The organism is Marinobacter sp. Hex_13 (genome assembly GCF_001566815.1).
Classification (GTDB): domain Bacteria; phylum Pseudomonadota; class Gammaproteobacteria; order Pseudomonadales; family Oleiphilaceae; genus Marinobacter; species Marinobacter salarius.
Window position 1 is genome coordinate 1 of record NZ_LSMM01000046.1, and the last position, 46667, is coordinate 46667.

Annotated in this window: 39 protein-coding genes and 1 tRNA gene; 16 read left to right on the plus strand and 24 right to left on the minus strand. The window is 56.7% G+C overall.

Annotated elements, in window-relative coordinates:
• Window positions 1–261 precede the first annotated feature (261 nt).
• A complete protein-coding gene (locus AXW11_RS11925; RefSeq protein WP_091642119.1) occupies window positions 262–1869 on the minus strand; it encodes a methyl-accepting chemotaxis protein in 1608 nt (535 codons plus the stop codon).
• A 211-nt stretch (window positions 1870–2080) separates the two neighbouring features.
• Between AXW11_RS11925 and AXW11_RS11930 the strand changes: the two genes are divergently transcribed.
• From AXW11_RS11930 to AXW11_RS11940, 3 genes are read left to right on the plus strand one after another with little or no spacing between them, the layout of a single operon-like run.
• Complete coding sequence (locus AXW11_RS11930; protein ID WP_091642116.1) at window positions 2081–2680, plus strand: DUF938 domain-containing protein; 600 nt, start codon at window positions 2081–2083, stop codon at window positions 2678–2680.
• A 30-nt stretch (window positions 2681–2710) separates the two neighbouring features.
• Window positions 2711–2986, plus strand: coding sequence for an acylphosphatase (locus tag AXW11_RS11935; protein WP_091642113.1), 276 nt, complete (start codon window positions 2711–2713; stop codon window positions 2984–2986).
• A gap of 11 nt (window positions 2987–2997) precedes the next feature.
• Entirely contained in the window at window positions 2998–3945 is a 948-nt protein-coding gene (locus tag AXW11_RS11940; RefSeq protein WP_091642110.1) for an AEC family transporter, read from the plus strand.
• Window positions 3946–4004: 59 nt separating this feature from the next.
• On the opposite strand, the gene AXW11_RS11945 is transcribed toward AXW11_RS11940, so the two are convergent.
• Window positions 4005–4095 (minus strand) — tRNA-Ser (locus tag AXW11_RS11945).
• A gap of 237 nt (window positions 4096–4332) precedes the next feature.
• Between AXW11_RS11945 and AXW11_RS11950 the strand changes: the two genes are divergently transcribed.
• From AXW11_RS11950 to AXW11_RS11965, 4 genes are all read left to right on the plus strand, one after another.
• Window positions 4333–4863 carry an isochorismatase family protein gene (locus tag AXW11_RS11950; RefSeq protein ID WP_091642107.1) on the plus strand — a complete coding sequence of 177 codons (531 nt, stop codon included), beginning with the start codon at window positions 4333–4335 and terminating at the stop codon, window positions 4861–4863.
• A 75-nt stretch (window positions 4864–4938) separates the two neighbouring features.
• Window positions 4939–5589, plus strand: a complete 651-nt coding sequence (locus AXW11_RS11955) for a cupin domain-containing protein (RefSeq protein ID WP_091642104.1) — start codon at window positions 4939–4941, stop codon at window positions 5587–5589.
• Window positions 5590–6139: 550 nt separating this feature from the next.
• Entirely contained in the window at window positions 6140–7201 is a 1062-nt protein-coding gene (locus tag AXW11_RS11960) for a Glu/Leu/Phe/Val family dehydrogenase (RefSeq protein WP_091642102.1), read from the plus strand.
• Window positions 7202–7260: 59 nt separating this feature from the next.
• A complete protein-coding gene (locus tag AXW11_RS11965) occupies window positions 7261–8667 on the plus strand; it encodes a sodium-dependent transporter (protein ID WP_091642099.1) in 1407 nt (468 codons plus the stop codon).
• A 4-nt stretch (window positions 8668–8671) separates the two neighbouring features.
• On the opposite strand, the gene AXW11_RS11970 is transcribed toward AXW11_RS11965, so the two are convergent.
• The 3 genes from AXW11_RS11970 to AXW11_RS11980 are packed head-to-tail and all read right to left on the minus strand — an operon-like array spanning window position 8672 to window position 11671.
• Window positions 8672–9862, minus strand: coding sequence for an MFS transporter (locus AXW11_RS11970; protein ID WP_091642097.1), 1191 nt, complete (start codon window positions 9860–9862; stop codon window positions 8672–8674).
• Between the two features lie 9 nt (window positions 9863–9871).
• Window positions 9872–10699, minus strand: a complete 828-nt coding sequence (locus AXW11_RS11975; protein WP_091642094.1) for a CheR family methyltransferase — start codon at window positions 10697–10699, stop codon at window positions 9872–9874.
• Between the two features lie 39 nt (window positions 10700–10738).
• Complete coding sequence (locus tag AXW11_RS11980; protein WP_091642091.1) at window positions 10739–11671, minus strand: chemotaxis protein CheV; 933 nt, start codon at window positions 11669–11671, stop codon at window positions 10739–10741.
• 198 nt (window positions 11672–11869) lie between these two features.
• On the opposite strand from AXW11_RS11980, the gene flgA reads away from it, so the two are divergent.
• The 3 genes from flgA (at window position 11870) to AXW11_RS11995 (ending at window position 13557) form a co-directional block, all read left to right on the plus strand.
• Window positions 11870–12574 (plus strand): flagellar basal body P-ring formation chaperone FlgA, encoded by a 705-nt coding sequence (flgA, locus tag AXW11_RS11985; protein ID WP_091642089.1) that lies wholly within the window; start codon window positions 11870–11872, stop codon window positions 12572–12574.
• Between the two features lie 178 nt (window positions 12575–12752).
• Window positions 12753–13079 (plus strand): flagellar biosynthesis anti-sigma factor FlgM, encoded by a 327-nt coding sequence (gene flgM / locus AXW11_RS11990; RefSeq protein ID WP_036208006.1) that lies wholly within the window; start codon window positions 12753–12755, stop codon window positions 13077–13079.
• Between the two features lie 7 nt (window positions 13080–13086).
• The gene (locus AXW11_RS11995) at window positions 13087–13557 is read left to right on the plus strand and encodes a flagella synthesis protein FlgN (protein WP_036208010.1); all 471 of its coding nucleotides are present in this window, start codon (window positions 13087–13089) and stop codon (window positions 13555–13557) included.
• A gap of 42 nt (window positions 13558–13599) precedes the next feature.
• Here AXW11_RS11995 and AXW11_RS12000 read toward each other — a convergent pair whose 3' ends face one another.
• Window positions 13600–14337, minus strand: a complete 738-nt coding sequence (locus AXW11_RS12000) for a cyclic di-GMP-binding domain-containing protein, MshE-related (RefSeq protein WP_091642086.1) — start codon at window positions 14335–14337, stop codon at window positions 13600–13602.
• A 241-nt stretch (window positions 14338–14578) separates the two neighbouring features.
• Here AXW11_RS12000 and AXW11_RS12005 point away from each other — a divergent pair, with 241 nt between their 5' ends.
• The 3 genes from AXW11_RS12005 to AXW11_RS12015 are packed head-to-tail and all read left to right on the plus strand — an operon-like array spanning window position 14579 to window position 17832.
• Window positions 14579–15196, plus strand: a complete 618-nt coding sequence (locus AXW11_RS12005; RefSeq protein ID WP_091642083.1) for a peptidylprolyl isomerase — start codon at window positions 14579–14581, stop codon at window positions 15194–15196.
• A 29-nt stretch (window positions 15197–15225) separates the two neighbouring features.
• Window positions 15226–17139 (plus strand): bifunctional tRNA (5-methylaminomethyl-2-thiouridine)(34)-methyltransferase MnmC2/FAD-dependent 5-carboxymethylaminomethyl-2-thiouridine(34) oxidoreductase MnmC1, encoded by a 1914-nt coding sequence (gene mnmC, locus AXW11_RS12010; RefSeq protein WP_091642080.1) that lies wholly within the window; start codon window positions 15226–15228, stop codon window positions 17137–17139.
• Between the two features lie 60 nt (window positions 17140–17199).
• On the plus strand, window positions 17200–17832 hold the full coding sequence (locus AXW11_RS12015; RefSeq protein WP_036208023.1) for a CBS domain-containing protein: 633 nt from the start codon (window positions 17200–17202) through the stop codon (window positions 17830–17832).
• A 25-nt stretch (window positions 17833–17857) separates the two neighbouring features.
• Here AXW11_RS12015 and AXW11_RS12020 read toward each other — a convergent pair whose 3' ends face one another.
• From AXW11_RS12020 to AXW11_RS12040, 5 genes are all read right to left on the minus strand, one after another.
• The gene (locus AXW11_RS12020; RefSeq protein ID WP_091642077.1) at window positions 17858–20608 is read right to left on the minus strand and encodes a hypothetical protein; all 2751 of its coding nucleotides are present in this window, start codon (window positions 20606–20608) and stop codon (window positions 17858–17860) included.
• 151 nt (window positions 20609–20759) lie between these two features.
• The gene (gene ligA, locus AXW11_RS12025; protein WP_091642074.1) at window positions 20760–22790 is read right to left on the minus strand and encodes an NAD-dependent DNA ligase LigA; all 2031 of its coding nucleotides are present in this window, start codon (window positions 22788–22790) and stop codon (window positions 20760–20762) included.
• A complete protein-coding gene (gene zipA, locus AXW11_RS12030; protein ID WP_091642072.1) occupies window positions 22787–23791 on the minus strand; it encodes a cell division protein ZipA in 1005 nt (334 codons plus the stop codon). The genes ligA and zipA overlap by 4 nt, the downstream gene beginning before the upstream one ends.
• A 141-nt stretch (window positions 23792–23932) precedes the next feature.
• Window positions 23933–27427 carry a chromosome segregation protein SMC gene (gene smc / locus AXW11_RS12035; RefSeq protein ID WP_091642069.1) on the minus strand — a complete coding sequence of 1165 codons (3495 nt, stop codon included), beginning with the start codon at window positions 27425–27427 and terminating at the stop codon, window positions 23933–23935.
• Window position 27428: 1 nt separating this feature from the next.
• The gene (locus tag AXW11_RS12040) at window positions 27429–28112 is read right to left on the minus strand and encodes a GntR family transcriptional regulator (RefSeq protein ID WP_036208039.1); all 684 of its coding nucleotides are present in this window, start codon (window positions 28110–28112) and stop codon (window positions 27429–27431) included.
• Between the two features lie 272 nt (window positions 28113–28384).
• Here AXW11_RS12040 and AXW11_RS12045 point away from each other — a divergent pair, with 272 nt between their 5' ends.
• Window positions 28385–29314, plus strand: coding sequence for a GGDEF domain-containing protein (locus tag AXW11_RS12045; protein ID WP_091642067.1), 930 nt, complete (start codon window positions 28385–28387; stop codon window positions 29312–29314).
• Here AXW11_RS12045 and rluB read toward each other — a convergent pair whose 3' ends face one another.
• The 13 genes from rluB to sdhC all read right to left on the minus strand — a co-directional run bounded on the left by rluB (window position 29315) and on the right by sdhC (window position 44558).
• A complete protein-coding gene (gene rluB / locus AXW11_RS12050) occupies window positions 29315–30289 on the minus strand; it encodes a 23S rRNA pseudouridine(2605) synthase RluB (RefSeq protein ID WP_091642064.1) in 975 nt (324 codons plus the stop codon). It abuts the gene before it with no gap.
• Between the two features lie 36 nt (window positions 30290–30325).
• Complete coding sequence (gene scpB / locus AXW11_RS12055) at window positions 30326–30988, minus strand: SMC-Scp complex subunit ScpB (RefSeq protein WP_091642061.1); 663 nt, start codon at window positions 30986–30988, stop codon at window positions 30326–30328.
• Complete coding sequence (locus AXW11_RS12060) at window positions 30985–31818, minus strand: segregation and condensation protein A (protein ID WP_091642058.1); 834 nt, start codon at window positions 31816–31818, stop codon at window positions 30985–30987. The genes scpB and AXW11_RS12060 overlap by 4 nt, the downstream gene beginning before the upstream one ends.
• Window positions 31819–31847: 29 nt before the next feature.
• Window positions 31848–33062 (minus strand): tryptophan--tRNA ligase, encoded by a 1215-nt coding sequence (locus AXW11_RS12065; protein WP_174447630.1) that lies wholly within the window; start codon window positions 33060–33062, stop codon window positions 31848–31850.
• A gap of 179 nt (window positions 33063–33241) precedes the next feature.
• The gene (sucD, locus tag AXW11_RS12070) at window positions 33242–34114 is read right to left on the minus strand and encodes a succinate--CoA ligase subunit alpha (protein ID WP_036208055.1); all 873 of its coding nucleotides are present in this window, start codon (window positions 34112–34114) and stop codon (window positions 33242–33244) included.
• Window positions 34114–35280, minus strand: coding sequence for an ADP-forming succinate--CoA ligase subunit beta (sucC, locus tag AXW11_RS12075; protein ID WP_036208058.1), 1167 nt, complete (start codon window positions 35278–35280; stop codon window positions 34114–34116). Before sucC ends, sucD begins: the two co-directional genes overlap by 1 nt.
• Before the next feature lie 175 nt (window positions 35281–35455).
• Entirely contained in the window at window positions 35456–36895 is a 1440-nt protein-coding gene (gene lpdA / locus AXW11_RS12080; RefSeq protein WP_036208061.1) for a dihydrolipoyl dehydrogenase, read from the minus strand.
• A gap of 35 nt (window positions 36896–36930) precedes the next feature.
• A complete protein-coding gene (odhB, locus tag AXW11_RS12085) occupies window positions 36931–38181 on the minus strand; it encodes a 2-oxoglutarate dehydrogenase complex dihydrolipoyllysine-residue succinyltransferase (RefSeq protein WP_091642055.1) in 1251 nt (416 codons plus the stop codon).
• 25 nt (window positions 38182–38206) lie between these two features.
• Entirely contained in the window at window positions 38207–41044 is a 2838-nt protein-coding gene (locus AXW11_RS12090) for a 2-oxoglutarate dehydrogenase E1 component (RefSeq protein ID WP_036208482.1), read from the minus strand.
• Between the two features lie 307 nt (window positions 41045–41351).
• Window positions 41352–42056 (minus strand): succinate dehydrogenase iron-sulfur subunit, encoded by a 705-nt coding sequence (locus tag AXW11_RS12095; protein WP_036208067.1) that lies wholly within the window; start codon window positions 42054–42056, stop codon window positions 41352–41354.
• A gap of 13 nt (window positions 42057–42069) precedes the next feature.
• The gene (gene sdhA / locus AXW11_RS12100; RefSeq protein ID WP_075196838.1) at window positions 42070–43842 is read right to left on the minus strand and encodes a succinate dehydrogenase flavoprotein subunit; all 1773 of its coding nucleotides are present in this window, start codon (window positions 43840–43842) and stop codon (window positions 42070–42072) included.
• Between the two features lie 3 nt (window positions 43843–43845).
• On the minus strand, window positions 43846–44190 hold the full coding sequence (gene sdhD, locus AXW11_RS12105) for a succinate dehydrogenase, hydrophobic membrane anchor protein (RefSeq protein ID WP_036208073.1): 345 nt from the start codon (window positions 44188–44190) through the stop codon (window positions 43846–43848).
• Complete coding sequence (gene sdhC / locus AXW11_RS12110) at window positions 44184–44558, minus strand: succinate dehydrogenase, cytochrome b556 subunit (protein ID WP_036208076.1); 375 nt, start codon at window positions 44556–44558, stop codon at window positions 44184–44186. The genes sdhD and sdhC overlap by 7 nt, the downstream gene beginning before the upstream one ends.
• A 458-nt stretch (window positions 44559–45016) precedes the next feature.
• Here sdhC and gltA point away from each other — a divergent pair, with 458 nt between their 5' ends.
• Both gltA and AXW11_RS12120 read left to right on the plus strand, forming a co-directional pair.
• A complete protein-coding gene (gltA, locus tag AXW11_RS12115) occupies window positions 45017–46291 on the plus strand; it encodes a citrate synthase (protein WP_036208079.1) in 1275 nt (424 codons plus the stop codon).
• 117 nt (window positions 46292–46408) lie between these two features.
• The coding region (locus AXW11_RS12120; protein WP_286792315.1) for an NAD(P)-binding domain-containing protein at window positions 46409–46667 on the plus strand (259 nt) is incomplete at its 3' end.

The window sequence follows — 46667 nt, forward strand, 5'->3', positions numbered from 1 at the left end:
CGCTCTGCCATCGGGTTCTCGGTGTCGTTCAGCCCGTGGTACCGCGTGCAGTATTCGTCAACCAGCCCATCAAGCTGGTCCTCTGAAAGCAACTCCACATCCACTACGAATTTTTCTTCGCGCGGGTCCGGCTGGGGCTCCTGGCCTGCTTCGTCGGTCATGGTCGATTCCACCTCAAAGCGGCCATGGTAATGGGTTTTACGGGGCTGTAGAAGACCGATTACGGGCCTTTTTTGTCACTACTGAGCATTGGCCGAGGGATCAGGCCGCCTTAAATCGTGAGATCAGTTGACGCATGGTGAGCGATTCCTGTCGCAGGTATTCGCTGATCTGGCGGGTATTATCAACGCTGGTAATCAAGGAGCCTGAGCTGTCATCAAGCGCTCTGGACCGTCGCCCGACGCGATCAATCTCCTCCCTCTGGACGGCAACCGCGTCCCCAATTTCAGCACTGCAGTTTTCCAACTCCGTAAACTGGTTCCCCAGCCGCTCCAGGTGGTTTTTCAGCGCATCAAGGTTCCGTCGGTTCATGCCTCCAGCGTCCCGCATTTCATCCAGCAGGCCCTCGACGCCAGAAACCCCGGTTACCAGGTCAGTCACCCACTGGCGGATTTCCCTGGTCGAATCGGACGTACGCTTCGACAGGGTGCGCACTTCGTCTGCCACTACGGCAAATCCCCGACCGTGTTCGCCGGCACGGGCCGCTTCAATCGCTGCATTAAGGGCCAGCAAATTGGTCTGCTCCGCGATATCGGCAATCACGCCGATCACGCTCTCAATCTTACCTGAGGACTCACTCAATGCCTGTATAGAAAGGGAAACCCGACCAATCACCTCCACGGTGTGTTCAGCAGCCTGCTCACTGTTTCTGAGCCCTTCCTGAACGACCGCATTGGCCGCCACGGCGTCTCGAACCGTAGTGGCCGAGTTTTCGGTGGCTAAATCAATGGCCGACGCCTGGCCGGCAATCGCCGCCATGGACTGGCTGACATCATGGATTTGTCGGCGGGTGGTATCGGTGGACGCCTGCACGCCTTCGGCCTGGGAATCCAGTGACACAGATCGGTCATTGATGCTGTGGGCAGCCGTCCTCACCTCTCCGATAAAGAGTTCAAAACGGCTGACCAACCCTACCAATGCGCGGGTCACACCAGCCACTTCATCATGCCCGGTAATAACCGGACGCCGGGAGAGATCCGAGGTTTCGTCCATTTCCCTCAGCCCGGCCTCCAGCAACTGCAGACGGCCAATCACTGAACGCCGAAGCCAGAGCGTCATCAAGACCACAGACATCAGGAATACAGCAGAGCCCGCCAACAGCCAGATTTTCTGGGCATCCAGGAAAGCCAGCAGGTCCTGGCTACTGACTTCAATGGTTGTACGGCTGGCTTCCTTGCGGTTGTTGATCGCCGCCAGCATGGGGCCGAGGGCCGGAAACAGATCAAAATCCACCACTTGCCCTACTCGATAGTAGCTACGTCCTTCAATACCGGGCCTCATGGATTCGATGAGCGCCAGCACGCTCTCAAACAACGCTCGATTTTCCGTCGCCCACTCGCTCAGCCCGGCATTATCCTCGATAGATTGCCAGTGCTCTGGCAACGCCGCTGTCAAAGCCTGAAATTCCACATCGATTTCATCCCAGAGCATCAGCTGTGCCTTGATCTTGTAGGCAAGATCCTGCAGCCGGCGATGGTCCTGTTCCAGGTCTTCCAGCAGCCAGGACTCCGAAAGATTTTCCCGGACCAATGCCTCTGAAGCAGACTCCGCACGAGTCATAATGCTCCATGACAGGAACGCCAATGCGGCCAAAGCAAACACTGAAAGAAAGGAAAAGAACAGAATACGGCTGCGGACAGTTCTGAGCATGGTATCTCCACTGGGGGTATCGTCCAATGGAGCTTATGCCTGTTTTGTGACACTTTTATGTCGCGAATGGCGCCATTTTCCAGTCGGGAAGCCTCCGATAGACCATCATCGAATGTCGAATACGCGGGAAATCCCCTACGCTCATTCTTTTACCCATTGCGCCCAGCGCGATATTCTTTAGGTTGGCACTGATTCCAAACAGGCGTAAACGATGGTCCACAGCAAGCCTTTCTCACAGGCCTGTGCAAATAACAGGCAACCAATACTGGAATGCATCAAAACGGTGTTCACCGAGCCGGCCACCATATTGGAGATCGGAACGGGAACGGGGCAGCACGCCGTTTATTTCGCCGCAGAGCTCTCCCACTTGACGTGGCAACCCAGTGATCGGCCTGGAGGCGCTGGTCATTCCCTGGGCTGGATCCAGGAGGCCGCGCTTGCCAATATCCGTCCACCACTTGAGTTGGATGTTTCCCTAGGAAGCTGGCCGGTAGACACTATTGATGGGGCCTATTCCGCCAACACGGCTCACATCATGTCGTGGGAAGAGGTAGAGGCAATGTTTGCGGGGCTGGCCAAGCGCCTCATTGCGGGCGGCCTGTTCTGCCTCTATGGTCCGTTTAACTACGAAGGGCAATTTACCAGCGACAGCAATCGCCGGTTTGATCACCACCTTCGGAGTCAGGCCGCCCATATGGGCATCCGTAATATGGATGACATGCTGGAACTGGCAGGGCGAGTTCGTTTCGGGCTTGAAAGCGATTTCGATATGCCTGCCAACAATCGACTGCTGGTATGGCGTAAACTGTAAACAGCCACTCGATTCAGGAGGGATCACGCAATGAGCCACCAGAGACTCACGATGCTGATCAGCGGCAAGGTTCAGGGGGTCTGCTATCGCGCCTCCGCGGCCGACATGGCAAACAGCCTGGGTGTCACCGGCTACGTCAGAAACCTGCCGGATGGCCGCGTAGAAATCGTTGCAGAGGGCCCGCCAGCGTCACTGGTTTCACTGAGACAGTGGTGTCGAGACGGCCCTCCCTCCGCAATCGTCGACAAGATCAATGCCACCGAAGACTCTGCAACCGGTGATTTCACAAACTTTGGAGTTCGGTAACCACCGGTTGAATGACACTACTCGGAACATTCCTTCATACCCTGGAGACCACGCTGCCGGTATTCGCCATGGTGTTTATCGGCCTTGGTCTCAGGCGCCTCGGCTGGATCGATACCAACTTTATCAACACAGCGTCGGCGCTGGTCTTCCGCGCCACTCTGCCAACACTGGTATTCCTCAGTATTGTACGCGCAGACCTTGATACTACCCTCAACCCTGCACTGCTGGGATTCTTCGTAGCCGCAACCCTGGCCAGCTTTGTCTTCTGCTGGCTTTGGGCCATGCGTGCCGCACCAACGATTGACCGGGGTGTGTATGTCCAGGGCGCTTTCAGAGGCAACTGCGGTATCGTGGGCCTCGCCCTGGCGGCCAGCCTCTATGGCGACTTCGGCCTTTCAGCCGGGGGCCTCCTGCTGGGCGTGGTCATTATTTCGTACAACGCACTCTCTGTGGTCGTCCTGACGGCCTATCAGCCGGGCCAGGCGACCAGTTGGGGACGCATTCTCGGGGACATCGGGCGCAACCCTCTCATCCTGGCCGTCGTAGTCGCGGTTCCCTTTGCCTGGTCCGGGCTGCAACTGCCGAACTGGCTAATGACCAGTGGGGACTATTTCGCGTCACTTACCTTGCCCCTGGCGCTGATGTGCATTGGCGGAACGCTGTCCTTAAGCGCCATGCGTACCGATCGCAAGCTCGCGATCAGTGCAAGTGTGATGAAGATGGTGACGTTACCGGTATTGTGTACATTCGCGGCCTGGCTGGCCGGGTTTGAAGGACGGGAACTTGGGCTGATGTTCCTGTTCTTCGCCAGCCCGACGGCAGCGGCCAGCTTTGTCATGGTCAAGGCGCTGGGCGGCAACGACCGCTTGGCAGCCAATATCGTGGCGCTGACCACGTTGATGGCCAGTGTAACGGTTACCGCCGGGGTGTTTGTGTTGCGGACTGCCGGGCTGGCTTGAGCGCCGCGTTTTCCGGCCCGACAATAAAAAACCCCAGCATTCCTGCTGGGGTCTGGTATTGGCGGAGAGGGAGGGATTCGAACCCTCGATACGCTATTAACGTATACACACTTTCCAGGCGTGCGCCTTCAGCCACTCGGCCACCTCTCCAATACTCTTTAAATAAACCGTTCCAAATCAGCAACGTCGTCGCTCATTTGAGGGCGCAAACTCTAATGGTTTTGTTCCGGTTTGGCAACTCCAATTTAAAAATCCTTTCTCCCACTCACTTCTTGGTCGGCATCGGCCATGATCGACACACTGCCAGTGTATTCGGGGCGAGAACCAGCCAGGGCTTTGTGCAATACTGGGATTAAACAAGAACCCGCCTGCAGGGAGGAAACGTTTATGCTGATGAGCGCGGAACAATCAACACTGGTTCTGATCGACCTTCAGAAAAAGCTGATGCCAGTCATTAGTCATGGCGAATCGGTGCTGTCGGAATCCGTGAAGCTGGCTCAAATTGCCCGGCTCATGGAGGTGCCGGTGATTGTCACCGAGCAGATTCCCGAAAAGTTGGGCCACAACGCCGATGAAGTAGCCGCCCTTGCCGATCAGACGGTCACCAAGATCCACTTTGACGCCTGTGGCGGCGGCCTGCTGAAGGCCATCCCCAATGATCGCAAGCAGATCATTATTGGTGGCTGTGAAGCCCATGTGTGCCTGCTGCAATCCGCCCTTTCGCTTCTGGCGGCCGGTTTCGGCGTGTGGGTGGTCGAGAACGCCACCGGCTCCCGCCATGACAATGATCGTGACGCGGCCCTCGAACGCCTGCACAAAGCCGGCGCCACCATTGTGACCGTTGAAATGGTCGCCTTTGAGTGGATGCAACACAGCGAACATCCGCGCTTCCGGGACGTTCAGCGATTAATCAGATAGCGTCACCGGAAACGGATAAGTCCGGCACCGGGCAGTCGTCGTACTGACGGTCAAATGACATAACCGGAGATCGCCATGCTCAACATGGACTTCAGCCAGAAAGTCGTCATTCAGACCGGTGAAAAGGAATGGATCCCCAGCCCGGCTGGCGGCGTACTCCGTAAACCCCTCGCCCGTGAAGAGGCCGAGCGTGGCCACGCCACGAGCATCGTGCGCTATGAGCCCGGCGCCAGCTTCAATCGGCATGAACATCCACTGGGCGAGGAAATCCTGGTACTTGAAGGAGTGTTTTCCGACGAAACCGGGGATTACGGTAAAGGCACCTACCTCCGCAATCCTCCCGGCAGTGGCCACGCGCCATTCAGCAAAGAAGGCTGCGTATTGCTTGTGAAGCTCCATCAATTCGATGAGCGTGACACAGCGACTGTGCGCATCGACACCAGTACCGCTGACTGGTTGCCTGGTATCGGTGGCTTGAAAGTAATGCCATTGCACGAGTTCGAACACGAACACGTGGCGCTGGTGAAATGGCCCGCAAACGAGAAATTCCAGCCCCACCGACATTTTGGAGGCGAAGAGATATTGGTGCTGTCAGGCGAGTTCTGCGACGAAAACGGACGTTACCCTGCAGGCACCTGGATACGAAGCCCCCATATGAGCCAGCATCACCCTTTTGTCGACGAAGAAACGGTCATCTGGGTAAAAACCGGCCACCTTCCTGTATAACGAGCCGGCCAGCCGATCTGAGCTCTAAAAAATATTTACGTTTACGTAAAGTAGATCTATCTACCTGTTACCGCTGGAATTTTCAAAATCACCAAAAAATGCATGAATTTCAACCATTGACGACGATGTAAAAGCTATCTAGTCTTCTCTCGTTGAACCCCAAAAGGGTATCGACACATGAAATCATGCCAACCGGCCTATCTGCCGGGGCATAACAATAAAATGACCACGGAAGCCGTGATCCGGCCTTGTGGAAGAGGATTTCAGCATGTCACTGGTAAATCAGTCCCTGTGCATGGGCCCATGCGCCCACACCCTGCAACACCCTACAGCTCCTTTCCTTTCTCTGACGCTTTGTGCATCCCGATCGCTCCGACCGGATCTTTCACGACTATCCAAACTCATACAACTACCAAATCCGACCGGCAGTTAATCGCGTCCAACACCCGATAGCGATTGAGTTTCGGCAGCGCCCGCAATCTACCGCCGGCCTCCGTCACAAGGGCGAATCCCTGTGCAAGAACCACCCGGAGCAAAAGGAATCCAAACAATGACTGTATTTACGCATCCTGAATTCGACCACCACGAACATCTGACGTTTTGCTGCGATCCAGAGACCGGGCTGCGCGCCATTATTGCCGTACACAATACCTCCCGTGGACCCGCGCTGGGCGGATGCCGCATGTATCCCTACGCCAGCGACGAAGAAGCACTGACAGACGTTCTCCGCCTGTCCCGGGGGATGACTTACAAGTCGGCACTGGCCAACCTTGACCTCGGCGGTGGCAAGTCCGTCATCATCGGCGATCCACGCCAGCACAAAACCGAAGCCCTGCTTGAATCCATGGGGCGTTTCCTGGAACAGCTTGGCGGACTGTACATCGCTGCCGAGGACTCGGGCACCAGCGTAGCCGACCTCCAGGTCATGGGCCGTAAAACGTCCAATGTGGCCGGCATCAGCGAACGCCCGGGTTTTGATGGCAGGCCCAGCAACGGTGACCCCTCTCCGGCCACGGCCTGGGGCACCTTTGTGGGCATTAATGCTGCCGTTAAGCACAAGCTCGGCCGTAGCGACCTTGAGGGGTTGAATGTGGCGATTCAGGGCATCGGCAACGTTGGTTACCGCCTGGCTCGACACCTGAAAGAAGCTGGCGCGAAACTCTGGGTCTACGACGTCCACCAGGACCAGATGGATCGGGCGGTTGCCGAGCTGGGCGCGACGCCGGCTAGCGCCGACGAAATTCTCTACCTGCCGGTAGACGTGGTTGCGCCCTGTGCCATGGGCGCTGTCCTGAATGATCACTCCATTCGTAAGCTACAGGCCACCATCGTGGCCGGCGCCGCTAACAATCAGTTGGCCACCCAGGCTCATGACCAGGCCCTCTTCGAACGTGGAGTGCTCTATGCCCCAGACTTTGTAATCAACGCTGGCGGCATTATCGACGTGTGTTACGAGCGCAAGGGACCCGACCCCCAGGCCGTTCGCAAACACGTCGATTCCATAGCCAATACCCTGGAGGAAATCTTCCAGCGCTCGGATCGCGATGGCCTGCCCACCGGGCAGATCGCCGATCAACTCGCAGAGGAGCGATTCCGGCATAAATCCCGTTGATGGTGGCTAACGCCGCCACTCACTCCCCCGAAAACAAAAACAGTAAGCAGGAGAATACAATGAGTAATGCTTCTTCATCCGCTGAAGGCGGTGCCATGGGCCAGGCGACAGCCAAGCGTGGGCTGTGGTCTTCGCGCCTGGCATTCATACTTGCCGCGACGGGCTCAGCAGTGGGCCTGGGTAATATCTGGAAATTCCCCTACATCACCGGTGAAAACGGCGGTGGCGCCTTCGTCCTGGTATACCTGCTGTGCATTGCGGCGGTGGGCCTACCCATTATGATGGCCGAGGTATTAGTCGGTCGCCGTGGCGGTCACAGCCCCGTTAACAGCATGCGGGCCATAACCAGCCAGGAAGGCCTGAAACCGGCCTGGCGTTGGGTGGCGGCCGTCGGGGTTCTGGCGGGGTTCCTGATCCTCTCTTTCTATTCGGTGATCGGCGGATGGGCAATTTCCTATGTCGGCACCGCCGCCACCGGACAGTTGGCGGGCCAGTCGGCTGAGTCCATAGGCGCCATTTTCTCCGGCCTGTTGGGCGATCCCATCAAGCTGCTTCTGTGGCACACCCTGTTCATGGCGCTGGTGATGGTCGTGGTTGCACGAGGTGTACGTTCCGGGCTTGAGCGTGCCGTCAGCATTCTGATGCCGGCCCTGTTCGTGCTCCTGCTGATTGTCGTGGGCTATGCGATGACCACTGGCCACTTTGGCCAGGCCGTCGCCTTCCTGTTCCAGCCCGACTTCTCGAAGCTCACCACTTCGGGCGTTTTGGTTGCCCTGGGCCACGCCTTCTTCACGCTCAGCCTCGGCATGGGCGTCATGATGGCCTACGGCTCCTATCTGCCAAAAAACATCTCCATCGCCAAAACCTCCGTGACCGTCTCGATCATGGATACCGCCGTGGCCTTGCTGGCCGGGTTGGCTATTTTCCCAATCGTATTTGCCAATGGCCTTGAGCCAGGCGCCGGTCCCGGCCTGATCTTCCAAACCCTGCCACTGGCATTCGGGCAAATGCCTATGGGCAGCCTCTTCGGTACGCTGTTCTTCGTGTTGCTGATCTTTGCCGCCTGGACATCCGGCATTTCGCTGCTGGAGCCCATTGTCGAATGGCTTGAGGAACAGAAGGGGTTGAACCGTACGGTGAGCACCGTCGGAGCAGGCATCGTCTGCTGGTTACTGGGTGTGGCCTCCGTGCTTTCACTGAACCTGTGGTCGGACGTGACACCGCTGGGCATGTTTGCGATGTTCGAAGGCAAAACCATCTTCGACCTTCTGGATTTCCTGACCGCAAATATCCTGCTGCCCCTGGGTGGACTGCTGGTCGCCGTGTTTGTCGGCTGGACAATGTCTCGACAGGCGTTGGAAAGCGAACTGGGCATGTCACCGGGCACATTCTCGGTCTGGTATCGCGTCCTGCGTTACTTCACACCCGTTGCTGTCGCCGTCGTGTTCGTCTACAACCTGGTATAACCAATCAAGCGGGATGCCGGCCCCTGTTCTGGGGCCGGCTTATCAGCCAAACGGCCATCAAGACACCGTGTAACACCAGGAACGGTATGGCAATCAGCAACAGTCCATTCCAGTCAAACGCCGCCAATACCGCACCAGCACTCAGTGCAGCTGTCGCCTGCGAGCCGAATACCATCAGGTCGTTGAGCCCCTGAACACGGAACCGCTCCTCATCGCGATATCCCTGCGGCAACAGCGTGGTGCCACCAACAAACAGGAAGTTCCAGCCAACCCCCAACAGGATGAGTGCAAACAGGTAGTGGTGAAAGCTGATACCGCTGAACGCCAGGGCCACACACCCCAGATAGGCCAGCAATCCCAGCCCCATCATCCTCGGAATACCCACCACACGAATTAACCAGCCACTGACCAGCGACGGCAAATACATGGCCATGATGTGAATCTGAATGACCCACTTGGCATCTTCAAGCGGGTGATCGGCCACTTCTGTCATACTCAGCGGTGTTGCCGTCATGATAAAACTCATGAGGGCATAACCGATGGCGGCGGCACTGATCGCCGCCCATATGACCGGTTGCCTCAGGATGTCGGTCATCGGGCGACCGCCCTCCCCCAAGGCTTCCCGGACTCGCTCCCCGCTGGCGCGGTACCCGAATACCAGTACGACCATGGCAAGCACCTGCACGACACTCAGTGCAAGCCAGCCGCCCATGAAAGGGTATTCGGCTTGACCTCCACCACCGACAAGCGCAATTTCCGGCCCCAGCCACGCCGCTACAAGACCACCGAGAAGTACCCTGGCTGCGGCGGAGCCAGCCATCTCGGGCGCCACCGACTCCATGGCCGCAAAGCGGTATTGGTGAACCACCGCCAGCCCGGTTCCACCCACAACCGCCGCAACGCACAAGAACGGGAAACTTGCGCTCCAGGCTGCCAGCGTACCGAACAATCCGGACATCGTACCCGCCAGCGCGCCAAGCAACATAACCGGCTTGCGCCCCAGACGCTCCATCATCCACGTAGCAGGCTTGATAGTCAGCACCGTACCAACAACCACAAGGCCCACGGGCAGGGTTGCCCACTCAGGCGATGGCGCCAGAAGACGTCCGTGAATGCTTCCGATAAAAACGATAAAAGGCGCTGTACACATGGCAAGCGCCTGGGCGGCGACCAGTATCCATACATTGATCGGCATTGGGTGGGCCTATTTTTTGCGGTAGATGATACCTGGGTGGCACTGCACCATTTCGTAGAGATGAGGCAACCCGTTCAGCGATTCCGATGCTCCCAGTATCAGGTAACCACCGGGATTGAGGGTGGCATGGATACGGGTCAGGATGTCCTTTTTAAGCTCTGCCGAGAAATAGATCAGTACGTTCCGGCACATAACGATATCAAACTTTCCGAGCATGTAGCGTTCGAGCAGGTTGAGTTCCCGGAACTCAACCATGCTCTTGATCTGCGGTCGGATTTGCCAGCTACCATTCATCGCGGGAGTGAAAAACTGCTTCTGACGCTCGGGCGACAGTCCCCGGCCAATGGCAATCATCTCATACTCGCCACGGCGCGCAACCTCAAGAACGCTTTTGGAGATGTCGGTGGCGGTGATCTTCACATCCCGCAGCCTACCCGGCCGTTGGCGACGAAATTCTTCAATAATCATCGCTACCGAATAGGGCTCCTGCCCTGTCGAGCAGGCTGCCGACCAGATACGGAGTGACTGCGCTGATTTTCTGTCGCCGAACTCCGGCAGCAGCTTTTCCTGCAGGATGCGGAACGGGTGATTGTCCCTGAACCAAAGTGTCTCATTCGTCGTCATCGCATCGATCACGACTTCCTTCAAACTGCTGCGACCGGTTCGCTTCACGCGATCCAGCAGATCACCCAGGGTACTCAACTTGTTCTCTTCCATGATCCGCCGTAACCGGCTTTTCACCAGGTACTGCTTGTTGTCCCCGAGCAAAATTCCACACGCATCCTGCAGGAATGTCTTAAACGCCTCGTATTCCTGTGGGGTTATCTCAGCTTTCATTGGATCTCAGTATCGAGTGGGTCGGAAGTGACACCGGCGTCACTGCTCGCGATCGACAATTTCCATAACCCTTTCAGCCAACTCATCGGGGCTGAATTTTGCCATGAAATCGTCAGCGCCTACCTTCTGCACCATTGCCTTGTTGAACACGCCACTCAAGGACGTGTGCAGCATGATGAATACGTCCTTGATTGCAGGCTCATTTTTGCACTTGGTGACCAAAGTGTACCCGTCCATTTCCGGCATTTCGACATCGGATATGATCAGACACAGGTGGTCGACGGCCTGGGAACCATCTGCCGTAACTTCTTTTAGATAATCCAGGGCCTGCTTGCCGTCATTTTTTGTCACCACCTCCATACCGATGGCCGTGAGGCACCGCTCTATCTGACGTCGGGCCACTGCGGAATCATCCACAACGAGCACTGGTAGATGGCCGGGCACCCGCTCTGAACTGCGGTTGCGGACGTCTTCGGTGACATCCTCCTCAAACGGAGAGACTTCAGAGAGTATCTTTTCAACATCGATAATCTCAATCAGCTTGTCTTCAAAGTGCGTTACCGCTGTCAGGTAAACGTCTTTGCCCGCCCCCTTGGGTGGCGGCAGGATGTCTTCCCAGTTCATATTCACGATGCGGTCGACACCAGCCACCAGGAAACCCTGGGTTTTTCGGTTGTACTCAGTAATGATCACGAAGCTGGTGGCCATCTCTTCCTTGGGAATACCGGGAAGCCGGATTGACATACCAAGGTCAATGATAGGGATGGTCTCGCCACGAATATGGGCCACGCCCCGAACCATAGGGCGACTGTTCGGCAACGACGACAGCCTGGGGCACTGCAACACTTCCTTGACCTTGAAGACGTTGATGCCGTACATCTGCCGGCCACGAAGGCGAAATAACAGAAGCTCCAGACGATTCTGGCCCACCAGCTGGGTGCGCTGATTTACACTGTCCAATACCCCTGCCATCGTTTATATCTCCCACTCGAAACGTCTTGCTGCCGGCACGCATCTTGCTGCGTTATTCTAGAAAGTCGCGTGGAACCGGCTATGTGCCGGTTTATTGACTCACTCGATAGGCTTAACGGCCGAATCCGGAAATCATTAGGATATTCCTGAACTCGGGGCTTTACCCGGTTAATGACAGCATAGGACAAACTGCCGCGTATGCGCATTACCAATTTCGCCATCATATTGTTATTCGCCGTAACAGCCGGCCCGGCAATGGCCTCCACGACCACGGCCGAACAAATTCAAAGCAGCGCGGAACAATTTCTGGAGGCATTTTCAGAGGCTCAGGCAAACGAAGGCTTTACGGTTTCCCACGATACTGGCCAACTCGACGCACGCCTCTCGCTCGCAACCTGTGATACCCCACTCAGCGTATCGTTCAGCGGCGACCCCTGGAGAACCACCCAACCCTCGCTACTGGTTTCCTGCGAGGGCGAGCGCCCCTGGCGCATGTTCCTTCCGGTATCCGTCACGATAACCGGTGAAGCCATGGTCGCCGCCCGCCCCCTGGGGCGCGGCGAACGACTGACAAAAGCGGCAATACAGTCGGATAACGTGGTGGTGAATTCGATTCGACGGGGCGCAATAACCAATGTCGACCAGTTAATGGGCATGGAAATGCGCCGCGGCGTGAACGCCGGTACCGTATTTACACCGGATTTGGTGCTGGCTCCGGCAGCGATCGAACGCGGAGACCATGTTATCATCAGCGCCCGCAGCGGAAATTTTTCGGTAAACTCAAGGGGTAAGGCCCTGGCTAGTGCCGGGATTGGAGAACAGGTTCTGGTTGAGAACCTCTCGTCCTCCCGCACCGTGCGTGCCCGTGTGACTGCTCCCGGGCATGTCGAGATTCCCATGTAACCTCGTTCCCGGCATTGATTCACCGGAAACGGCAATCTGTTGCCGGTTTTTTGGAAAGATGACAAGAGTGTCATTTAACTCTTGCAAAAATCGCTAAAGAAACGTCAGGCCATGCCGATAGACAGGTATGAAATTTTGGAGCCGCCCAACGCGGCCGACCAGTTAAGCAGGTAACGTTATGTCAGTTGACTTTAATGGAATAGGCCCAGGCCAGGTCAACACCCAGAAAACCACGGCCGATAAATCTTCCGCTACCCAGAGCACTCAGCCCTCTACAGCTGAGCAGGCAAAGACCCAGGCGCAAGGCGCCCGTGGTGAAAATGTCAATTTGAGCAGCCAGGCGAAGAACCTGAAACAGCTCGAACAAAAGCTCGGCAGTTATCCGGAAATGGACGATGACCGTATCGAGCAGATCCGCTCTGCCCTTGAAAGCGGCTCCTACAAGGTTGATGCAGAGAAACTGGCCCAGAAAATGCTTGAGATGGATGAAAGCATTTTCGGGTGAGTAGATCATGGCCGCAATTGATGAACTGAAAGACCTTTTATCTCAGGATATCCGTCAACTCGAATCCCTGGCGGACGTCCTGCAGCAGGAAAAAGCCTGCCTTTCCACATCTGATATCCGTAAACTCGAATCACTGACTGGCGAGAAAAACACTCTGTTGGGTCAGATTCGTGAACGGGCCAAACTCAAAATCCGCCTTCTGGTGTCGATGGGGTTTCGACCTGAAAACGGAGCACCCTCACGGTTTATTCTCAGCGCCGGCCTGTCAGATGTTTACGACTTGTGGCGGGAGGCCGACGAACGCCTTAAGACCTGTCACCAGTTGAATAGCAATAATGGGCGGGTTGTCAGTCACCTTCAGAAGCGCCTTTCACGTCTTACTGATATATTCCGCGGCGTTTCCGGGCACCAGACCCTCTACGGTGCTCAGGGCGAGCAAAAGGCCGTATCACACCGTACCGTTCTGGCGAGCGCCTGACGGCTTCTGGGCTCCGCAAACGTCGGAGCCCAACGCATCCCATCAGCGAGTATAGATCGTCATCTGTGAATCGGGATGGAAGCGGATATTGTCGAGTGCAATGTTCCCCATGGACGGTCCCTGACTGCCGCTGACCCGTATATTGTCCATGCGGATCTGTTCGATCCTTTCCGGGAACGCCAGGGTGAGTCCGCCATCGTCACGAACCATGTAACGGGGAACATCATCCCGATAATGCACACCGGATATCGTCAGATCAGAATCCAGGAAGTTCAGCACCGGCACGAAAATGTTCGCTGTTAGTTTCAGGCCTTCGATGACATCCGGATCAACCTCTCCTGTCCCGTCGTTACTTCCGGTCATGGCAGATACCGTGGCGATACGATCCAACAAGGATTGATCACCCTGCCCCGACACGCCGGCCATCTCGTCGTCATTAAGCGGCGCCAAACCGGCACGCTCGTACAATTGCGCGGCGTCCGTAACGTCTCGTGAATCATTCGTGGTGCTGCCAGCGGCAAAACTGACCAATGGCTGAAAAGGCAATACCGCCATAGTGACCAGTGCAGCCGCGTTGCGGTAACGGGATTGGTGCTTGAGAACCCGATGCAACTCGCGCTCGGTAATCCAGCCGGACTGTATAAACACCTCGCCGAGCCGCTGACCGGTCTCATGCTGTAGGCGCAGGCCCTCTTCCAACTGAATTTCGGAAAGGTATCCCCGGTTTATCAGCAACCGACCGAGACGGGATTTTTCTTCGAAGCCCTGACGGATTTTCAAGGTATGCCTCCAATAGCTTCACAGTGATTGCCGTACAACCTGGCCCGGTCAGAGTGCATCAATGCCACTGATGCGATAAAAGGTTAGCTGATAGTCATGAACTCCGCAGGGAATATGCCCGACTTGACAAGTATTATCTGCTAACATCCTGCAACAGACTGGATTCATGGGAACAGTATCGCAGCAAACATTCCCGAAGCTACCTACTATTCCCTGAACTAACTACGTGAGCCATTATAGAATGACAAATTTCGTAAAACCGTTTCGTTATGTGATGCAAATCGCTCTATCTGTAACCTTCATGCTGGGTATCGGCAACTGCCTGGCGGCAGAAGGGCAACAGAATGAGCTGCCCCAGGTGATTATTGAAACCAGCGAAGGTGCCATTGAGGTGACTCTGCGCCCGGACATCGCTCCCGAGACCGTTGAGAATTTTATTACCTATGCCAAAAACGGGTTCTACGAGGGAACGCTGTTCCATAGGGTCATTCCAGGTTTCATGATCCAGGGCGGCGGTTTTGATCAGGATCTAAACCAGAAGCAGACCCGTAGCCCCATCCGGAACGAAGCCAGGCCAACCGCCAAAAACCTTCGCGGAACCATCGCCATGGCCCGCACAAGCTCACCGGACTCCGCCACGTCCCAGTTTTTTATCAACCTGACCGACAACGATTTCCTGAACGCAGGTGTCCGCGGCCCGGGCTACGCGGTATTTGGTAAGGTAACAGGGGGAATGGGTGTCGTGGATGCCATCGCCAGCAAGAAAACGGTGAGATCCCGAGGCATGGCGGATGTACCCCAGGAACCCGTCATTATTCGTAGCGTTTCGGTTCGGCAAACCGATACCGCGACAGAGTAGCCCGTTAAGCCTACTGACCGGATACAACGATCGTGACTGACCTCAGCCTCCCCTCCATTGAAACCGCCGACATTGATTGGAGCAATGGCGCGCCCCGCTGTCGCCGCTTTGGCGATGTTTACTTCTGCAGCGAGAATGGTCTTGAAGAAGCGCGATACGTGTTTATCGGCCAGAACCGGCTTCGCGAACGTTTTTCCTTATTGCCCGCAGCCTCCTCCTTCGTCATCGCGGAAACGGGGTTTGGCACTGGCCTGAATTTCCTCGCAGCCTGGCAAGCCTGGAATGAAACAGCCACACCACGCCACGGTTGCCTGCATTTCGTCTCCGCCGAACGCCACCCGTTGACTCCGCAGGACCTTGCCCGAGCACTTACGATGTGGCCGGAGCTCAAGGCCTACGCTGACGAACTGCTCGAACAGTATCCTGCCCTCACCTCCGGCACCCATCGCCTGGTGCTCGCCGGTGGTCGTGTCAGGCTCACACTTTTTTTCGGCGATGTGGCCGATGCCTGGCGTGAGCTGGATTTTCAGGCGGATGCCTGGTTCCTGGACGGTTTCGCGCCCGCCAAAAATCCGGGCATGTGGACAAGTGAAATCATCGACGCGATACCGGGCCACAGCAAGCCCGGCGCGACGCTCGCCACCTTTACATCCGTTGGCGAGGTGCGGCGACGGCTGATTGCTGCTGGTTTCGCCATGCGAAAAGCAACCGGATTTGGCCAGAAATGGGACATGTTGACCGGCACACTGGGTGATGCCACCAGCCCCGGAACACCACCAGCCGCGAATGATGTTGAATCCATTGCCATCATCGGCGCCGGGGTTGCCGGCAGCCTGCTCGCCCGGAATCTGGCGGAGCGGGGATTGCATGTCACGGTGATTGACCAGGCTCAAGAGGCTGGAACAGCCGCCTCTGGCAATATCCAGGGTGCGCTGTATGTCAAACTGGGCATTGAGTTCAACGATCAGGCAAAGCTCGGTCTCTCATCGTTGCTGTTCAGTCAACGTTACTATCAACAGTTCGGCGGGGAGCACTGGCATCCTTCCGGGCTTGTTCAACTGGCGCACAGTGATAGCGAGCAAGACCGTCAGAACCGCTTCATCGCCCGCAACGACTATCCAAGCGCCGTATTGCAGCAGATCAGCCCGGAACAGGTGTCTGAGCTTGCCGGCATTCCGCTGACTCGGGGAGGCCTCTGGTTTCCTCGCAGTGGATGGCTTGAACCCGGCGGCCTTTGCCGGGATTTGATAGAGCACGAGCGGATCTTTCAATGTTTTGGGTTTGACGTCCACCGACTTACCCCTTGCAACGGCAAATGGCATATCGCAGGTAACGGCGAGCAGGATGTTGTGGTCGACCGGGTGGTGATATGCGCCGGCCATCAGACACCGGACCTGATTCCGTTGAAGGGCGGCTTCCGTTTTCGTGCGATTCGAGGGCAAGTAACCCACTTGCCTGCGAAGGCGGTCAATTGCCCTGATGTAGTGGTATGTGGATCAGGGTATCTCAATCCCGCCCACGGTGGCATGACACTGGCGGGTGCCACCTTCGATCTTCATGACTCATCGCCAACCCTTTCCACCGAAAGCCACCGGGATAACCTTTCAATGCTGGATGCGATGGTTCCAGGCTCGGTAAACAGGGATTCAGGCGACGTTGATCCGGCGAAACTCGATGGCAAAGTCGGGTTTCGATGCACAACCCATGATTATCAGCCGGTCGCTGGTCCACTAGTGGACGCTTATGGGCAACCATTGGAAGGCATCAACCTGTTTACCGGCTTGGGCAGCAAGGGGTTGAGTTACGCTCCCCTGCTCGCAGAGTACCTTGCCGACCGGCTCTCCGGGCAGCCTGTCTGCCTCCCCGGATCCCTGGCAAAACGGGTCGCGACGGGCCGCTGCCACCGCGTGGAAATAACAGAGCAGGAAACTATTAGCGCCTGAAGAAATCAAATTGTCTGCCGATAACCGGAGAAGGCCCTGTTGTAACCGGAGCAGATCATTATGTCCATTCATGTCAGTGAACCCGGCAGACCCGTTGGGACACGCCTGCCGGAGATATTCCGGGGCCGCCGCGTAGGTGACGTTACAGAACTGAGCGAATCCCACAATATCGATGTTCAGCACAGTGAGGCAACCGACGCCGAGTTCCAGCTTGCCGCCCGCTCCGGACGGCAGCGTGCCATTGAGGAATACGGTGCCGCAGCGTCCGGTGAACCCAAAGAGCGACGGGCCTACCTGCCGGTATCCCAGATCTGCACCCCCGCCCTGCACTCTCTGCCAGCCACCGCAAGCGTTGCTGACGCGATGGAAGCCATGGATGAAAACGGCGTCAACCATCTCGTGATTACCGCAGACGGTAACGTAGCAGGGCTCGTGGATCTACGCTGGTTGCTAGCCTGGCTCCACGAAACCGATGCAAACGCCATGAGCGCGAGCTTCGTGAATATCGAACTACCCGCCTTCCTGACCTCGTCGCCCGAGACCGATGCCCACCAGTTGGCAAGGCTGATGCTCGCTCACCAACTGAATGCGGCCCTGGTGGTTGATGAGAGGGGCCAGTCAGCCGGTATCGTCACCAGCACCGATTACCTGAAGTTGTACGCCAACGCCAGCCGGCACGAGGGTAGCGTATAGCAGTGGGCACATCGCCCGCATTCGATTAATGCAACGGCAGCCCCTCTCCAGTAAACAGCCGAACCTCCCAGGTCTCAGAGGCACCACTGACGATTTTGACCAGGGCTGTTATTTCGTCATCGCGGTAGTTTTCCAGCCGTTCTATTTCACCCTCAGCACCAACCAGTGGCAACTGAGTTCTCCATTCCCGGCTGCTGTCAGTGTCATCATCGCTGTTTTCTTCCAGTGAAATTCTGGCCAGGATCGGATGAGTCTGGCTGTTTCCCTCGCTTTCGCTGAAATTACCGTTGGTACTTCCTGCAACCAGAATGTCCCGGTCGTAAGTGCGCACCGCACGTAGAGACTCAGTGGATGCATCATCCAAGTCATTGAACGTAAAGGCGCGAGTGACATCTCCCAACGCCGTATAGGACAATGCAAACCCGGCCTGGCTGTTGATCTGACGGCGCTTCAGTGAGCGGTTTCCATCGCCAGACTCGACGCTATAGTTGCCGGTACTCTGGCCCACCAACCAGACATTGTTGGTCCCGTAGATGCCGTCGGAGAGATCTTCGTTGCCAGCGGTTCCACGCTGCCTGACGTTAATTGTACTGTCTGCGCTGGAGGCAATATAAAAGAACGCGTCTTTTCCGCCAAGTTGGGGTTGGCCACTCACCGCGCCTGAGGAATCCCCGATCAGCAGCGGACTGCTGGTGGACGTACTGCCTCCTACAACCGACTCATCATGCCCTGCTGACCCGACCTGTCGTATCCAGGCAACCACCGGCACAACCGAGTTGCCGTCAACGGTAGTGTCAATTCTCTGGAGAAAACTGTCCACACCACCAGCAGCGTTTTCGTTCGTCCACTGGCCATCGGTTTCCCCGGCGTTCACGACGTAACCACCATCTTCATCAATCCCAGTCCATCGGGGAAAATCATCACCGGATGTGCCGGTCACAATGCTCCAAACCGGCACATAACTGTCCGGATCCTGAGCGGTGTCGAAGAAGTAAAGCAGGGTATGAACATCCACACCATTGCCGCCAGGGGCACCGTCCGGTGTCTGTTCACTGCCGAACGACACGACGAATTCGTAGCGGGTAACGTCGTCATCTCCTTCCTTAAAGTTACGTTCGACAAAACCGATAACCGGTTCCCCACCCTGGGCAATAGCGGCCTCTGACAACGGCTGCTCCGTTACTTCCCCTTTCTGCGTGACGATACGCACCCAGGGACGGTCACCATCATCGATACGATAGCCTGCAATGAAAAGACGACCGTTGTGCCCGAAGGCCGTGTCGGTGGGAACAAAGGCCGCACTGTTGCCCACCTCAATCGGTGAAGTCAGTTCGTTGATGTTCACCCTCAGTTTGTCCGCATCCGCCGAGGCCGCGAAATTCTCCCTTCCGGACTGATAACGTTCGTCCAGACCCAAAAGAAGGAAACGATCGTTTTCCAGCTGGCCGTTGGTGTAGTCGTCGGGAATGCGGATACGAAAGCGCATTTCCTCAACGCCCTCGGCAAAGGTCAGAAGATCCCCTTCCACCCACTCGCCATTCCCGTCCCGGACTTCCACAAGGAAATCCTCGCCCAGAACCACATCGGAGTCATCATCCTCTCCAAGTTTCACGCTATAAGCGCCGGCTCGTTCACCGCTGATTAAAGCAACATACTCGCGAACTTCGCCGACATTAAGCGCATCGCGGGTACCGCCGGCCTCGGTTTCCAGGCGCACTGTTGGCTCATTGTCCGCAATCCGCAGTAATTCCCTGACACCGGAATTGGAACTGCCAAGCCCGGCGAGGCCGGACCGCACCTCGGTCAGTCGGATGTTCAGGGTTTCCAGGGGTTCGGCCTCGGTGTCCTCGATAACTTCCAGGCGGATGTAACATTCGGTGATTCCGGGCTCCAGAGTAATCACCCCCTTGGACAGGAACCCATCATCGTCTGGCTGATACTGAAGATAGGAAGGCACTGGTAAGGTCGGTTCGCTCTGCGTCCCCAAACCAACAATGTCCTTGCCGATGATCGCCTCGTTGTCGTTGGCGGCGCCATTTTCACAACGCTGATGAGGGGGATCAATATCCTCGTCACAGCGTTGTGGATTAAAGCTGGAGTCCAGCTCAAAGGCCACCGACACACGGGTGACAGAAGGCTGATCAAGCAGTACCCGCACAAGAACGGGATAGGTGGCGCTGGTGCGTTGAACGGTTTTAACGACGGCGCCATCATCGTCGTACTCGTTCACCTCATATGTCTGTCGACCGATTTCTCCGATCTCCGGAGCCTCGCACCGATTATCCCGTTCCTCCGGCGCCTCGAACGCCTCTCCCTCGGTAAAATCGTCGATGGCCAGGCTGAGCACGTTTTCCCGGACCTCAATGTCAAATGGCTGTGTACCGGCCGCACGGCCATCATTGCCAACCAGAGTGATGTTCTCCGTAGTGCCGAGGTCATCACGGCCTCTCGAGCCACCGGTCAGCCCCGGAACGCCCCGCATGATGACGCCCTGGCGTGCCTTGTTGCTGGTGTCTTCCAGCGCCAGCCAGGACGGTGCATTGGTGAGTGAATAATCGAGAATATCGTCGCTGTCGAAAGCGCCAAAATTGTAGGCGTATTCAACGCCCAGATAAGCTTCGTCCGGCGGTGTTCCGAGAATGTAGGGGTCTTCGGCATCCTGTTCGGTCTTGCAACCGCCAATGACAACCAGGATCAGTGACAGCAGGGCAAGACAGCCCCCGCGAGGAAAACAGCGAAGAGCACAGGAGAGGCAAGAGAGCGAATCGGCGCGCATGAAAAAGTCCGTTTCAGAGCATTGTTTTTATAGGTGCTTTACACACCGTTACAGAACAAGCTCATGGTAATCAATTTCACGGAGGCAGGATCTGCGCGAGTTCTCAGATTCTGGCCACGGACGAACCATAGTGTGCGCCGTGGCCAGAGGTTTATTCCAGGCCGTGGGTGCCAAGAAATTCGACGAAGGCGGACTCGTCCATTACCGGGACTCCCAAATTCTCGGCCTTCGTCAGCTTCGAACCGGCGGCTTCGCCGGCAACAACACAGGAGGTCTTGCCGGAGACGCTTCCCGCTACTTTGGCCCCAAGAGACTCCAATTTTGCCTTGGCGTCATCCCTTGTCATGTCGGACAGTGACCCCGTCAGTACCCAGGTCTCTCCCTTCAGCGGCTTTTCACTGGCGGTGATCTCTTCGGTCTGCCATTGAACCCCAGCGTCTTTCAGGGCCTGAATGGTTTCCTGGTTGTGGGTCTGGTCGAAGAAACTACGAATGTGGCCGGCGACAATGGGCCCAACGTCAGACACCGACTGCAGGGCATCCTCGTCAGCCTCACCAATGGCTTCCAGGGTGCCAAAGTGGCTGGCCAGGGCCTTGGCGGTTGCCTCGCCCACCTCCCGAATACCAAGGGCATACAGGAATTTCCAAAGGACCGGGTGGCGGGAGCGATCAATGGCATCGATCAGATTACCCGCGGATTTATCACCCATACGTTCAAGACCCGTCAAATCGGCTTTCTTTAACAGGTAAAGATCCGCAACCGTGGTGACCAGTTCCCTGTCCACCAGAATATCAATCCACTTGTCCCCTAGCCCTTCTATGTCCAGCGCCTTTCGGGATGCATAGTGCCGGATGGCCTCCTTGCGCTGTGCCGGACAGAACAGCCCGCCGGAACAGCGGGCCACTACCTCGCCCTCGATCTGCACAATGTCAGACTGGCATACGGGGCAGGCGTCCGGAAGCTGGACCTCACGGGTATTGTCAGGGCGACGTTCGGCCACAACCTTGACCACCTGGGGAATCACATCCCCTGCACGTCGAACGAACACGGTGTCTCCGATACGGACACCCAGCCGTTGGATTTCGTCCATATTGTGCAGCGTGGCGTTGCTAACCGTTACGCCTCCCACAAATACCGGCTTGAGCCGGGCGACTGGCGTAATCGCGCCGGTACGGCCGACCTGGAATTCCACGTCTTCAATGACCGTCAGTTCTTCCTGCGCCGGAAATTTCTGGGCAATGGCCCATCGGGGGGCACGGGAGACGAACCCCAACTGCCGCTGCAATGCCAGGCTGTTTACCTTGAAGACAATGCCATCGATTTCATAAGGTAGGCTGGCACGCTTATCCATCAGCTCATTGTAAGCCTGCAGACAGTCCTCCGCGCCGGTCGCCCGACGCATCTCAGGGTTGATCCGGAAACCCCAGGCACCAACCTGTTGCAGCCCTTCCCAATGGGTGGCGGGCAGCCGGCTTTCGTCCTCAAGCGCGACACTGTAGGCGCACAATTCGAGTGGACGTCGGGCCGTCACGGTGGGCTTTTTCTGTCTCAGACTGCCGGCGGCAGCATTACGGGGGTTAACAAACGTCTTCTCTCCCTTGTCCGCCAGACGTTTGTTCAGGGTTTCGAACCCTTCCCGGGGCATATACACCTCTCCCCGGACCTCCACCAGCTCAGGGATGTTGTCACCACGAAGTCTCAGGGGCACCGACGGGATGGTACGGATGTTGGCGGTGATATCCTCACCTGTATAGCCATCACCGCGTGTAGCGGCCCGGGTCAGCACGCCAGATTCGTAATGAAGACTAACCGCCAGCCCATCCAGCTTGGGCTCGCAGACATACTCAATGTCTTCTTCGGTCTTGAGCCGATCTCTCACCCGGCGGTCAAAGTCCCTCAGTTCTTCATCACTGAACGCATTGTCCAGGGAAAGCATGGGGATACGATGGACAACTTCCTCAAAGGTGGTTTCCACCGATGCCCCCACCCGGCGAGTGGGGGTATCAGGCGTCACAATATCGGGGTATTGCGCTTCGAGGTCCTGTAATTCCCGAAACAGGCGGTCGTACTCGGCATCCGGAACCCGGGGATCGTCCAGAACATAGTACTGATAGTTATACTCAGTGATGATATCCCGGAGTTCTCCGGCCCGGCTGATAACGTCGGGAGAGGCTTTGGTCATTGTCTGGGGGATCGTTGTTTACGTTCAAATTCGCGGATGCGTTGGCGGCAGTGTTCAATGGTTTGCGGGGTCATCACGCTGCGGCGCTCGTCCTTCAGTTCACCGCCAAGATTGCGCACCACGCACTGCGCCGTTTCCAGCATGAACTCAAAGGCCTGCATGGAATTGGTAGGCCCGGGCATGCTCATAAAGAAGCTGATACCCGGCGTCGACAGGGCTGGCATATCCTCGGGCTTGAAGGTACCGGGCTCAACTGCACTGGCCACGCTGAACTGCACCGGGCTGGTGGTATCTGACTGTTCGTGGCGATGGTAGATATCCATGTCGCCATGTTCCAGGCCGCAAGCTTCGAACAGCGCCTTGAGTTTGGTGCCCTCGAAATTCTGCTCACTTTTCGCCAACACATTGATAACCACCACTTCCCGGGCCTCCGGCCGGTTGGCTCCGGCGAGGGGCTGCCCGGATTGCCGTGCTGTGGCTTCCCGCCTTGCCGTGTCTTCCTCGACCTCGGTGGTTACCGTGGGGGGAATCCCTTTGTCGTCCGGGCCAGAATCCGCTATATCGGTTTCCGGTTCCTCATCTACTGCCCCCCAACCGATGTCAGAATCGTAGTCAACGTCACTGGGTTCACTGGCGGCCAGATTTTCCGGCTCCGGTTCACGCTCTGCAGTCAGCTCTTCGGAGTCATCCTTGGCCGTCGCGGCCGCGCTGCTGACCACCGGCCTGGTCGGTTTGGGCTTGGGCTTGGCGAAACGGCTCTTTTCCGGTTTTACGTAGCCGCGCTCTTCCAGCGTGTCCCGTGAAATGGTTCGCGCCCCACCATTTGGGAGCTCAGGGTTGTAGTCTTGGTCCAACGGGGAATCGTCGAGATCGTCCGCGCCCATGCCAGAGGATATCGCGATTGATTCCTTACGGGCGCGCCTCATCCGGCGCAGGCCATCAATCACAATACCGAGTATAACCAGGGTACCGATGGCAATTAACCATTCCCTAAGAGACATAGTGGTGCTGTCCTGTTTGCAGATCAGATATCGTTGCTACTCTAAGAAAAGCCTGTAATGAATACAACGCAAACACAGGCCAGATGGCAGTTTTGTCATTTTTGCACGAACCTTGACCGCCTGTCCGCCAGCGACATGTCATCATGCTTCAGCCAACGCGGCAGCCTCGTCAACATCTACCGATACCAGCCGTGAGCATCCTGGCTCATGCATCGTGACCCCCATCAGTTGGTCGGCCATTTCCATGGCGATCTTGTTGTGGGTAATGTAGATGAACTGTACCTGTTTTGACATTTCCTTGACCATGTTGGCGTACCGCCCCACGTTAGCATCGTCCAACGGAGCATCCACCTCATCCAGCATACAGAACGGGGCCGGATTAAGCTGGAAGATGGAGAACACCAATGCAATGGCCGTCAGTGCTTTCTCCCCGCCGGAGAGCAAATGAATGGTGCTGTTTTTCTTGCCCGGCGGCCTTGCCATGATGGCAACCCCTGTTTCCAGCAGGTCCTCACCCGTAAGCTCAAGGTACGCATTGCCGCCGCCGAACACTTTCGGGAACAGCGCCTGGAGCCCCCCATTGACCTGATCGAACGTCTCCTTGAAGCGCTGCCGGGTTTCGCGATCGATCTTGCGTATGGCGTTGTCCAGGGTCTCGAGCGCTTCCATCAGATCTTCATGCTGACTGTCCAGATAGGTCTTACGCTCACTCTGAACCTGATACTCCTCGATGGCCGCAAGGTTGATGGCACCCAGACGCTGAATCCGGGACCCGATTTTCTCGAGGTCTTCAGCCCAGGCTTTCTCGCTGGCATCTTCAGGCAACGTTGACAGCACTTCCTGCAGGCGGACATCCAGTTCCTCGAGCTGCTCCAGGTGATTGCCTGCACGAATCTCCAGGGCCTGGGATTCCATTTTCAGCTTCTCGAGGCTGGCACGGACGTCCTGGATGGTATGTTCTATGCGGCTGCGACTTTGCTCCCGATCACGCACCTCCTGATCAATTTCTTCAAGCGCGTCTCGGGCAGCACCCAACTTTTCCTCTTCAGCCAAGCGCCTGTCCAGCAGGCCTTCCAGCTGCATTTTCAGATCTTCAATGGGCTCTTCGGCGTTTTCGCGGCTTTCACGGAGAATGTCGAGTCGCTCGTCCAGACGCTCTTTCTGCAATTGCATTCGATCAATGGTCTGACGCAAGCCATCGCGCTGGCTGTTCAAAGACTGAAGCTGGAGTTGTAACTGGTGGGCGTGATCGCGATCGTGCCGAGCCTCCTGGCGAAGCCGGTCAAGGTTTTCACGCAGCACGTCCCGACGCTCAAGCAGCCGCTCCTTCTCTTCATCGCTGTCTTCCGTCGATGCCAGGGCCTGCTGCCACTCCTCGCGGGTTTCCAGCAGTTGTCCCTGCTGCTCCTCGAGATTCATGGACACGTCAGCAAGATCGTCACGAATGCGTTGAAGCCTCGCATCAATCTGTTCCGCACGCGCCTTGAGACCACTGATCTTGGATGACAGGGTGGCGAGTTCCCGATCAGCATCCGCCAGCCGGCCCTGGGCATCGTCCCTGGCAGCTTCCGCCCGTTCTGACTGTTCCAGCAACCGGTCCAGATTATCGGTGGCGGCTTCCAGGGAGGCTTCCGCCTGCTCTAACTCTGCTGTCAGTGCGGTGACTTTCTTCTGGCGTTCGATTACGCCAATCTGGGCTGCGTCGGAATCGGGCATCAACACCCAGTCAACGGACAACCAGGCACCCTCGGGGGTAATGACACTCCTGCCCGGCGCCAAACCTTTCTGCCGTTCCAGCGCGTCCTCCATGGACTCCGCGGTATCAACAAGCGCCAGCAAGGATGCCATGCCCCCGGCACCGGATACTTTGCTTGCGAGCCCCGTTGATGGACCATTGGCGCTGGAGTCACTATTCACCAGGGCCAAACCTCGGGGAGCATCAGCCATGTTGGCATGCATTGCTCCCAGCCCCGGTACGCTCAGCCCCTGGCTGAAGCGCCCAATTACCTGCTCTACCGCAAATTCCCAGCCATCGTCGATACGAAGTTGCGTGGCCAGTCGTGGGCTGTCGCTAAGGCTGTGTTCATTAAGCCAGGCCTGCAGGGTGTCGTCCTGGCTGCCCATCTGTTCATCCAACAAGGCCTGCTGGGATTCAAGCGATGCCCTCAGACTCTGGACCTGCTGGCGCGCCTCGGTGGCAGCCTGATCTGCATCCCGCTGGTGGTGGCGTGCCTCCTGGAGTTCGTCCTGGACAACGTTGATTCGCTCCGCGGCTTCCTCCCTCTGCAGCTCCAGGGATTCCTGCTGCTCCAGAAGGTCGTCCAGTTCCGCCCGATCAACCTGTCCTTCAAGCAGATCCTGTTCTTCACGAAGCCGTTGTTGACGGGTGCGCAGTTGCTCAATGGCATTTTCCTGGGAACGGATACTGGACTGGGCCAGTTCCGCCTGTCGGCGCGCATCCGCTGAACGGGAACTGAAATCCTCCCAGTTGTGCTGCCATTCGCTCATGGCATCCTCGGCACTCTGGAGCTTTTCTCCGGATTCCTCCGATTTCAGGACCAGCGCCTCCTGTTCGGGCTCCAACATATCCAGTTCTTCCTGGATGCCCGCCAGTTTCTCTTCATCCTGTTCCAGTTCCCGAGCCAGTTCGCGCTGATTGGCCATGGCCTGGTCCAGTTCCGCGGCCGTCTGGCGGCTGCGCTCTCGTTGGTGCTCAAGGCTCTGCTCAATGCGGGCAATATCGGCACCGGCTTCGTAGTAACGCGCCTGCGCCCGATTGAAATGTTCGTTACGTTCCTGATGGCCGTCCCGCAGGGATTCAAGAGCTGTTTCCAGGCTGACACGTTCAGACAGCTGCTTCTCGAGCTCGAGCTCGGTATCCCGGATGCGAGTGCGCCAAGTCTGAAGATCGGTGTCCAGGGACTGCCAGCGCAACACCGTCAGCTCGGCCTTTTTCTGGCGCTCTTCCTGTTTGTAGGCTTTGTACTTTTCCGCCGACTGAGCCTGACGCTCAAGGTGTTGCAGCTGCCTGCCAAGTTCGTCCCGAAGATCCGTCAGGCGTTCCAGGTTCTCCTGGGTCCGGCGGATGCGGCTTTCGGTTTCCTTGCGGCGCTCCTTGTACTTGGAGATACCCGCCGCTTCCTCGATATACACCCGCAACTCTTCCGGCTTGGCCTCGATCAACCGCGAGATCATCCCCTGCTCGATGATGGCGTAGCTGCGGGGGCCTAGCCCGGTCCCGAGGAAAAGATCGGTAATATCACGCCGACGGCATTTGGAGCCGTTCAGGAAGTATTCCGACTGCCCCTCGCGGGAAACACGGCGGCGTACCGAAATTTCATTGAAACGTACGAACTCGCCGGGCGCCGAACCGTCGCTGTTGTCGAACACCAGTTCTATGGAGGCCTGGCCGACCGGTTTACGCGCACTGGAACCGTTGAAGATAACGTCCGACATGGACTCGCCACGCAGATATTTGGCCGAGCTTTCGCCCATCACCCAGCGCACCGCATCGATGATATTGGACTTGCCACAACCGTTGGGGCCCACGACCGCTGTCATGTTGGACGGAAACGGCACCGTGGTCGGGTCAACGAAAGATTTGAAACCGGATAACTTGATGGACTTCAGGCGCATATCAGGCGCTCACCTCTTCCCTGAGAATACTCAGTACCTGTTCACGCTGATGTTCGCCAAACTCACAGATGGCGGTTTCAAGGCCGGCGGCGTCGTCACGCACCGCTGCGTCCGCAAGTTGCCGGAAAAACCGCCCGGTTTCCGCCAGTTCATCGCGGAAATTCTCAAGCGCGACGAAATAGGTCCGGCTGATCGCAGGCCGGAAGTTTTCCAGGGTTTCCTCAAGGAACGGGTTTTCCACCAACCCATAGGCGTAGCGCATTACCCCGAATCCGGCATCAATGACCTGCTCGGCAGCATCTCCGCCGGAGGAATTGAGTGCATCAATGACCGCCTGAAGCTCCCGCACCTGACCCATAACGCCAGACAGTTCACTGCCGGACCAACGCTCAAGCACCTTCCGCCCCAGCATGCACAGCAAATCAATGTAGATATCATAGAGGCTGTTGACCAGTTCCGGCGTCAAACGGGACACCACGGCACCACGGCGAGGAAAAATATCCACCAGATGGCGGCGCTGGAGAATCAACAGCGCCTCGCGCACGGAACCGCGACTGACATTCAGTTCACCGGCAACCTTGAGCTCCTGGATTCGCTCGCCCGGCCTCAGGTCGCCGGTCACAATGCGCTGCCCCAGGTGCTGGGCTATCTGTTCGGAAAGACTTTCGGGGGCCTGAAACCTCATAAAGTTGGTCGCTCACTCGCTACTGGCAGCAAAGAATAAGCGCAGAAGTTTACCACAGGCACCCGTGAGCCCAATCCCCTTGTCGGACATTTTAACGATCTGGTCATGCCGGCAAACCCGTGCCGGAAATTTGGCGTGCTCGCCACCAGGTCTGTTCTAATTCTTGAGAAATCGAGTAGGAAATAACTGTATATAATTGTTATTGAACGTTAATTAAATAATGGCCCCAAACATGCATGTTTATAAAAAAATACCTTAACAGGCAGTTTTAAGTGAAACAGATTCCGTCGATCAATAAGTCTGGACCACAACCTCAGAAACTCGCGGCCCTGAGACAGGCGCACCGCGACTGGAATGAATCCCCGGATGTGCTGACAAGGCTGACCCGAAGACTGTCCACGACACTCAGCCTGGAAACACAACTGGCAATTCTGGCTGAAGAGATCGCCAGCGTGGTTCCTTACGATTGCCTGACTTACCGGCATACCATAGCGTCAAGGGATTTTGTCTATGTAACCGGTAAGGGCGGCCCCCATAGCTGCGATTATCGGCTCAACCTCGAAGGCGGCTTCTATGGCACGCTTTCTCTCAGCCGTCGACAGAAATTCACGGAACAGGAGCTCGAAGGCATAGAGTTGATGCTTGCAGCCGCCATCTGCCCCATTCGCAATGCCTGCCAGTTTTTTACCATCGAACAGGCGTCTCTGACGGATTGCCTGACCGGTGTTCCCAACAAGCGTGCTATGGACGAGGCGCTGTCCCGTGCCAGTTGTCTTGGCGACAGGCATGGAGAGCAGTATTCACTGATCCTGTGCGATCTGGACCATTTCAAGCAGGTGAATGACCAACACGGCCATGTCGTGGGTGATCACATGCTGAAACTGGCGGCCGCCGAACTCGAAAAGGCCGTCAGAAATTCCGACAGCGTGTACCGCTTTGGCGGGGAAGAGTTTGCCATTCTGCTGGCCCATACCGACGAGGCGAACGCCCGCGAGGTTGGCGACCGTATTCGCGACTTCATCAATACCATTGTCGTGGACTGCGGGGATACCGATGTCACAGTAACCGCCAGCTGCGGCGTGGCCATGAGGCTGGCAGACGAGACCGCCGACCAGTGGCTTGCCCGCGCCGACGAAGCGTTGTACCAGGCGAAAGCCCATGGCCGCAATTGCACACGGGTTTTCGCCGCTATCAGCAACTGATCAGCGTTTTCCAGACTTTGCCGGTGGCTTGCCTGATGACTTCCGGCCCGTCGACGGGCCAGCACTGTCGACCTGCCATCGCGCGCCGCCTGATTTACGCGGACCTGCCCCGGCCTGTTTACGACGCTTACGATCAAGGGTCTTTTGCTCGGACGGCGTCTTGGCCGGAATGTCCACAGGCTTCAAATCGACGGCTTTGCTCAGCGAATCCACGGCTTTCTGATCCAGCTCTTCCCACTTACCAACCGTCAGGCGGCTTGGCAGGAAAATCGGCCCGTAGCGCACACGCTTCAAGCGGCTGACCCTCACACCCTGGGATTCCCAAAGCCTGCGCACTTCACGGTTACGGCCTTCCAGAAGCGTCACATGGAACCATTGGTTGATCCCCTTTCCCCCGGCCTCGCTGATGTCCGAAAACTTCGCCATACCGTCGTCGAGCAGCACGCCCTCAGACAATCTTTTGATCATAGCCTCATCCACTTCACCAAATACCCGGACCGCGTATTCGCGGTCAATCTGGCGTGACGGATGCATCAGCCGGTTGGCGAGTTCCCCATCGGTGGTGAACAGCACCAGGCCGGTGGTATTGATGTCCAGCCGCCCAATGGCAATCCAGCGATGGTCACGGAGCCGGGGAAGGCTGTCGAATACCGTCGGTCGTCCTTCCGGGTCGCGGCGTGTGGTGACCTCGCCTTCCGGTTTGTTGTAGATGAGTACACGCCTGACCACCTCGGCCCCGGCCGCAATGTCGAGGCGCTTGCCATCCAGCTCAATGCGATCATCAACCGTGACTTTCTGCCCCGGCTCAACCGGATTCCCATTGATGCTCAGGCGACCGGCTTCGATCCAGGATTCAACTTCCCGACGCGATCCCACACCGGCTCGTGCCAGTAGCTTCTGTATGCGCTCCGGGCCGGAAACGGTGGTTTCATCCGGCTGCCGCTGTTCGGGTTTCTTGGGGCGATTGGCCGCCATGGATCTATCCTTAAAGAGTGACTGACGCCGGTGGCATCAGTGAAGTGTTTGTCCTGGCGCGTTATCGGGATTGGAGTCATCCCCATCGTCACCAGTATTTCGGGCCGGAGATTCAAATTCGATCTCGGCCTGCATGTTCTTTTCGATTTCCCGACCGATCTCTTCCAGATCCCGGATTTCTGACAAGGGCGGCATCTGGTCCAGACCTTCCAGATTGAAATAGTCCAGAAACTGACGGGTGGTGGCATACATAGCAGGCCTGCCCGGCACGTCGCGGTGCCCAACTACCCTCACCCATTCCCGCTCAAGCAGCGTACGGACAATGTTGCTGCTGACGGTGACGCCCCGAATATCCTCAATTTCACCGCGGGTTATGGGCTGGCGATAGGCAACCAGTGCCAACGTCTCCAGCAGTGCTCGGGAGTACCTCTGGGGCTTTTCTTCGAATAAACGCCCCACCCACGGAGCAAACTCTTCCCGCACCTGCAGCCGGTAACCACTGGCGATTTTCTTCAGTTCGAATCCCCGCCCCTGGCAGGACTGTTCCAGCAAGACCAGCACATGCTCCATTACCTGGCGGGCCGGGCGCTCACCTTCTTCGAAAAGATCCCGTAACTGGTCGACCGTTAAGGGTTTGCCGGCGGCCAGCAATGCAGCTTCGGTAATGGCCTGTATTTTCCGGAGATTTTCCTCGTTCATACCGCTCTCGCCCTGACATGGATCGGGCCCAGCACCTCGGCCTGGACCACTTCGATCAATTGCTCCTTGACCAGTTCCAGGGTCGCCAGGAAACTCACCACGACCCCCAATCGCCCTTCCTCTGGAGTGAACAGACTTTCGAACGTCACGAACTGATCATCCCGCAAGACCGACAGTATTGCCGACATACGTTCACGGGTGGATAAACGCTCCCTCTCCACGTGGTGGCTGGTAAACAGATCTGCACGTTTGAGCATGCCCTGTAGGGCAAACAGTATTTCCCGCAGGTCCACGTCCGGATGGGGCTGACTGGAAGGCATCCGGGGCAACGCTGCAGAGGCAACGAAATTGTCCCGTTCAAGCCGTGGCAAGTCGTCAATATCTTCGGCGGCCTGCTTGAAGCGCTCATACTGCTGGAGCCTGCGTATCAGCTCCGCTCGCGGATCGATGTCCTCTTCGTCCTCGGATTCCTGTCGCGGCAACAGCATCCTGGATTTTATCTCCGCCAGGGTCGCTGCCATAACCAGATACTCCGCAGCCAGTTCGAAGCGCATGGCTTCAACGGCGCCGATGTAATCCATGTATTGCTTGGTAATCTCACTGACATCGATGTCGAGGATGTCCATGTTCTGACGTCGGATCAGATACAGCAACAGATCCAATGGCCCCTCAAAGGCCTCAAGGAAGACCGCCAGGGCATCGGGAGGTATATACAGGTCACGAGGCAGATCAACCACCGGCTTACCGGAGACACGGGCAAGTGGCGCCTGCTCAACGGGCACCTCAGCCCCCTCATCCGCCGTCGTATTGCCTGTGGTGTCCTCTGTCATGGTCTCTCCGGAATTGTCAGCGTCGGGGCTCAGCGGTAGTTCAGGCCCATGGCTGTCCGAACTTCCTCAAGGGTATCCCTCGCGGCATCCCTGGCATGCTCGCAGCCTTCTTCAATAATGGCGTGAACCAGGTCCGGATTGCCTTCATATTCACGAGCACGTTCATGCAGGGGCCGCTGCTCTTCAATAATCGAGTCAATCAGCGGCTTCTTGCATTCCAGGCAACCAATGCCCGCCGAGCGGCAGCCGGTTTGCACCCATTCCTGGGTATCCGCATCGGAATAAACCTGATGAAGCCCCCAAACCGGACACTTCTCCGGTTCGCCCGGATCGGTACGCCGTACCCGCTGGGGGTCGGTCTGCATGGTGCGGATTTTCTGGGCGACGCTGTCAGGCTCTTCGCGCAAACCGATATAGTTGTTGTAGGACTTGGACATTTTCTGGCCGTCCAGTCCTGGCATCTTCGATTCCGGTGTCAGCAGGGGCTGGGGCTCTGGAAGGATCACCTTACCGCCACCTTCGATATAACCGTACAGCCGCTCACGATCGCCCAGGGAGATGTTCTGCTGCTCCTTGAGCAATGCCCGCGCCGTTTCCAGGGCTTCCATATCGCCCTCTTCCTGGTAACGCTTCTTCAGGGTGCGGTAAAGCTTTGCGTTTTTCTTGCCCATCTTGACGATGGCGCCCTCTGCCTGCTCTTCAAATCCCGGCTCACGGCCGTAGATGTGATTGAAGCGGCGAGCGACTTCGCGCGTGATTTCCACGTGGGACACCTGGTCTGCACCCACGGGTACCCGACCGGCCCGATACATCAGAATGTCCGCGCTCTGCAGTAGCGGATAGCCGAGAAAGCCGTAGGTGGCCAGGTCTTTCTCGCGCAGTTTTTCCTGCTGATCCTTATACGTGGGTACACGCTCAAGCCAGCCCAATGGGGTAATCATCGACAGTAAAAGATGAAGCTCCGCGTGTTCCGGCACCTTGGACTGGATGAACATCGTTGAGGACCCGGGATTGACGCCTGCCGCGAGCCAGTCGATCACCATATCCCAGACGCTATCCTCAATGCCGCTGGGATCATCATAGTTGGTGGTCAACGCGTGCCAGTCGGCAACGAAGAAGAAGCATTCGAATTCATGCTGGAGTTTCACCCAGTTCTTCAGAACACCGTGATAATGGCCGAGGTGCAACTTGCCGGTGGGACGCATGCCGGACAAAATCCGTTGCTGGGAATCGACAGAACTCAAAGCATGAACTCCTTTTATTTATAGGGAACAGCCATCATATTGCAGGCTGACCGGGCATTATAGTCTTATGTGTGGCCCGCGTTAAGAAGGCATTGAAAAACCTGCGCTGACGCCAGAAAACAAAAAGCCCCCGGCAGTCCGCAAAACAGACCCGGGGGCTTTCATTCACCGGCGGTAGTTTACCAGCCAGTCACTTCCTTCAGCGCCTTGCCAATTTCAGCCAGGCTGCGCACAGTTTTGACACCGGCGTCGTTCAGGGCCGCGAATTTCTCATCCGCCGTACCCTTACCACCGGAGATAATCGCACCGGCGTGGCCCATACGCTTACCAGGAGGCGCCGTCACACCCGCGATGTAAGACACCACCGGCTTGCTGACGTTGTCCTTGATGAACGCAGCGGCTTCTTCCTCAGCGGTCCCGCCGATCTCGCCGATCATCACGATGGCTTCTGTCTGCGGATCGTCCTGCAGCAACTGCAGGATGTCGATGAAGTTGGAACCCGGAATCGGGTCACCACCGATGCCAACGCAGGTAGACTGGCCGTAACCGAAGTCGGTGGTCTGCTTGACCGCTTCGTACGTCAGGGTACCAGAGCGGGACACGATGCCCACTTTGCCCGGCTTGTGGATGTGGCCCGGCATGATACCGATCTTGCTCTCGCCTGGCGTGATCACACCCGGGCAGTTCGGCCCGATCATGCGAACACCCTTGCGATCGACGTACTCTTTTGCGTAGAGCATGTCGATGGTCGGGATGCCTTCGGTGATGCAGACGATCAGCTGGATGCCAGCGTCAGCGGCTTCAACGATGGCGTCTTTACAGAACGGCGCCGGAACGTAGATAACCGTGGCTTCGGCGCCCGTCTTCTCGACCGCTTCACGCACGGTGTTGAACACCGGCAGGCCCAGGTGTTCGGTGCCGCCCTTACCGGGGCTTACGCCACCAACCATTTTGGTGCCATATTCGATGGCCTGCTCAGAGTGGAACGTACCCTGTGCGCCGGTAAAGCCCTGGCAGATAACCTTGGTGTCTTTGTTGATCAGGATGCTCATTATTTACCCCCCGCGGCTTTAACGACTTGCTCTGCCGCATTCGACAGACTGGTGGCGGCAATGATGTTCAGGCCACTGTCAGCGAGTACTTTAGTGCCCTTCTCGGCGTTGTTGCCTTCCAGACGCACAACCACAGGAACCTTGACGCCAACATCTTTTACGGCGCCGATGATGCCTTCGGCAATCATGTCACAGCGAACAATGCCGCCGAAGATATTGACCAGTACCGCTTTCACGTTGTCGTCAGACAGGATGATCTTGAACGCTTCGGAAACACGTTCCTTGGTGGCACCGCCGCCAACGTCCAGGAAGTTCGCAGGCTGGCCGCCGGACAGCTTGATGATATCCATGGTACCCATGGCCAATCCTGCGCCGTTAACCATGCAGCCGATGTTGCCATCCAGCGCCACGTAGTTGAGTTCCCACTTGGCAGCTTCCGCTTCCCGGGAATCTTCCTGGGAGGGATCGTGCATCTCGTGGATCTTCTTCTGACGGTACAGCGCGTTACCATCAACGCCAATCTTGGCGTCCAGGCAGTGCAGGTCACCGGCTGGAGTGATAACCAGCGGGTTAATCTCAACCAGCGCCAGATCGCACTCCTCGAACAGTTTCGCCAGGCCCAGGAAAATCTTGGTGAACTGACCAATCTGCTTGCCTTCCAGGCCTAGCTTGAACGCCAGTTCGCGCCCCTGGAATGGCTGTGCTCCGACCAGTGGGTCAACTTCGGCCTTCAGGATCTTTTCCGGGGTTTCTTCGGCAACCTTTTCGATTTCAACACCACCTTCGGTGGAAGCCATGAACACGATACGACGGGTACCGCGATCAACAACCGCGCCCAGGTAGAGTTCCTGGTCGATATCGGTAAGGGACTCAACAAGAATCTTGCTGACTGGCTGGCCGTTTTCGTCGGTCTGGTAGGTCACCAGATTCTTGCCAAGCCAGTTCTCAGCGAAGGCGCGGATATCGTCCTTGCTCTTGACCAGTTTTACACCGCCGGCCTTGCCGCGGCCACCAGCGTGAACCTGAGCTTTTACTACCCAGGCGTCGCCGCCGATTTCGTCAGCAGCGGCCACTGCGTCTTTGGGGGTATCGCAGGCAATGCCCTTGGATACTGGCAGGCCATATTCAGCGAAAAGCTGTTTGCCCTGATATTCATGCAAATTCATAGTTAATGTCCCGCTTTCTGATGGAGGATAACCACATACGGAAATTGAACCCGCGCAGTGCGAATTCGGTTTGATGCGCCGGGGATCACCTCAGCGCATCCTTAACGCGACCGAAAACCAGCCGTTTTAATAGCAGCGGGGCGCCGTCATTGGCGCCCCTGCTTCCTGGCTCGCGTTACTTCTTTTTGCGACGGTTGGCGATGTGAATCGCTCCGCCGGCAACACCCAGAGCCGCTTCATGCACGGACTCGGACAGAGTCGGATGTGCAAAACAGGTCAGGGCGAGATCTTCGGCACTGGAACCAAACTCCATGGCGATAACGCCCTGAGCAACGATTTCAGAGGCCTGGGGACCCACCACGTGGAAACCGACAATACGATCGGTTTTCGCGTCGGCGATGATCTTGACCATGCCGGACGCCGCATTCGCTGCCATGGCTCGACCATTGGCGGCGAATGGGAAAGTACCCACATTGTACTCCTCACCTTCCGCTTTCATCTCCTGCTCGGTCTTCCCGACCCAGGCAACTTCCGGCGACGTGTAGATCACGTTCGGGATGCAGTCGTAGTTAACCTGCGGCTTGTGCCCGGCAATACGCTCAGCAACCATAACGCCTTCTTCGGATGCCTTGTGGGCCAGCATCGGACCACGAACCACGTCACCAACCGCCCAGACACCGGGCGCTTCGGTTTTACAGTTGTCATCCACGAAGATGAAACCGCGTTCGTCCAACTTAACACCGGAGTCTTCAGACAGCAGGTTATCGGTATATGGGCGACGGCCAACGGCGACGATCAGCTTGTCAAACTTGGCTTCCTGCTTACCCTTCGAATCTTCATAGGTCACATTAACCAGTTTGCGCTTGACTTCCGCACCGGTCATACGTGCGCCCAGCACAACGTTAAGCCCCTGCTTCTGGAACTGTTTCAGTGCATCCTTGGCAACCTGCTGGTCAACGACTGGCAGGAAGGTGTCAACCGCTTCAAGTACGGTTACCTCTGCCCCCAGGCGAGCCCATACGCTGCCCAGCTCGAGACCGATAACACCTGCCCCGATAACGCCGAGACGCTTGGGAACCTCAGTGAATTCCAGAGCGCCCTCAGAGTCCACGATGTGCGTGCCATCGAACGGCGCAGGTGGAATCTGGATGGGACGTGAACCCGTGGCGATAATCACGTTCTCCGCCTCGTAGGTTTTTTTCTTGCCATCCTTGTCGGTCACTTCCACGTTACGGTTGGCCAACAGTTTCCCGTGGCCATAGATCGGTGTAACGCCGTTAGACTTGAACAGGCCGCCGATGCCACCGGTCAACTGGTCCACGATGCCTTCTTTGCGCTTCATCATCTTGGCGATGTCGAAGCCGACTTCCTTGGCGATAATGCCCTGCTCGGCAAAATCGTGGCTGGCTTCCTCATATTTATGGGAAATCTCCAGCAACGCCTTGGATGGAATGCAGCCCACATTCAGGCAGGTACCGCCTAGACGGTTCTTGCCTTCTTTATCGGTCCAGGACTCGATGCACGCGGTTTTCAGGCCCAGCTGAGCCGCTTTGATGGCGGCAACATAGCCGCCCGGGCCAGCGCCAATGACGATTACGTCGTACTTGTCAGACATGTTTTATCCCGTTTTCCAATTCGTTAAGTGTCAGCTCAGACGTCCAGCAGAATGCGCGCTGGGTCTTCAAGCATTTCCTTGATAGCCACCAGGAACTGCACTGCTTCCTTGCCATCGATCATGCGGTGGTCGTAGGAAAGCGCCAGATACATCATCGGCTGAATCTCGACCTTGCCGTTCACTGCCATCGGACGCTCCTGGATCTTGTGCATACCCAGAATGGCCGTCTGTGGCGGGTTGAGGATCGGCGTGGAGATCAGTGAACCGAAGATACCACCGTTGGTGATGGTAAAGGTGCCACCGGTCATATCCTCGATACCGAGCTTGCCGTCTTTGGCCTTGGTTCCGTACTCGACGATCTTCTTCTCAATGTCGGCCAGGCCGAGCGCGTCGGTGTCACGAACCACAGGCACAACGAGGCCGCGATCACTTGACACAGCAATACCGATATCCTGGTAACCATGGTAAACCATGTCGTTACCGTCGATGGAGGCGTTAACCGCAGGGAAGCGTTTCAGCGCTTCGGTCGCTGCCTTGGTAAAGAAGGACATGAAACCGAGCTTGACCCCATGGCGCTTCTCGAAGCTTTCCTTGTATTGCTTGCGCAGCTCCATGACCGGCCCCATGTTCACTTCGTTGAACGTGGTGAGCATGGCCGCGGTCTGCTGAGCATTGACCAGTCGTTTCGCGATACTGGCACGCAGACGCGTCATGGGAACCCGCTTCTCCGGACGCTCGCCGGAACCAACATCCACCTGCGGCATATCGCCGGCCGGCTTCGATGCAGGAGTTGAAGAAGACCCTGAAGATTTACCCGCATCTATATGATTCTGAACATCTTCTTTTGTTACACGACCGTCTTTTCCGGTACCTTCGACGGCGTCTGGATCAACGCTATTCTCTTCCGCCAACTTCCGCGCTGCCGGGCTGAGGATGGCTTCGCCAGATGACCTGGCTGGTGCTTCGGAGGACTTTTCCGAAGTCGCTTCGGGCTTACTTTCTTCTTTCTTGCTGTCATCTTTGGCTGCAGGCTTGGAATCACCAGCTGCGCCTTCCTTGAACTTACCGACGACTTCACCACTTTCTACGGTGTCGCCTTCGCCCTTGAGTACTTCCTCGATAACACCATCCGCCGGAGCTACCACCTCGAGTACGACCTTGTCGGTTTCAATATCGACAATCAGTTCGTCACGTGAACAGGCTTCGCCAGGCTGCTTATGCCAGGTCGCGACTGTCCCTTCTGCGACCGACTCTGGGAATACGGGGGCTTTTATTTCAGTTGACATCTCGGATCCTTAGTTCGGTAGCTCGTCAGATTTCAAACGCGTCGTTAACCAGTTTTTTCTGCTCTTCAATGTGAACCGACATATGGCCACAAGCCGGAGCAGCGGAGGCGTCACGACCGGCATACTGAAGATACAGCTTGGGATTATGACGATGCAGCGCATTACGCATATGATGCTGGCTGCAATACCAGGCCCCCTGGTTCATGGGCTCTTCCTGGCACCAGACCACGTGCTTGAGCTTGCTGTGCTGGCTCAGGAGCTCGTCCAGATCGTCACCCGGGAATGGGTATAGCTGTTCGATACGAACAATAGCAACGTCATCCCGCTCGTCCGCTTTCTTGCGCTCCAACAGGTCGAAGTAGACCTTACCGCTGCACAGAATCAGACGAGTGACCTTTTTCGGGTCGGAGGGTTCTTTCTCCGGCAGTACCGTCTTGAAGGTACCCGATGTCAGGTCGTCCAGTTCCGAGGTAGCTTCCTTATGACGCAACAGGCTCTTTGGCGTAATCGCAACCAAAGGTTTACGCAGCGGACGCTTGACCTGACGACGCAGCATGTGGAACACCTGGGATGGCGTGGTTGGCACGCAAACCTGGATGTTGTGTTCCGCGGACAACTGCAGGAAACGCTCCAACCTTGCCGAACTGTGCTCCGGACCCTGGCCTTCATAGCCATGAGGCAACAGCAGCGTGAGGCCGCACAGACGCCCCCACTTGTGCTCACCACTGGTCAGGAACTGGTCAATCACCACCTGGGCGCCATTGGCGAAGTCACCAAACTGGGCTTCCCAGACCACAAGACCATTGGGCGCCGTGGTGGAATAACCATACTCGAACGCCATCACCGCCTCTTCTGAGAGCAGTGAGTCGTAGATTTCAAACTTCGGCTGGTTCTCGGCAATGTGCTCCAGCGCAATATGGTGGGCACCGTCCTTCTGGTTGTGCAGTACCGCGTGGCGGTGAGAGAAGGTGCCGCGACCAACGTCCTGGCCGGTAATCCGGATGGGGTGCCCTTCGTTCAGAAGCGTGGCGTAGGCCATCACTTCACCGTAGCCCCAGTTGATCGGTAGCGCGCCGGCGGTCATTTTTTCCCGGTCGCTGACAATCTTGGACACCTGGCGTTGAACACTGAAGCCTTCCGGCACGTGAGTCAGTTTCTTACCCAGTTTCTGGATCGTCTTGAGGGCGACACTGGATTTGCACTTGGCAGTCCACTCATGCCCCAGGTACGGCGTCCAGTCGACATACAGATCCTTGTTGGGCTCCTTGACCAGGGACTTGACCACGTGGTCGCCCTTATCCAACTCGTCCCGGTAGTCCAGTTCGATCTGTTTGGCTTCGTCCTCAGTGATCACACCGTCAGCAACCAGTTTTTCCGCATAGAGGTTGCGGGTGGTTGTCAGCTTGCGAATCTTTTCGTACATCACCGGCTGTGTTGCGGCCGGCTCATCTGCCTCATTGTGTCCGCGGCGGCGATAGCACACCAGATCGATCACCACATCGTTCTTGAACTCGTGGCGGTAATCCATGGCCATCTGGGTCACAAACATGACCGCCTCGGGATCGTCCGCGTTCACGTGCAGGATCGGGGCCTGAATCATCTTGGCCACATCGGTGCAGTATTCCGTGGAACGGGCATCTTCCTGCTTGCTGGTGGTAAAACCGACCTGGTTGTTGATGACGATATGAATAGTACCGCCAACACCATAGCCCCGGGTCTGGGACATCTGGAAGGTTTCCATAACCACACCCTGCCCGGCGAACGCTGCGTCACCGTGCATGATGATGGGCACACACTGGGTGCCGTTAGGGTCGTTGCGCCGGGTCTGGCGGGCACGGACTGAGCCTTCAACCACCGGAGACACGATCTCAAGGTGCGACGGGTTAAACGCCAGCGCAAGGTGGATTTCGCCACCTTCGGTCATCACGTTGGAAGAGAAACCCTGATGGTATTTAACGTCACCAGAACCGGAATCAGCGAGTTTCTTGCCTTCAAACTCGTCAAACAGTTCTTTCGGGTTCTTGCCGAGTGTATTAACCAGAACATTCAACCTGCCCCGGTGGGCCATGCCCAACACGATTTCCTTCGCGCCGTAGCTGCCTGCCCGCTGGATCAGCTCATCCAGACAGGGAATCAGGCTCTCGCCACCTTCAAGCCCAAACCGTTTTACGCCCGGATAGCGGGAACCCAGATACTTTTCGAGGCCTTCCGCTGCGGTTAACCGTTCCAGCAAATGCTTACGGGTTCCAGACTCGTAGTTGGGACGCGAGCGTACCGGCTCCATGCGTTGCTGGAACCAGCGTTTGATACGAGTGTCCACAACGTGCATATATTCCGCACCGATGCTTTCACAGTACGTCTGCCGAAGACCACCAACGATGTCCCGAAGCTTCATTGTCTCGGAGCCAAAGTTCAGCGAGCCGGTCTGAAACTCGAGGTCGTAGTCCGCTTCCGATAGTTCGTGAAAGGATGGATCGAGATCTTCAACCTGTGGACGGTTCCATACACCGAGGGGATCCAGCTTTGCTTCCTGGTGGCCACGAAAACGGAAGGCATTGATCAACTGGAGGACACGGATCTGCTTTTTGTCGGCATCAACCGTTGCACTGGCAGGTACGCCGCTGCTGGCTAGAAAGCGCTGGTTACGGGATATGTGTTCAAACTGCTGGCGGATGGACGAATGATCTATATCACGGCCTTTGTAGCCATCCACACTGGGAAGTTTATCGAAATAGCTGCGCCATTCTTCGGGAACGGCATTGGGGTCTGTCAGGTAGGTTTCGAAAAGCTGTTCAACATAGGCGAGATTCCCTCCTTGTAGGTGGGAAGTCTGCCACAACTGCTCCATTATGCTTTCGTGCATTTTGAATAGCTCACCTTGGGCTGGTGCGGGGAGCTGGCTATGGTCGGCCAGGGGTATATCTGAGTCAATACGGGTTTTTACGGGATCGACTTTGGCCACCACATCCAACAAGGATGTTTTCCGTTCCCCGGTGGTTATTATACTCAGCAATCCGCCAGGAACCTTTTAAGCTCCCGTGACGGCCTGCGTAGTGTGCACCCTGCTAAGACTTTTGACTATAAGCCTTTGGTTGAAGGGCCCGCGTCGTTGCGGGCCCTTCCGGGTGCGAGCCTTGTCAGCACAGTATAGCGTTTGTTTCAGATTCTGCTTACGTCGCCCGCTGAAGCAGAAGGTTCCGAATGTGGCCGATCGCCCGTGTTGGGTTAAGGCCTTTCGGACAAACGCTGACACAGTTCATGATGCCCCGACAGCGGAATACACTGAACGGATCATCCAGATTGGCAAGACGCTCCTCCTGTGCAGTATCCCGGCTGTCGGCCAGGAACCGGTAGGCTTGCAGCAATCCGGCCGGGCCAACGAACTTGTCCGGATTCCACCAGAATGAGGGGCAAGCCGTGGAACAGCAGGCACAGAGAATACACTCGTACAGGCCGTCCAGCTTTTCCCGGTCTTCCGGTGACTGGTAACGCTCAATGGCGGGCGCCGGATTGTCGTTGACCAGGTACGGCATAACCTTCTCGTACTGCTTGTAGAACAGGCTCATGTCCACAACCAGGTCACGAATCACCGGCAGGCCCGGAAGTGGGCGAACAACCAGCTTGTTGTTCTTGAGCACTTCCGACAGCGGCGTGATGCAGGCAAGACCGTTCTTGCCATTCATGTTCATACCATCGGACCCACAGACGCCTTCCCGACAGGAACGGCGATAGGCCATTGAGGGGTCCTGCTCCTTGACCAGGTTAAGGACATCCAGAACCATCAGGTCCTTTCCTTCCGGTATATCAAGCTCTACGTCCTGCATATAGGGCGCATTGTCGGTTTCCGGGTTGTAGCGGTACAGGCTTACTAACATTGCACAATCCCCCTTAGTAAGTCCGGATCTTCGGCTGGAATGTATCCACCGTTTTCGGAGCGAAGTTTACATCACGCTTTCCAACACGCTTGTCCAGCGGGAAGTACAGCGAATGCTTCAGCCAGTTTTCATCATCACGCTCGGTAAAATCGTTACGGGCATGAGCACCGCGACTTTCCTTGCGCTCGTAGGCTGAAACAGCCGTTGCAAGTGCAACTTCATAAAGGTTATCAAGCTCAAGGGCTTCGATACGCGCGGTGTTGAAGGCATTGCTGGTATCCGCGAGCCTGGTATTGCGTACGCGCTTACCAATCGCTTCCAGCTTCTCGAGACCTTCTTCCATGCTCTTGCCGTCACGGAACACACCGAAGTAAAGCTGCATGCAGTTCTGCAGATCCTTGCGCACTTCGGCAACGCTCTCGCCTTCCGAGGCGCTGTTCAGGCGATCAAGGCGCGCCATCGCGTTCTTGATGTCTTCCTCACTGGCGCCGTCCACCTCAAAGCCGCCGCGAAGCTGCTCTTCAATGTGCAAGCCAGCGGCACGACCGAAGACGACCAGATCCAGCAGGGAGTTACCGCCAAGACGGTTGGCACCATGAACGGACACACAAGCTGCTTCACCGCAGGCAAACAACCCGGGAATGGGCGTGTCGTTACCGCTCTCATCCTGAGTCAGGGCCTGACCACCTACGTTGGTGGGAATCCCGCCCATCATGTAGTGACAGGTTGGCACAACCGGCACCGGCTCTTTAACCGGGTCCACGTGCGCAAAGGTGCGTGAAAGCTCACAAATACCCGGCAGGCGCAGGTTCAGTGTTTCTTCACCAAGGTGGTCCAGCTTCAATAGAACGTGATCCTTGTCCGGACCGCATCCACGGCCTTCCAGGATCTCAATCACCATGGAGCGGGCAACCACGTCGCGACCAGCCAGGTCTTTGGCGTTCGGAGCGTAACGCTCCATGAAACGTTCACCCTCGGAATTGATCAGATAACCGCCCTCACCTCGACAACCTTCTGTTACCAGAGTACCGGCGCCATGAATGCCCGTGGGGTGGAACTGCCACATCTCCATGTCCTGCATCGGGAAACCGGCACGGAGCGCCATACCAATACCGTCGCCGGTATTGATCAGGGCGTTGGTGGTGGAGGCGTAGATACGACCTGCACCGCCAGTGGCAAGAACGGTTGCCTTGGACTTGATGTAAGCCACTTCGCCAGTCTCGATTTCGATGGCGACGACACCAACCACTTCGTTTTTACTGTTCTTCACCAGATCAACGGCGTACCACTCGTTCAGGAAGGTGGTTCCGCCCTTGAGGTTCGCCTGATAGAGCGTGTGCAGGAGCGCGTGACCGGTACGGTCCGCAGCAGCACAGGTACGCGCCGCCTGGGCAGGATTGTCCGGCCCCTTGGACTGACCACCAAACGGACGCTGATAAATACGGCCCTGCTCGGTACGGGAGAACGGCAGCCCCATGTGCTCCAGCTCGAACACAGCCTGCGGGCCCACGGAACACATGTACTCAATCGCGTCCTGGTCACCGATATAGTCGGAACCCTTGACGGTGTCGTACATGTGCCAGCGCCAGTCATCATTGGGGTCGGCACTGGCGATGGCGCAGGTAATACCGCCCTGGGCAGATACAGTGTGGGAACGGGTCGGAAATACCTTGGTGATACATGCGGTATTGACGCCGGATTCTGTCAGCTGAAGGGCGGCACGCATACCGGCACCGCCGCCACCGATAACAATCGCGTCATAAGACATGGTCTTGATATTAGCCATTAATTAAAGCCCCCAAAGAATCTGAATGCCCCAGACCAAATACACGAACATGGCCAGACCGCAAAGTGCCTGTACCAGGAAGCGCGGCAGGGTCGCCTTGATGTAATCCGTTGTCACTGTCCAGAGCCCAACCCAGGCGTGCGCGCCGATTGAGAGCAGTGCAAGCAGGGTGAAGATGCGGAACCAGGTCTGGTCGAAAAGCGCCGACCAGCTGTCGTAATTAACGTCAGTGGTCAGGATGAACCCGAAAAGAAAAACTGTATACAGAGCAAGCACGTAAGCGGTAACACGCTGGATCATCCAGTCGAAAACACCGCTACGTCCGAGATTCGTGACGCTGTTTACCATACCCAGACTCCTGCCAGAAGGATGAGAATAACGGAGATGACGACTGTGGCTTTCGCCGCGAGCCGGCCACTTTCCAGCTCTTCGCCGATGCCCATATCCATCAGCAGGTGCTTGATACCCGCAACCAGGTGGTACAGCAAGGCAGACAGAATGCCCCAGGTAATCAGCTTCGCAAGGAAGCTGTCCAGCAAGCCACTAACCCGACTGAAGCCTTCTTCCCCGGAAAGGGAAAGCTGAAGCCCGTACAACATGAAAGCAACACCCACAAAAATGATGATGCCACTGACGCGATGCAGTATGGACGTGATGGCTGGCAGCGGAAAATGAAACTTGCCGAGATCGAGATTTACTGGTCGTTTGCTATTCACAGCGCTCTCACACTCTCTCTTGGTTCCGCGGGGCCGGAAAAAACCGGATGCGGATGGTTGGTATGTAAGGATCGGTATGCTGAACGGATCCGGCACACGATATGTTCAGGAGGGAGAAAAACCGGCATGCGCTCTTTTGATATCTGACGCTGCGGCCTGTTATATCCCCGATTCCGGGCTACGGATTATAAGGAGTACCCTTTTCAATTACAAACGCGCAACTCTGTCAGGGCCCGTTAAATCAGGCCCTGGGACTCGCTATAAAGAGGATTGACAAAATCAATTAAACCTCGAAAGCAGCCGTATTCCGGATTTCCCTGATTTACAGCAGGCGTCAAATAATGGGTTTTATTGCCTCTTCCATTGACAAAAAAAGCCAACGCCCTATATTTTGCCGCCAGTTTTGCGATAATACGCGCCTTCTAGCGCTTCCAAATGCTGATAAATAGGAGAGCACCATGACCGACAGGAAAGCCACGCTTTCGGTGGGTGACAAGTCCATTGAGCTACCGGTTTACTCAGGCACCGTCGGCCCTGACGTCATTGACGTGAGAAGCCTCGTCCAGGAAGGCGTCTTTACGTACGACCCTGGATTTGTATCCACCGCAGCCTGCGAATCCCAGATCACCTACATCGACGGAGCCAAGGGCGTTCTCCTGCACCGAGGCTACCCAATCGAGGAATTGGCAGAAAACTCCGACTACCTGGAAGTCTGCTACCTCCTGCTTAACGGCGAGCTTCCGACAGCGGAAGAGAACAAGCGCTTCCACGACACCATCAAAAACCACACGATGTTGCACGACCAGATGCGCAACTTCTTCCAGGGTTTCCGCCGTGATGCGCATCCGATGGCCATTATGTGCGGCGTCGTTGGAGCCCTGTCGGCTTTCTATCACGACCAGATGGATGTCACCAACGTCGAGCAGCGTGAAATCACTGCTCACCGACTGATCGCCAAAATGCCAACCATTGCGGCCTGGTGTTACAAGTACAGCATTGGTCAGCCGTTCATGTATCCCCGCAACGACCTGACCTATTCTGAGAATTTCCTGCAGATGATGTTTGGTGTTCCCTGCGAGGAATACAAGCCAAACCCGATCCTCGCCAAGGCGATGGACAAGATTTTCATCCTGCATGCCGATCACGAACAGAACGCGTCCACCTCAACCGTTCGCCTGGCCGGCTCAACCGGCGCCAACCCCTACGCGTGTATTGCCTCCGGTATTGCAGCGCTGTGGGGCCCTGCCCACGGCGGTGCCAACGAGGCAGTTCTGGACATGCTCGCGGAAATCGGGGACGAGTCCAACATCGAGAAATTCATCGCCAAGGCGAAGGACAAGGACGACCCATTCCGCCTGATGGGCTTTGGTCACCGGGTCTACAAGAACTTTGACCCGCGCGCCAAGGTAATGGCCGAAACTGCGCATGAAGTTCTGACTGAGCTCGGTCTGGAGAACGACCCTCTCCTGAAGATCGCACAGCGTCTCGAGAAGATTGCCCTTGAAGACGAGTATTTCGTCCAGCGCAAACTCTACCCGAACGTGGACTTCTACTCCGGCCTGATCCTCAAGGCCATCGGCATTCCGACGTCCATGTTTACGGTTATATTCGCCCTTTCGCGGACCATTGGCTGGTTCTCACACTGGAACGAAATGGTCAGCGGCGACTACCGCATTGGCCGGCCGCGACAGCTCTACACAGGCTCCGAAGCAAGAAGCTACCCCAAGAAGTAGCTCCCGGATAGCCGAAATCGAAAGGCCGCTGCATCAGCGGCCTTTTTTGTGCCCTCACATTCTGCAATGATTGATGCCTACTTCGCGCTAACACCAACCACGTCTGGAGAAACAGTGATGAACGTAACTGCCGCATTTATCGGTCTCGGCGTAATGGGCTATCCAATGGCCGGCCACCTGGCAAACGCCGGCCTTACAGTCCAGGTATGGAACCGCACTCACGCCAAAGCAGAGAGCTGGGCGAGCCAGTATAAAGGCAAGGCCTGCGACTCCATCGCCGCCGCCGTTGCTGACGCAGACTTCGTATTTACCTGTGTGGGTGCCGATATAGATCTGGAAAAAGTCTATGAAGGCCCTGAGGGCATCATTGCCAACG

What these genes read in the sequence shown, in the direction of transcription:
- AXW11_RS11960 (WP_091642102.1), top strand. Translation starts at nt 6,140, where the DNA reads ATGACTGTATTTACGCATCCTGAATTCGACCACCACGAACATCTGACG.
- flgM (WP_036208006.1), top strand. Translation starts at nt 12,753, where the DNA reads ATGTCAGTTGACTTTAATGGAATAGGCCCAGGCCAGGTCAACACCCAG.
- AXW11_RS11930 (WP_091642116.1), top strand. Translation starts at nt 2,081, where the DNA reads ATGGTCCACAGCAAGCCTTTCTCACAGGCCTGTGCAAATAACAGGCAA.
- sdhD (WP_036208073.1), bottom strand. Translation starts at nt 44,190, where the DNA reads ATGGTAAACAGCGTCACGAATCTCGGACGTAGCGGTGTTTTCGACTGG.
- flgA (WP_091642089.1), top strand. Translation starts at nt 11,870, where the DNA reads ATGCGCATTACCAATTTCGCCATCATATTGTTATTCGCCGTAACAGCC.
- AXW11_RS12005 (WP_091642083.1), top strand. Translation starts at nt 14,579, where the DNA reads ATGACAAATTTCGTAAAACCGTTTCGTTATGTGATGCAAATCGCTCTA.
- lpdA (WP_036208061.1), bottom strand. Translation starts at nt 36,895, where the DNA reads ATGTCTGACAAGTACGACGTAATCGTCATTGGCGCTGGCCCGGGCGGC.
- sucC (WP_036208058.1), bottom strand. Translation starts at nt 35,280, where the DNA reads ATGAATTTGCATGAATATCAGGGCAAACAGCTTTTCGCTGAATATGGC.
- AXW11_RS12015 (WP_036208023.1), top strand. Translation starts at nt 17,200, where the DNA reads ATGTCCATTCATGTCAGTGAACCCGGCAGACCCGTTGGGACACGCCTG.
- AXW11_RS11955 (WP_091642104.1), top strand. Translation starts at nt 4,939, where the DNA reads ATGCTCAACATGGACTTCAGCCAGAAAGTCGTCATTCAGACCGGTGAA.
- AXW11_RS12020 (WP_091642077.1), bottom strand. Translation starts at nt 20,608, where the DNA reads ATGCGCGCCGATTCGCTCTCTTGCCTCTCCTGTGCTCTTCGCTGTTTT.
- zipA (WP_091642072.1), bottom strand. Translation starts at nt 23,791, where the DNA reads ATGTCTCTTAGGGAATGGTTAATTGCCATCGGTACCCTGGTTATACTC.
- AXW11_RS11935 (WP_091642113.1), top strand. Translation starts at nt 2,711, where the DNA reads ATGAGCCACCAGAGACTCACGATGCTGATCAGCGGCAAGGTTCAGGGG.
- ligA (WP_091642074.1), bottom strand. Translation starts at nt 22,790, where the DNA reads ATGACCAAAGCCTCTCCCGACGTTATCAGCCGGGCCGGAGAACTCCGG.
- AXW11_RS11925 (WP_091642119.1), bottom strand. Translation starts at nt 1,869, where the DNA reads ATGCTCAGAACTGTCCGCAGCCGTATTCTGTTCTTTTCCTTTCTTTCA.
- AXW11_RS11965 (WP_091642099.1), top strand. Translation starts at nt 7,261, where the DNA reads ATGAGTAATGCTTCTTCATCCGCTGAAGGCGGTGCCATGGGCCAGGCG.
- scpB (WP_091642061.1), bottom strand. Translation starts at nt 30,988, where the DNA reads ATGAACGAGGAAAATCTCCGGAAAATACAGGCCATTACCGAAGCTGCA.
- rluB (WP_091642064.1), bottom strand. Translation starts at nt 30,289, where the DNA reads ATGGCGGCCAATCGCCCCAAGAAACCCGAACAGCGGCAGCCGGATGAA.
- AXW11_RS11975 (WP_091642094.1), bottom strand. Translation starts at nt 10,699, where the DNA reads ATGAAAGCTGAGATAACCCCACAGGAATACGAGGCGTTTAAGACATTC.
- gltA (WP_036208079.1), top strand. Translation starts at nt 45,017, where the DNA reads ATGACCGACAGGAAAGCCACGCTTTCGGTGGGTGACAAGTCCATTGAG.
- sdhA (WP_075196838.1), bottom strand. Translation starts at nt 43,842, where the DNA reads ATGGCTAATATCAAGACCATGTCTTATGACGCGATTGTTATCGGTGGC.
- AXW11_RS11980 (WP_091642091.1), bottom strand. Translation starts at nt 11,671, where the DNA reads ATGGCAGGGGTATTGGACAGTGTAAATCAGCGCACCCAGCTGGTGGGC.
- odhB (WP_091642055.1), bottom strand. Translation starts at nt 38,181, where the DNA reads ATGTCAACTGAAATAAAAGCCCCCGTATTCCCAGAGTCGGTCGCAGAA.
- AXW11_RS12090 (WP_036208482.1), bottom strand. Translation starts at nt 41,044, where the DNA reads ATGCACGAAAGCATAATGGAGCAGTTGTGGCAGACTTCCCACCTACAA.
- AXW11_RS12040 (WP_036208039.1), bottom strand. Translation starts at nt 28,112, where the DNA reads ATGAGGTTTCAGGCCCCCGAAAGTCTTTCCGAACAGATAGCCCAGCAC.
- AXW11_RS11995 (WP_036208010.1), top strand. Translation starts at nt 13,087, where the DNA reads ATGGCCGCAATTGATGAACTGAAAGACCTTTTATCTCAGGATATCCGT.
- sucD (WP_036208055.1), bottom strand. Translation starts at nt 34,114, where the DNA reads ATGAGCATCCTGATCAACAAAGACACCAAGGTTATCTGCCAGGGCTTT.
- smc (WP_091642069.1), bottom strand. Translation starts at nt 27,427, where the DNA reads ATGCGCCTGAAGTCCATCAAGTTATCCGGTTTCAAATCTTTCGTTGAC.
- AXW11_RS11970 (WP_091642097.1), bottom strand. Translation starts at nt 9,862, where the DNA reads ATGCCGATCAATGTATGGATACTGGTCGCCGCCCAGGCGCTTGCCATG.
- AXW11_RS12095 (WP_036208067.1), bottom strand. Translation starts at nt 42,056, where the DNA reads ATGTTAGTAAGCCTGTACCGCTACAACCCGGAAACCGACAATGCGCCC.
- AXW11_RS12060 (WP_091642058.1), bottom strand. Translation starts at nt 31,818, where the DNA reads ATGACAGAGGACACCACAGGCAATACGACGGCGGATGAGGGGGCTGAG.
- AXW11_RS11950 (WP_091642107.1), top strand. Translation starts at nt 4,333, where the DNA reads ATGCTGATGAGCGCGGAACAATCAACACTGGTTCTGATCGACCTTCAG.
- AXW11_RS11940 (WP_091642110.1), top strand. Translation starts at nt 2,998, where the DNA reads ATGACACTACTCGGAACATTCCTTCATACCCTGGAGACCACGCTGCCG.